The sequence below is a fragment of the Thermostichus sp. MS-CIW-34 genome (assembly GCF_054060435.1).
In genome coordinates this window covers 1-57,034 of the sequence record NZ_JBSSDE010000014.1, presented here as the reverse complement: position 1 = coordinate 57,034, position 57,034 = coordinate 1, and the positions used below count along the sequence as shown (strand labels likewise).

Here is a 57,034-nt window from a genome sequence, read left to right as displayed (position 1 = left end):
TCAGCCTCTTCGACCAGACCCGCGGCCTGTTGCATGGTTGGGGATCCCGGGAGCGGGCTCTCCTCTGGGCGGCGGCCATGCTGCACAACTGCGGCCACTTCATCAGCCATGCCGCCCACCACAAGCACTCCTACTACCTGATCCGCCATGGAGAACTCTTGGGCTTCAACGAAGAAGAGGTGGAGGTGATCGCCAACTTGGCCCGCTACCACCGCAAGTCGCCCCCCAAGAAGAAGCACGAGAACTTCCAGCGCCTCAGCGACGAGCGGGATCGCCAAGTGGTGCTGGAACTGAGCCCCCTGCTGCGCATAGCCTGTGCTTTGGATCGCCGCCGCCTGCAGGCCATTCAAGCCCTGCACTGCCGTTTTCAGCTCCTGGGAGAAGGCCCCCGCCGCATGGAGTTGATTTTGGATCCCAGGCATCCCAAGGACGACTGTGCCCTAGAGTTGTGGAGCTTAAACGAGAAGAAAAAAGTCTTCGAGCAACAGTTCAACCTGCAGGTAATCCCCAAGCTCTCTACCCAGATCCAGCGCAGCGCCGATCCCTTTGAGGCAGCAGTTTAGCCTTCTCGGGGATCCTAGCTAAGGGGCGATGGTAATGGGCGAGGGGCTGGTTTGGGTGGTCTTTTGGCCCCCTCTTTGCAAAATCACCTCGATGATGCCGTTGTTGACCGGCTGCATGTTGAAGGGCAACTGCTGCTGGGTTTCGTATAGGCCCGGCGCCACCTCCCGCATTTCGACTTCCGGCGTTACCCCAACAATCCGAAAAGCAGCCCGCCCCCCCGGATCCCCTCGCATGGTGACTTTGAGAATTTCTCCCATGCGCAGATTGGTGCTGTTGGTGGTGACACTGAAAATCTGGGGCAGTCCCGTGGCGACGGGTGCGGAAACCGGCTGAATGGTGGAGCGGGTTCCTCTGGAGCCATCGATGGAAAAAGGAAAAATCTCCCGATGTTCCTGGCTGAGGCCGTCCTTGGTGAGCACAATCCTCAAGGTGGGATTGTTGGCCTGGTGGGTGGGGGCTACCACGTAGGTGCCTTCGTAGTGGTTGGGTCGTACCTCCCGCATCGGCTGGTTCAGGGCCAGATTCCCCAGATCAAACTGGGCGATCCCTCCAGATTCCCCCCAAATGGCAATGGTGAGAATGTCCCCTTCCACCAAGTCGCGCTGGGGATCCAAGCGAATGGCCTCAATGCGCGGATAGCGATTGCTGGCTGCAGTCAGAGGGGCTGGCTGCGGCAGAGGAGCTGGGGGCGGAAATACTGATTCCACTGGCGGAGGAGCAACATTGCCCAAGGCCAGTTGAGGTAGCCGCCGTTGAACGCGGGTACTGACGCCATTGAGGGTCAACTGAATACTGATGTCGGGGCCAAAGACGGCATCCTGAGGACCAAGGCTATAAACTGCGCGGTAGTAGCCGGGCTGCACCTCCTGCATCGGCAGACCCTGAACCACGCCGCCGATATCAACCGTAGCCCTGCCGTTGGGAGTGGCCTGCGCTTCAATGGTCAAGGTTCCCCCTGCAGGAACACTTCCTCCCTCGGGAGTGATCCGCGTTTGGAAGATTTCGGGTTGGACAGTCTCGGCCACCCGGGCTGGGGAGGGACGCAACTGGGCCACAGGGGGTGGCAAGGGCGGAAGCTGACCGCGATACACCAGGGCCTGATGCAACAACACCGCCCCTTCTGCTCGCCTCAGCACGCGATTGGGCTGAAGACGAGCTGGATCCGGCACATTCACCAGCAGCCCCGCTTCGCCTGCCATGGCCACAAAAGCCCGCCCTACCTCCGGCACATCAGCCGCATCGGTGTACAGAGCCATCCAGCGCTCAATGTCGGCCTGGGTGGGAGCAGGCAATTGCAGAGCCCGCACCAAAATGGCCAGGGCTTCCAGGTGGGTGATATCCCCTTGCGGGCGAAACTCGTTGCCCTCGTATAGGCGCATGGCCCCCGCCTGCAGCACGGCTTGGGCAGTCCAATAGTCGGGGGTGTTGGGCTCCAGGTCGCGAATCTCCTGCACCTGGTTGGGATTGGGAATGTAGCCGAAAAACTCCGTCAGCCACTGGGCCAATTCCAGACGGGTCAGGGTGGCTGACAGGGGTTCTTGGGTGATCACCACATCCGTCTGACGTTCCAGAGCCGCCACGTAGGGGTCGGTCCAGGCCAGCGAGGCTTGCTGCTCCACCCCTTGGGACCAAGCCGGCAAGCTGACACCCGACCAGCCCAGCGTCCAACACAAGCTCAGAGCTAGGGGCCACGAGCACCGCATAGCTGTCACTCCTGTTCCAACAACATCCCCTCAGGGTCAGCTTATCTCAAACTTCCGCCCCATCCTCAAGCCCTCGATGCCCCTTGGGATTGCGCCCTTTGGCAGTGAGATTCTGAAAACTCGGCTAAGAAGGTTCGCCGCAGGGATCCCTTAGGAGATTTTACCTATGCAAGACGGGATCCGGCTTGACAGCAAAGGGCCTAAGCAAGGGTCTCGTAACTTGTAGTTGTGCATCCAAATCCTTATCATTGTGTTATAGACTCAGAAAGTTCAGAAAGCACTTTTGCCCCTACCCTAGGGAGGAGTTTCATGGCTGGCAGCACCGGAGAGCGACCTTTTGTCGATATCATTACCAGTGTCCGCTACTGGGTTATTCACGCCCTGACCATTCCCGCTTTGTTTTTGGCAGGCTGGCTTTTTGTGAGCACTGGCCTGGCCTATGATATTTTTGGCACCCCGCGCCCCAATGAGTATTTCACGGCAGAGCGCCAGGAGTTGCCGATCGTTAGCGATCGCTTCAATGCTCTGGAGGAGCTGGAGAGGCTGACTCGCTAGGAGTGCCCGTGGGTAAGTGGACTATTCGTTGTTGCAATTTGTAAGTTGATTGAGCTTTTTGCGTAGGGTGATATCTATGGCCACTAAATCTGATGAACCCGTTTTTTACCCTGTTTTTACCGTCCGTTGGCTGGCGGTACATACCTTGGCGATCCCAACTGTTTTCTTCTTGGGAGCTATTGCTGCAATGCAGTTTATTCAACGGTGAACCCAATGGCTGATCAACCCGAAAGGAATCCCAACTCCCAACCGGTGGAGCTAAACCGCACTTCCCTTTACCTGGGTTTGCTGCTGGTGTTTGTGGTTGGGCTGTTGTTCTCCAGCTACTTTCTCAACTGAGGCCAGGATCCCACTCTGCTCTTGGAGTTGGGAAAGAGCGCAGGGGACAATGCTGGCTTTTGGCTAGCCCTTGCTCCCCTTTGCTAAGTTTACTGAGAATGTAATTGCTGCTAGTTCTGTCTTTTTTGGAGACCAGTTGCTATGACCAGTCAAGCAAGGATCCCTTTGTGGATAGTGGCTGTGGTTGCCGGTTTGGGTGTGATCACGGTAGTTGGGCTCTTTTTCTATGGCTCCTATGTGGGCCTAGGCTCTAGTCTGTAGGTTTGAGGTTTTCGGTCTGGTAGTAGCCCCCAATAGGTAGGGGTAAAGGGTCCCATGGTTTTTACGACCTAGCCGAATTCAGTTAGGCTTTGTTGACCCATGGCCAGTGTATCTACCACTTTTTTCGGGGCTACCTACCACAGCGCAATATCGATCCCTTGCCCAGCAGGGATCCCACTTCATTGCAGACCTTAATACTCAACTTAATACTCAATACACATAATACTCAATACACAGTCCGAAAAAGCTGCCGCTATTCCTCACCACTGGTTACAACCAGGCGGTGAATCTGGACTTCTCTCTTCTCCCCCTGGAGAGGGTGAAGTTCGCGTTAGCAGGTCAGGGATCATGGGCAAGAGCGCGAATTGCTGAGGACAGGTTCTGCGAGGGAATGTCTCAAACTTATGTCTCAATTAGAAGAGCTATCTCTGTGTTAAGCGAGCATGAACTTTTTTAACGATCCGGGTGGTGGTTGCCGAGAGGGTAACTTAGGCCCCGTAGAATGAATCGCAAAATTCCAGGCAGGACATTCGGACATGGATTACATTCGCACCTTTAACGACGATCCCTGCGAGGGGCATCTTTCGACGCCCATCAGCGATTCTCCTGTCACCCGTCTGTTTATCAACAATCTCCCCATCAACCGTCCTGGCTTATCGCCGCTGTTGCGGGGGCTGGAAATTGGGCTGGCCCATGGCTATTTCTTGGTAGGGCCAGAAATTGTGCTGGGGCCGCTGCGGGATTACCCTGAGGCAGCTAACTTAGGCGGGCTGGTTACGGCGATGGCGATTGTGCTGCTGGGAACCGCCTGCATGTCGGCCTATGGCAGCGTTACCTTCGGAAACAAGCCGGAAACACCGGGGGCCGCTCCTCTGGCTACAGCTCGGGGTTGGGGGGATCTGACGGCAGGATTTTTCTTGGGAGGTATGGGTGGAGTGTTTGCTGCCTACTTCCTGCTGGAGAACTTTGCCGGGATCGACGCCATCTTTCGAGGGTTGGTGAATTAGTTGTCAAGTTTGTCACATCACTTGAGAGGAGCAAAATCATGACCGGTTCTTACGCTGCTGCTTATCTTCCTTGGATTTTTATCCCCATTGTTGGTTGGCTGCTTCCTGCGGTAGGCATGGCAGTGCTTTTTTTGTACATTGAGCGGGACTAGTCCCGGAGTGCTTTGATACTCACTAGTGCTGATTAATTTCAATTATTTCAGGCTAGAGATCAACCCCAGATATTGAGGCAGGGATCCCTTTTTTAGGGATCCCTCTCTTTTGGTCAGGATGATTTGCATCCGCGCTACCAGAGTCCCGAAAGGCGAAGGCTGTCCCCTCACCTCTTTTTTTTAGGAAGGGAGCATTTCCAAAGGACTTTAGATTGGAGCAGGATCCGGCGAGCTGATCCCAAGCCAACAAGGGGAAGGGCAGCTTCCGCAACACCCTTGCAACTTCAACGAGAAGGAGGAGTCGATGGCCAGCCTTAACTTTCCAACCCTGCGTATTGGGGATCCCATTCAAGAGGGCAGTTTCCAGGTTTTCCCTCTCTTTTCTCAGGGGGAGCAGGAAGTTGCCTATCGCCTTCCAGATCTGCAAACCCAGGAAGCAACCATCACCGAGGTGAGCGAGGCCGGAGCAGTACCTCACCTGGTTGTGGAAAACCACAGTGAGTTCCTATTGCTGCTGGGAGTACCGAGCAGAGTCCCAGCGGGGCGACCAAGGCTCAGCTCTGTTCTATGATGGGAAGGTGGTTTATCTTTCAGCAGTCTCTCGGCAGTAGTGCCAGGCTTCTCACCTAAGCTGGTTCCCCCTTTGGGGGATCCCTAGAAATTGGAAGAAAAAGAAAGAAATTGGAAAGAAAAAACATCCTGAGTTAGCTCGGTCACCGCCTGTTTGGCTTCCTGGCGGCCTCGGCAATACCGCTCTAACCGCTCGCTAACGGAGATGGGATCCCCGACGGTCACGTGAACCCCCCGCCAGCCTAGGCGAGGGCGGGCTGGGTAGGATTCCCCTCGAAGGCGGGCCAGCACATCAAATAGAATGAGGGCAGTTTCTGCCAGCCGCTCAAAAGAGGGTTTGCTCAGCAAATACTCTTCCTGGACGGCTACACAGCTTTCCACCAAGCGCATGTGCTGCAGGTAGAGCGTTGCCTGGTGGGCTTTCCAGTCGAGCAACCCCCGCTGCAGGGGAGACAGGGATCCAGGATGCCGCAATTCTTCTCGGTAAATCTGGATCCAGGCGACTTCTTCAATGCGGCGGCAGCGGCTGTTCCAATCCCCCTGGGGAGATAGGCCAAAGTAGGTCTCTGCGGTTTCCAGGGCTCTGTGGAGCAGCCGCTCCAGGCGAGCGTTAAAGTGGCCAGGGGCTAGCCTCTGCTCTATCCGTGGTTCTTCTTCATCTCTCCCAGAGATGAAGGGAGGTAGGTCGTAGAAAGCTTCCAGTTGTCCCAGGAGATGCTGGGCTAGGCGGCAGATCCGCTGGGTGTAGCGAAGGTTGGGGCTCCTGGAGGATCTTGGCTCTGGCTTCGGAGGCGTCAACCCACTCAGGTGCTCAAGGCGCGCCAGCAGGCGCTCTAGCTTCGTCCAGGAGGGATCCGTGTAGTAGTACCGAATGCCAATGGGCAGCAAAATGACGGTCTCTGAGCGACCAGCTTTGGCCAGGTCCTCGGCGCACCAAAAGCACAGCTGAGCCATTCCCGGTTCCAGGGGATTGATCCGTTCGCTGTGGCCGTTGGTGGCTCCTTCTGGGGCGATTGCAAAGGGAAATTGCCCATCCAGGAGCAGTTGCCGGGCCGCCTTTAGCGCCACCCGATCCACCCTCCGACCGCGGCGTATAGGGATCCCGCCCAGGCGAGACAACAGCCACCCCAGCCATTCCCCTCCCCAGAGGGGCATGCCCCGGTCGTAGAGAAAATGGGCGTGAAGGGGTTCTCGAAGGCGGATCCCTTGTCGACGGGCGGCTTCGGGCACCAGGCGAGATAGAACGTACAGGCCCACCAGCGGGTCATCCACCTCCACATGTCGGAAAGCCAGGACTAGGCGAATTTGACCCTCCTGGAACTGGTGGTAGAGCCGCGCCAAGATCTCCGCCCCTGTGGCCTCGATTTTGGCAATGCCGGAAGGAAGCCAGCGCCGCACCCTCACCCGCAAGAGCAGGGGCAGGATCCCGTGGACGAGCCGTAGCACCCAGGCGCTATAGGCGGGCGGAATAAAGTCGAGGGGAGGACGGGCAAAATGGGGCGGTGGTGACAAGAGCAAGATTTGTTCCCAAGGTAGCTCAAGAGAAGAAGTGTAGTTAAACGCAAATCAGATTCATATCCCATCGCTCAGATTATTCATCAAGTCGCTACAGAGATCACTGGATATGCAGCCATTCTCAATCAATAATCAATATCAACAATATCAATGATTGAGATCCTTCCCCTGAGACCCCACGCCGTCGGCGCAACCGCTCTCTACTCTCCTCAAGCCCCCGACCCCTCTCTCACAAGGGGAGATGAGAGTTGGGAATCGTGGCCATGTCGTGCCCTTTACATTGCTTTCTTTGTCTTCCGTTGCAGTGAAGACGCTCTCTTCTCTCTACTTTCGTCTCTTAACTCAAGGTGGCTACAGGCTGGGCCTCTGCCAAGAGCGCCTGAGTTTGCAGGTCGGTGATGGTGACCAACAAGCGCCGCGAGCTATCAATGGCAAATTCGACGCGAAGGCGATCCTCTCCCACGCGGCCAGGGGGCTGCAAACGGGCCAGACAAATTGGTGATGACTCCGTCGAAGTAGCGCGAACGGTTGGGGATCCGAGAGGGGCCAGGAACCGGAAATCGGTTTGCCGGGTGAGCTGCCGGCTGCTCATCCGCCCCAGCTCGTCGTAAACCACCTCCGATTGGGCCACCTGGGCCACTTCGCCCACCTCCAGGCGAATCTCCGTTTGTCCGTCGTTGGCCACTTGCAGGATCAAGGGCTCAGCCCGTCGGCAGGGATAGGGGCTGCCCTGTTCGAAGAGGGGGTAGTAGATGTAGCTCTTCTGCAAGGGATCCCAGAGGCGGAGGGCATAGCTGTGGTGCAGGCGATCCTCCAGCTTCACCTGGCGGCCCACCTGCAGGGCGCCCAGGGCCACAGCATCGAAGGGGCGTTCGCAGCGCACTTTCTTTTTGCCGAAGTAGGAGCGCAGCAGCTCTTGAACTGCTGGCAGTTGGGAGCTGCCTCCTACCAAGAGCACCTGCTCAATTTGGTTCTTGCCCAATCCCCTCGCCTGGGCGGTGAGGAGAACGTCGTCTAGGCACTGGCGGATTTGATCCAAAAGCTGACGAGCTTCCAGGATCTCTTCCAGCTCCTGCCGGCTTAACTTCAACTCATGGGCAGTGAGGGCTTCGTCGTCAAACCAACTGCCCACCGCTTCCATCTGAGTGGAAAGGGCGATCTTGAGCTGTTCTGCCTGCTCTAGGAGGTTGAGCCAGCCCAGAGCTCCAATTTGCTGTCGGCTTAGCCCCAGTTGCTGCAGTAGGTAGTCGGCAATCCAAATGTCGATGTCCACCCCGCCCACATAGGCATCGGCCTTGGCGATCACCTCCGCTTTGAGGACAGGGCTACCCGCTTGGGGAGCGAGGGTGCGCACCAAGCTGAGATCCAAGGTACCGCCGCCGAAATCCACCACCAGCACTAGGGATCCCGGCTGGCCAACCGCATAGCCTAGGGCTGCTGCCGTGGCTTCATCGACAATTTGAACGGGATCCCAGCCACAGGCACTGGCCACTCCCCGCAGCCAATTGAGGTAGCGCTCAAAAGAGCCGACAGGGGCGGTGAACACCAGCTGTTGCGGCTGCAGGTGTTCTTTCGGGACAGCTTCCATCACCGTCTGCAAAAAAGCTTGGGCCACCCTCTCGGCGTCGTAGCGCTCTCCATCTAGAACTCGCGGCGGAGGGACAAACTCCGCCACCAAGTCCCGCTTAAACCCCTGAAACAGCCGTTGCGGATCCACTGCCCCCCACCGACCGGCGCGCACGGTTTCCCCCACCAGGAGCTGGCCTTTTCCCTTCACGTAGACCAAGCTGGGAATAGCCGAGTGGTCTGGGCGAGAGAGGCCGGGAAGAGTGAGGAGACGGGGCACTGCTTGGGCGGGATCCCAAACTGCCACCACCGTGTTGCTGGTGCCAAAATCAATGGCTAGGGTCGCTTTGGGGGCAGGTGCCATCAGCTCAATCCTCCAGGCAGGGAACGGCTGACTTTGGCCGGGCAAAGGATGTGATCTCCCCGACGGTAGCCGACAAAGCGAATGTAAACGGGATCCCCCTTTTGAATATCCAGCTGATCCGGTTGATGCAGTTGCGGATCAAAGGGGACGGACTCCAGGGGGTTGCCGATGGGCTCATACCCCCAGCGCTGCAGCAGAGCGTCTAAGGAGCGAAACAGAGCTGTCACGTTTTGGGCCGGCCAATCGGGCTTGCGCTGGGCAATCTGGCGGACAGTGGGGTAGCTGGTCAGCAACGGCTGCAGCAGAGAGAAGAGGACTTCTGATGAATCGGTGGATTCCATTTTGTCATTCCCGTTGAGGCGCAGCAGGGATCCCAAATCCCACTGCAGAGCGGCAGCCAACTTTTGCAGTTGCTCCAGGCGCAGGGATCCCCACTTCCCTCGGCGCACCTGATCAAGGGCGCGGCGGCTGATCCCCGCTTGGGCCTGTAAAGCGCGCCAAGAAGACAGGCCAACAACCCGCATCCGCTCCAGCAGGCAATCATCCAGAGGTTTCTTCACCATCGTTTTTGCCAGGGATCCCTACGATCATGCCCCAACTTGGGTCTAGCTCAGGGATCGGCAAGGCGCAGGGAACGGGCTATAGCTTCCACATCTCGGTCATAGCGCTCGCGCCGGCTGGCCGGGTACACGAACTCAAAGCCAGCTTGCAGCGAAGGGCGGACAACTGTTTTGAGATAGAAAATCCGCTGGCCAAAGGGCTCCGCACCGCTGACACGAACGGGCTCGTAGCCGGAGACCACAAAGAAATCCCGGCCAACAGCTTGGTAAGTAACCTGGCGCTGGTTTTCCCGGCTGCGGCGAAGTTCTTCCTGCAGGGCGCTGGCGGGCGTTGCTTGAAAAATGTTGTACCCACCCCAAACGCGCAGCTCAGCCCCGTCTTGACCGAGAAACACTTGGCCATCGCCGTTGTCCGATTCCCCTTGCGGAATGAAGTCTGCCGGGTAGTCGATGCGGTAGCCAAAGCGGGCATTGAGATAGGGCCGGAAACCGGCTTGGGCAACGGGAAGGGCGGGGGCGGGAGCAATGACGGGGATCCCCGCTCCTAGGATCAGTCCGGCAAGCAGACAAGCTAGGCGAGCAGCAGACTTCATGGTTTTGATTGCTCTAATCTGTAGCTATCCTAAGCTCTCTCACCTCCAGCCCCTCTCCTAGGGGGACAGAATTTGGTTTGTCCAAGCTGATACATTCACGCTGAACTCTCCTGAACATGGTTCAGGAAAGAAGCGATCGCATCCTGCCTATCTCTGTTCGCGTCAGCGGGACGGAGTCCAAACAGGAAGGCGGTATCCCGCAAAGCCCTGAGGAATACCCCCCGAGCGCTTTCCCCCTTCACTTCCCGGCAACCGTTGCGGTGGACTCAAGGATCAGGGGGAAACTTGGTCTACTATATCCCTCTCAATGACTTTTGCCAAACCGCCTAAAGCTCAGTAAATTCAGCAAAGTTCAGGGTTTTGGGGGTTAGAGGCATGCTCTTTCCCAAAAGACAAAGGGAATAGGAATCCAAGTTTCACTGCCGTTGAGAATGGGTCGGTTGCGCCGCTTGTATCTGGGTGCCACTTGAAATAGTAGGTATAGCATCTTTTTCGAGAGTTTGAAATAAAATACCGATTTTTGGGCCACTATTTTGTTTTGTCGACCAAGTTTAAGTTTGCCGATCAACATCAGGGTTTTGGCCGGAGCGCAGCCGTTCGATTTCTTCTCTTGCCCGCTGGATAGCGCCGCAGTTGTCTACTGCTGCCCAGGTGGAGGCCAGAAACAGTCCGGGTAGGGAAACCTCTCCCTCGTCGTCGCTAAACAAGACGCCAAGGAAGAAACACCAGCCCAGAAAAACCATCAAAGCTTTCCACCGCCGCGTGTAGAGGTAGGCTCCGAAGGCAAGCAGAATAGACAGAAGGATCACCATCCCCTCGGACTTTTGAGAAAGGGCATAGGTGCGCCGCACCTCTTCATCTCTGCGCTTTTGATCTTCTTGCTGGAGCAACTCTTGCAGATGCTTGTCCATAAGGCCGCCTCAAAATCGGACGGCCTTATCTTAAAAATCCTGGGAAGACCCTTGTTCAAAACAACTTTTCGGGATCCCAAGGCAGAAGAAGAGAGGCGAGACTGGTCATCGCCCCTTCCTTCTGTAGAATGGGAAAGCCTCTCTCTAGTTGCAGGCTACAAGGCCCGGACGGACTCTGCCATGACCTCAGCTCCTCTTGCTTCTCCCCCTCGTGTTTTGGATCCTCTCGACCCTCAAGTGCGTCCGGATCCCCAGGGGCGGTTTGGGCCGTTTGGGGGTCGGTTTGTGCCGGAAACCCTGATGAGCGCCCTAACGGAGCTGGAGGAAGCCTTTGAGCATCACTGGCGGGATCCCGATTTTCGCGCCGAGTTTCACAGCCTGCTGCGGGATTTTGTTGGGCGGCCCAGCCCCCTCTACTTTGCCCAGCGGCTAACCGAATACTACGGCGGCCCGCAGATCTACCTCAAACGGGAAGATCTCAACCACACCGGCGCCCACAAGATCAACAACGCCCTTGGCCAAGTGCTGCTGGCGGTGCGCATGGGCAAGCGGCGGATCATTGCCGAGACTGGCGCCGGCCAACATGGGGTGGCCACGGCAACCGTGTGCGCCCGCTTTGGCCTAGAATGCGTCATCTACATGGGGGCGCTGGATATGGAGCGGCAGGCCCCCAATGTGCAGCGGATGCGCCTTTTGGGCGCTGAGGTGCGGGGAGTGGAATCGGGCACGCGCACCCTCAAAGACGCCCTCTCCGAGGCCATCCGCGACTGGGTAACCAACGTGGAGACCACCCACTACGTCATCGGCACGGTGGCGGGGCCCCACCCTTACCCGAAGCTGGTGCGGGCCTTTCACGATGTCATTGGCCAGGAGACGCGGCAGCAGTGCCAGGAAAAATGGGGAGGGCTGCCGGATGTGTTGCTGGCCTGTGTGGGGGGTGGATCCAACGCCCTGGGCCTGTTTAACGAGTTTGTCCGGGATCCCCAGGTGCGACTGATCGGCATCGAAGCCGCCGGAGAAGGGCTGCACACGCCCCGCCACGCTGCCACCCTCAACCGCGGTCGGATTGGAGTCCTGCATGGAGCCATGAGCTACCTACTGCAGGATGAAGAAGGGCAGGTGCAGGAGGCCCACTCCATCAGCGCCGGCTTGGATTACCCCGGTGTAGGGCCCGAGCACAGCTACCTAAAAGAAATCGGGCGGGCCGAGTACTACGCGGTTACTGACGACGAAGCGGTGGAAGCGCTGCTGCTGCTGTCGCGCCTGGAGGGGATCATCCCCGCCCTGGAGACAGCCCACGCTCTGGCCTATCTGAAAACCCTGGCCCCGCAGCAAGGACTCCGTCCCGCTAACGCGATCGGCCCTCAGCAGCGGGTGGTGGTCAACTGTTCTGGGCGCGGCGACAAGGATCTAAACACCGTTTTCAAGTATTTGCAGCAGCGGGGACGTAGCTTTTAGAGTACGGTTGTTGTGACCACCAACGGGATTCTCTTGGGTGTTCACCTGCCGAGTTCACTTCACGGTTCGATTGCTGGGTCTTCAAGGACTCCGTCCCGCTAACGCGATTGGACTCCGTCCCGCTAACGCGATTGGACTCCGTCCCGCTAACGCGATCGGCCTGCTCCTGGCTGCGGGGCTGGGCTTGTGGACGGGATCCCTGCCGCAGCCTTCTGAGACAACTGCCCCTGTTCCTCCGCCGGAGTCCATGGGTGCCTCGCACCGCTTACGGGATCGCACTGGCGGGACGGAGTCCGATTCAGAAGGGATCCCCTCTCCCAGCCGGCGACAACCTCTCCCTGACACCCTGCCGGCGCTGGCGCGTCAGGCCATTGCCTACTACTTCGCCACCGGCCAGGTGCTGCCACCTCCAGAGGAGATCCCGCCCCACTGGCGGCGCTCTGCGGGGGTTTTTGTAACGGTGAGTACAGAGGGTCGGCCCCGTGGCTGCTGGGGCAGCTTGGATCCCAGCGGCGAGGACCTGGTCAGGGCCACCATCCGGGCGGCGGTGGGGGCAGTCACCCGCGATTGGCGCTACGTACCTCTGCAACCCGGGGAGCTGGAGTCGGCCTCCATTCAGGTAGCCATTGTGCGGCGGGTGGTGCCCATTGCGTCGGCGGGACGGAGTCCTTTTGCCGCTGTGGAGCAGGTGGATCCCACCCGCATGGGCCTATTTGTCCGCTCTGGAACCCGGGGAGCGGTGTTGCTGCCGGGAGAGGCTTTGACGACAGAATGGCAGCTTGCTACCGCTAAGAGGTTGGCCGGGATCCCTGCCGACCAGCCGGTGGAGCTGTTTCGCGTGGAGGCAGAGCTGTTGCATGAGTTTTGAGGAGGGGGCAGATCTCAACGCTTCGCACTGTTGTCGTGAGTGGCTGGCAGCCGTGCTGGGCAACACTCACGTGCGCTGGGGTTGGTTTGTGGAGGAGACCCTGGTGAAGGTGGAGCGGTTTCCTGCTCACCAGCCCTTGTCCTGGCCGCAGCAGACAGAGCTGTGGCTGGCTCCTGTGGGCTCTGCCCCCCTGCCGCCAGCATCGCCCTGGGTGCATCAGTTGGAGCTGTCGCAGGTGCCGCTGCGGGATCCCTACCCAGGGCTGGGGCTGGATCGGGCCTTGGCCTTGTGGGCTGCCGGGATCCACTACGGCTGGCCTTGTTTGGTGATCGACGCGGGTACTGCCCTGACCCTCACAGGAGCTGACTCTGAAGGATCCCTGGTGGGAGGGGCCATCTTGCCCGGCCTGGGGTTGCAGGCGCAGGCGTTGGCTGATCACACAGCCCTGCTGCCCAAAGTGCAGTGGGATCCGCAGGATCCCTTGCCCCCTCGCTGGGCCAACGACACCGTGGCTGCCATCCGCAGCGGCATCCTCCACACCCTCTTGGCTGGCTTGCGCGAGTTCATTGCCGACTGGCGTCGCCGCTTTCCCCAAGGCCCCCTGCTGCTGACCGGCGGGGATGGGAAGTGGCTCCACCCTCACTTGGGCCCGCTTGACCCAGAGCTGCGCTGGGATCCCCACCTGGTGTTGCGGGGAATTGCCGGCTGCCGCCAGCTGCACCGCACTGCCCGCCACTCCCCTAGTGCAGAATAGAAAACAGTCTCTCCCAGCCGCCTGCGAGTAACGGCTTCTTGCTTGGGGATCCCATGGCCAACGGCAACTCCTTCGGTGTCCTGTTTTGCGTGACCACCTATGGCGAGTCCCACGGGGGGGCGGTGGGGGTGGTGGTGGATGGCTGCCCGCCGCGGCTGCCCTTGAGCGAGGCCGACATTCAGGCAGAGCTGGATCGGCGGCGTCCTGGCCAGAGCCCCATCACGACGCCCCGCCAGGAAGCGGATCGCTGCCAGATCCTCTCCGGGGTTTTTCAGGGCTTTACGCTGGGCACCCCCATCCACATCCTGGTGCGCAACCAGGATGCCCGCCCCCAGGACTACCAGGAGATGGCCACCACCTTCCGCCCTTCCCATGCCGATGCCACCTACCAGGCCAAGTACGGCATCCGCAACTGGCAGGGGGGCGGACGGGCCTCAGCGCGAGAAACCATTGGCCGGGTGGCTGCCGGGGCCATTGCCAAGAAGATCCTGCGCCTAGCGGCAGGGGTGGAGATCCTGGCCTACGTGCAGCGGGTAAAAGACGTGGAAGCCCAGGTGGATCCCAGCTCGGTAACTGCAGAGCAGGTGGAGGCCAACATCGTCCGCTGCCCCGATCCCCAAGCGGCGGCGGCCATGATCCAAAAAATTGAGGAGGCGGCGCGGGAAGGGGATTCGCTGGGGGGAGTGGTGGAGTGTGTAGCCCGCCGGGTGCCGCGCGGGCTGGGATCCCCGGTGTTTGACAAGCTGGAGGCCGACTTGGCCAAGGCGGTGATGTCCCTGCCAGCCAGCAAGGGGTTTGAGATTGGCTCGGGGTTTGCCGGCACCTACCTGACGGGCAAGCAGCACAACGACGAGTTTTACATGACCCCCGGCGGCTGGCGCACCCGCAGCAACCGCTCCGGCGGCATCCAGGGGGGCATCAGCAACGGCGAAGACATCGTCCTGCGGGTAGCCTTTAAGCCCACTGCCACCATTCGCCAGCCTCAAAACACCGTCACCCTCAATGGGCAAGAGACGGTTTTGGCGGCGCGGGGACGCCACGATCCCTGTGTCTTGCCGCGGGCAGTGCCGATGGTGGAGGCGATGGTGGCCCTGGTCCTCTGCGACCATCTGCTGCGCCACCACGCCCAGTGCGGATCCCTGGTCTTGCCGGAGGTGCCCCTCCCTGTCGCCGCTGCTCCCCAGGCCTAGGAGTCCCCGGCTATGGCCAAGGCCAAAACCGTCTGGGAGTGCAGCCAGTGCGGCGAGCGCTATGCCAAGTTTTTGGGCCGCTGCGACCATTGCGGCGCCTGGAACACCCTGACGGAAGTGGTCGTCGCCCCAGCGGCCAAGTCCCCACGGGCCCAAGCCCTCGCTCCTAGGTCCAACCGCGCCAATGGGATCCCCCGGTCGGCCCTCCCCCTCTCCCAGGTCTCCTCAGATCGCCACCCTCGCCTCTCCTCCGGCTATGGCGAGTTTGACCGGGTGTTGGGAGGTGGCATTGTGCCGGGATCCCTGGTGTTGATTGGCGGGGATCCGGGCATTGGCAAGAGCACCCTGCTGCTGCAGAGCGCTGCCCACCTGGCCAAGAGCGGGCCCATCTTATACGTGTCGGGGGAAGAATCAGCCCAGCAGATCAAGCTACGCGCCGAGCGGCTGGGGGTGGAAAGCGAGCAGCTCTACCTCTTGGCCGAGACCGACCTGGAGGCCATCGTGGCGGAGATCCAGGCTCTGCAACCGCAGGTGGCGGTGATCGACAGCATTCAAGCCATCTTCTGGGGGCAACTCACCTCGGCGCCGGGATCCGTTTCCCAGGTGCGGGAATGCACCGGCCTGTTAATGCGGCTGGCCAAAAAACTGGGGGTGGCTCTGCTGATTGTAGGCCATGTTACCAAAGACGGATCCCTGGCCGGGCCGAAGGTGCTGGAGCATTTGGTGGACACGGTCTTGTACTTTGAGGGGGATCGCTTCCAAAGCCACCGCCTATTGCGCGCCGTCAAAAACCGCTTTGGGGCAGCCCAGGAAATGGGTGTTTTTGAGATGACCGCCTCTGGCTTGGTGGAGGTGGAGAACCCCTCGCAGCTTTTTTTGAGTAGCCGGGATCAGGCCATGCCCGGAACAGCCACCATCGTTGCCTGCGAGGGCACCCGCCCCTTGGTGGTGGAAGTGCAGGCCCTAGTCAGCCCCACCAGCTACAGCTCCCCCCGCCGCACCTCCACCGGCATTGAAATCAACCGCTTTTTGCAGATCTTGGCCGTGCTGGAAAAACGGGTGGGGATCCCGCTTTCCAAATACGATGCTTACATCGCCTCTGCCGGCGGCATTCAGGTAGCCGAGCCAGCTGCCGACTTAGGGGTGGCAGTGGCTGTGGCCGCCAGCTTCCGGGATCGACAGGTGGATCCCTTGACGGTCTTGATCGGCGAAGTGGGGTTGGGAGGACAGGTGCGCCCGGTGGCCCAATTGGAGCAGCGCTTGAAAGAAGCCAGCAAACTGGGGTTTCGCCACGCCATCATTCCCAACAGTCCCGTTTTGTCAGATTATGGATTGCGCTTGAGCCGGGTGCAGCGGGTGCTGGAGGCTCTGCTCGTGGCTCTGCCCGGTTCCCAGAGCCCAGAATGAGGGCAGTTGCCCAAGAAAATCCCCTTGCACTTCATCCCGTCGCCGGGTTTTGCTGCGCCCTATCTCCAGAGGCTACGCCTGCTGCAGGAACATCGTCGGCTGCTCTGGTGGTGCCTTCATCACTTTCCCGAAGACTTTTGTTACTCTCAAAAAAGGTTACGCCTGCTGCGCGAACAGCTCAGTAGCATGAGTCAAACCCCAGCCCTCAGTTAGCAACACCAGCAACGGATCCCGGTGAGCATGGTTTCCGCACCCTCCAGCCCAGTCCAGCCCTCGATGCCGGAGGCGGCATTTCCTCTGCCAGAGCCACCGGATATTAGTGACCTGGTCATCGAGGATGATGAGCCCGCGGACAGCATTCTCTCCAAAAAGCTGCAGCGCCTGCTCACCAGCGCTCTCTACGCCTCCTTCCAGCCCAAGGCCGAAGACACGGGGGAGCTGATCCCCTTTTTGGCCACAGCCAATATTGGCCTGTTCTCTGCCCTCAAACTGCCTCCCCTGATGCCCGATGTGACGCTCAGCCTGGAGGTGGCTCCCCCCGCCAGCTTTGAGCGCAAGGAAGATCGCACCTACCTGGTCTGGGAGATGGGTAAGCCGCCGGATGTGGTCATTGAGATTGTCTCCAAGCGCAAAGGGGAAGAGCATGACTCTAGTCAATAATAAGCTCAACTATACTGAAAATAATGTATAATATGTTCAGTACGGATTACTACCAGTTGATCTTTCTGTTTACTTTCGAGTCTGCCAACATGGTAGCCAAAGCAAAGCAGAAAATTGGTAGTAAGACGACACGGAAACTGCGCTTTGGGTATTCTACTCAAAGCTTTGCGGGATACCGCCATTCTGGTTGGAAACAAACAGAATGCTATCGCTGCATAGTTGAACAGTGATGTTCAGCAGTGTTCAGCGTAAATGTATCAGCTGGGCCGCAAACGCAAAGACTATGCCCGCGCCGGCGTCAGCTACTACGCGGTCTACGATCGCACAGCGGGCGTAGCCTCTCCCTTGCGGCAACTAAGGGAACTGCAGGGATCCCCTCTGGCCCTTTTTCAGCGGCGGGGAGGTGAGTTTGTCCCCTTCGCGTCCACATGGCTGGAGGACAAAGGACTCCGTCCCGCTAACGCGAAAGGACTCCGTCCCGCTAACGCGATCGGGCTGGGCTTAACCCTCTGGCAGCGATCCTTTGAGGTCGTGAATACCGAATGGCTACGCTGGTGTGATCGGGAGGGGCAGGTTTTGCCCACCGGCGAAGAAAAGGCTGCTCTGGAACAACAGCGCGCTGAGGCAGAACGCCAACGGGCCGAAGCCCTTTTGGAGCTGCTGCGTTCCCACGGCAAAGGACTCCGTCCCGCTAACGCGATCGCACCGCCGGCAGCCTGAAAAATCCCGTCCCTAACGGGGCTTCCATTGTCCATTGCCTATCCACCGCCATGTCCACTCTCCCCAGCAGCAGCGAAGCCGCCCAACGGGCCGCCCGCCTGGAAAAAGCCCAACACCTGCGGGAACAAGGGATCCCGCCCTATGCCTATTCTTTTCCTGTTACCCATCTGGCTGCCGAGCTGCAGGAGCAATTTGCCGACCTAGAGCCCGGCGGCGAGCGGGAGGATGTGCAGGTGGCGGTGGCCGGGCGGATCCGGGCGCGGCGGGTCATGGGCAAGCTGGCTTTCTTTACCCTTCAGGATCGCTCCGGCACCATCCAGCTTTACCTGGAGAAGCAACGGCTGACGAAGCAGATGGGGGAGTTGGCCTTCAAGAACTTGGACAAGCTCCTCGACGTGGGCGATTGGCTGGGGGCCAAGGGCTGCCTGAAGCGCACCGAAAAAGGGGAATTGTCGGTGCGGGTGGACGAGTACCAGGTGCTAACCAAGGCGCTGTTGCCGCTGCCGGACAAGTGGCACGGCCTGCGGGATGTGGAGAAACGCTACCGCCAGCGCTACGTCGATCTCATCGTCAACCCTGAGGTCAAGCAGACCTTGCTCGACCGCGCCCAGATCATCCGCTCCCTGCGGCAGACTCTGGAAGAGCGAGGTTTTGTGGAAATTGAGACGCCAGTGTTGCAGGTGATCCCCGGCGGGGCGGAGGCGCGGCCTTTTGTTACCCACCACAACGCCCTGGATCTGGATCTCTACTTGCGCATTGCCACCGAGCTGCACCTGAAGCGGCTGGTGGTGGGCGGGATCGAGCGGGTCTATGAAATTGGGCGGGTCTTTCGCAACGAAGGCATTTCCACCCGCCACAACCCGGAGTTCACCTCTCTAGAGGCCTATCAAGCCTTCGCCGACTACCACACCATGATGGAGCTGACGGAAACCCTGGTCTGCAACGCCGCCCTGGCGGTGCGGGGATCCCTGCAGCTCACCTACCAAGGGGAAGCCATCGACCTCACCCCTCCCTGGCGACGGGTGACGATGCAGGAGCTGGTGGAGGAGGCCACTGGCATTTTCATCGATGTGGAAAAGGGATGCCCTGAAGAGCTCTTGCCGGCCTTGGCCGCCCAAGGGATCCCCGATCTCTCACCCCAGGACTCCCCTGGCAAGTTGCTGGTCAAAGCCTTTGAGCACTGCTGTGAGAGCCACCTGCGCCAGCCCACCTTTGTTCTGGACTATCCCCTGGAGGTGTGTCCCCTCACCAAGCCTCACCGCAGCAAACCGGGGTTGGCAGAGCGCTTTGAGCTGTTCATCGTGGGGCGGGAGACGGCCAACGCCTACTCAGAGCTCACCGATCCGGTGGATCAGCGGCAGCGGCTGGAGGCCCAGGCAGCCCTGAAGGCAGCCGGCGATGAAGAGGCCCATTTTCTGGATGAAGACTTTCTCACCGCCTTGGAATACGGCCTGCCCCCCACAGGTGGCCTGGGCGTGGGGATCGACCGCTTGACAATGCTGCTGTGCGATGCCCCCAGCATTCGCGATGTCATTGCCTTTCCGCTGCTGCGGCCCGAGACGGGAGAAGTGGCGGAGGGGGCTTGAGCCGATCCCTCTAACTGTCCATTCAAATCCCATCGATTTCTAAGAGAGGTTGGAGGTGGCCGCGGCGACGGCGCGGAGCCTTTGGGAAGTGTCTCAACCTATTTTGAAATAACTAGCGATAACGTCTTCCAAAAGCCGACCTTCGTACCCTTGCATCTGGAGGGCAGCCTGGAAATCCTGGCAGGCTCTCTGCCAATCCCCAAGGGCAGTCCGGGCCAGGGCGCGGTTGAGGTGGGCCTTGAGGTGGCAGGGATCCCTATCGCTCGCGTCAGCAGTGCAGAGTGTTATGGCTTGGTCGTAGTCGCGGATGGCCGCCGAAAAATCCCCCTGTTGGGCGTAGGCCCAGCCGCGGTTGTTCAAAACCCAGACCCGCTCCTGGGGATCCAGCTCCAGTTGCAGCAGTCGGGTGTAGTCTTCTATCGCTTTGTCCGTCTGTCCCTCGCCATCCCACAGGAGAGCTCGGTGGAGCAAAGCAGAGTGCTCCTGGGGGTTCAAGGCCAGGGCCTGCGTGTAGTCGGCAATGGCCAGCTCAGGGCAATTGGCCTGCCGGTGTAGATCCCCCCGTTGACGGTAGGCCAGGGCAGCATCGGCCACCCCCCAGTTCTGGTCGAGGCTCAGAGCTTGGTTGAGATCCGCCAATGCCGCCTCTTGATCCCCCAAAGCCAGATGCACCCTTGCCCGCAAAGCAAAAGCCTGAGAAGCCTGCGGTTGCTGCTGGATCAGCGCCGTGAAATCGGCCAACGCCCCAGCCAGATCCCCCCTCTCTTGGCGACACAAGCCCCGATACAACAGGGCTTCGGTGACCAGCACTTCTGGATCCCCTGGGCTGGCCAGCTCCAAGACCCGATCCCAATCGGCTATTGCCCCCTCCAGGTTGTGGCGCAGGCGGCGGACTTGGGCCCGCTTCAGGTGGGCCTCCAGATAGAGCTGCCGGGACTGTTCCCCGTCTTGGGCCTCTTCCTGGATGACTTGGTCGAAGTCGGATTCAGCCTGCGCGTAGTACCCCAGCTCCAAGGACTCCGTCCCGCTGACGCGATCCTGCTCCGCACGGTTGGTAGGGCCATCGGTGCCGCGCACCGCCAACGTCAACAACAGAGAGCCGCGGGCCAAGCGGGCCATCCTGTGTTGGGGATCCCGCTGCAGCAGACGGTTTAGATCTTGCAAGGCCGCTTCGGTCTGACCCAACTGCTGCAGAGCTTGTCCTCGGTGCCACAGCGCTTCCCTGTGGTCAGGATCCTGCTGCAAAACCCGGCTGAGATCCTGAATGGCGGAATCCCAGTTGCCCACCTGTCCATGGGCCATGCCCCGTCCCAGCCAAGCCGTCCAGTCCTGAGGATCCTGCCGCAACACCTCGTCGTAGTCGGCAATGGCCTCTGGCCACCGGCCCAGCTGTCGGCACAACTCAGCTCGCTCTTGGCGCAGATCCCGCCGTTCCGGCTGCAAGCGCACCGCCTCGTTCAACTGCTCCAAGGCCGCCTGCAGATCTCCCGTCTGGATTTGGGCCCGCGCCAGATCTCGGCGGATATCCGCCTCGGCCACTGCCACCCCCAGCGCCAAAGCCTGGTGGTAATCCTGGATGGCCCCCAGCCCATCTCCCAGAGCAGCCCGCACTTGGCCGCGATGGAAATAAGCCAAGCCCGACTGAGGATCCCCTTGCAGAGCTTGGTCGAAATCGGCCAGCGCTCCCTGCCAATCCCCCAAGCGTTGCCGTGCCATACCGCGGCGCAGATGGGCATTAACCAGCAGCTCCGGCCCGCGTGGGATCCCAGGCCTCGCCGCCCACTGCAACACCTGCGAGAAGTCCTCACAGGCTGCCGGCCAATCTTCCCGCTCAACATGGAGTTGGCCGCGGTTGAGGTAGAGCTGAGGGTTCTGCGGATCCCGCTCCAGGGCAGCTGTATAATCCCGCAGAGCCGCTAGGGGATCCCCCAACAGCCAATGGATTCGCCCGCGGCTGCTGTAGGCACTGGCATCTTGGGGATCCAAAGCAATGGCCTGGTTCAAGTCGGACAAAGCCGCTTCAATGTTGCCCAAGTCCAGGTGGGCAATGCCCCGGTTGAGGTAGGCTTTGGCCATTTGGGGATCCAGCTCCAGGGCGCGGTTGAAGTCTGCCAGAGCGCCGCCGGGATCCCCCAGCCCCTGACGGGCCAAGCCCCGGCAGAGATAGGCCCGCGACAGCTTAGGATCCAGGCGGAGAGCCTGTTCACAATCGGCCAGCGCCGACTCCAGGGCGTTGCTGCTCAGGTAGGCCATCGCCCGCTGCAAGTAGAGATCCGCCTGGGCTGCCGCCTCTGCCTCAGGTAGCTCAGTGGCCTCAGCAGACCGTAGGGATAGGGCCTGAGAAAAATCTTCAACGGCCCCTTGGGGATCCCCCAACGCTTGTCGGGCCAGGCCCCGGTGGTAATAGGCTTTGCCGTGGCGAGGATCCAACTGCAGCGCTTGGGTGTAGTCCTCGACGGCCCCTTGCAAATCTGACAACTGGACCCGCGCCACTCCCCGGTTGAAGTAGGCTTCCCCGTCCTGAGGGTCCCGCTTGATCACCTCGGAAAAATCGGCTGCTGCCCCCTGCGCATCTCCCAGATGGCCGCGCACCACGCCGCGGTTGAAATAGGCCCGCACATCTTCCGGGTTGAGCTCAATGGCCCGCGAATAGTCTTCGATGGCCTGCTGCTGCTGATTGAGTTGCCGGTAAGCATTGCCACGGTTGTAGTAGGCCACCGCCCATTGTGGGTTGAGGCCGAGAGCCTGGGTGTAGTCGGCAACAGCTCCCTCGTAGTCCTCCAGCCGGTAGCGGGCAATGCCGCGGTTGAAATAGGCGCGGGCGTCCCCTGCCAGTTGAATGACTTGGGTGTAATCTGCGATGGCCCCTGCCAAGTCCCCACTTTTGTAGCGGGCGCTGCCCCGCTGGCTGTAGGCGCGGCTATTTTGGGGATCCAATTGAATGGCCAACGTACAGTCGGCAATCGCCCCCTGGAAATCCCCTTGGCGGGCTTTCTCCTGTGCGCGGGCCAACAGGCGCGTCACCAAAACCTGATCCACCGAAACATCGCCGAGCGTCGCCTCTTGGGGAAAAGGCAACAGGGGCCGCAGCGCCTCCAACACTTCAGCAGCGGACTGGAAGCGCTCTTGCCAGTGGGGGCAGATCAGGCGATCCAAAATCTCGGCCAGCTCCTCGCTGACCTGAACCAAATCCCGCCAGAGCAGTTGGCCGGTGCGGGGATCATCCCGGATCTTATGGGGAGGACGACCGGTGAGGGCTTGGATGGCCAGCACCCCTACGGAGTACAGGTCGCTGCAGGGCTGGGGCTTGCCGTTGAGCTGTTCGGGCGCCATGTAGCCAACCGAGCCAATCACCGTCGCCAACTGAGTTTGGCCGGGGGCATGGCTGACCAACCGCCCCACTTCCTTGACTGCCCCAAAGTCGATCAACACCAACTTGCCATCGGCATCGCGGCGCATCAGGTTGGCCGGCTTGATATCCCGATGGACGATCTGGTGGGCGTGTACATGGCGCAGGATCTCCAAAATATCCCACAACAGTTTCAAAACCTCGGCCTCGCTCAGCGGCTTGCCCGGGATCAGCTCCTGGCTGAGATCATGCCCGGCAACAAACTCTTGCACCAAGTAAAAATCCTGATCCTGCTCGAAGTGGGCCAAAAGGCGGGGCACCTGGTCGAAGTGGTTGAGCCGGTTGAGAACCTTGGCTTCCCGTTCAAAGAGCTTGCGAGCCGTGGCCAACGTATAGGGATCCGTGGAGAGGGGGCGAAGGCGCTTGACGACGCAAGGGCTATCGAAGGTGTCTTGATCCACCGCCTTGTAGGTTACGCCAAACCCTCCTTCCCCGAGGGGATGGAGAATGCGATAGCGTCCCCTGAGCACACTTCCCGCTCTGATCTTGTCTTCCATAGCCAAGCCAGTCGCCTGAGCGGCGCAGCCTTTTGCCACTACGAGCTGGCTCGATTCTGCCACAGGCCGACGCCCTTGGGCGGAGCAACCCACAGCTCCTATCCAGGGTCTTTTTCAGCTTTTTCTTTTCGCGATCTTCAATGTCTGTAACAATTCAGTCAGAGAGAAACCGCGATCTGACCTCGCCGCTCTTCAAAATCGCTGATCAGCAGTCTCACCTCGATCTGCCATTCCCCCGCCAGGGCTAGGGGCACATTTTCCACCACAAATTGGCCAGGCCCATCCGGCGCTACAGTGCGGCGTAGAGGGGGGATCCCCTGTTCTGGCAGGGAAAACCCAAGGGTCAATTCCTGGGCCGGGACTCCCTTCACCTCAGCCCGAATTTGATTTTCCCCAGGACGACAGGGCAGAATCCTCAGGTGCAGGCTGCCTTCCGGCCAGTTCAAGCTCTCTTCACAACTGGTCTGCCAACCTGATTCCAGGGGGGATCCCATGCCGTGCCTTCCATGACTGGGAGGAGCCTGGGCCACCAGGAAGCTGGTCAAGGCCAGCACCAGCATCAGCCCCACCAACTCCAGGCGGACGATCCGGCGCAGCGACCGGCCCGCGGCCTGTCCACCTTGCTGTAATCCCGGCACCAGCCGAAACTTGTTGTGGGCGCCCAGCCCCACCATCATCAGCACCAGCAGCAGCTTGGCCCAGAGATACTGGCCGTAGGGATGATCCCAGTGCCAGCCGCGGTGGATCCCACCCATCCCCACCCCCGCCAGGATAAGCCCCGGTACCGCCCAGGTGGCCACGTCAGAAAACCGTTGGATGATGCCTACAGATGGGTAGGGAGCAGATTCCTTGCCCAGCAGGCGCTCCAGCCCCCACAACCCTCCCAACCAGAAAGCTGAACCGGCCAGATGCAGCCCCAGCAGCGCCATTGTCCCCATCGGATGCTCACTGGTGAGAGCATGGCCAATGGGCAAAAAGGAGCCGAGCACCAACACCGACCCCATACCGCTGGCCCAGACGGCACCTCCCTCACAGGCCCAGATCAGGATCCCTAGCCCCACCAGCCGCAGTCCTGTACCCCAACCGTAGGGAGAAAGCATCACACGCAGCAGCTCTCGCCCATTAAAGTAAGGGTAGAGCTGGGCCAAATGCAGACTGAAGGCCACCACGGTCAAGCTGAGGGTGATCCAAGCTGTCGCAAAAGCCCAAGATAAGGGCTCCGCCCCGCTGACGCGATCGGAATCGGCGAAACTGCTCCGCTGCCCCCGCAACAGTCGCCACCAGCCCAGCACCCCCACCACAAAGAGGCTGCCCAAGTAGATCCCCCAGCGTACCCCCACCAGCGGCCAGTACAAGGGATCCCTTCCTTGAAGCTGGGTCGCCCTCACCGTCTGAACTCGCTCCGGATCCGCTCCCACCAGGAAAACAAACGAACCGCTTACCGGATGAGAATCGGCAGAAATGGCCCGCCAGCTGACAATGTAAACCCCCTCTGGGATCTCCTGGGGCAGATCCCCCTGCGGCGCGTTGCCGGTGCTCACCACGTTTTCCAAAGCTAGCGCCCGTCCGCTGCTACCCAAAACCTGGAGTTGCGTGATCCGCACCGGCTCATTGAAAACAAGCCGCACCTGTGTCGGCGCTTCCTGCAGCACCGCCCCATCCTCCGGGAAGGTGGAGAGCAAGCTGGCATGGGCAAAAGCGGGCGGGATCCCGGCCACCCACAGCAAGGCGCAGAGGATCCCAGACCAAATCCAAGCAAAACCCCTTTTGGGATGAAACATGCTCCTAAGCAGACCGCTTAGCGGGTACCGTGACCATGCCCATGTCCATGCCCGTGGCCGTGCCCATGTCCACTGTCTCCACCCGTCAGCTTCAGCAGCGGAGCCGGCTCCGGCAAACTGTTGGGATCCTCGCCAGGCTGAGCCACCTGAATCCAGCGGTACATGCCCTGCTCGCACTCCTGAATCACTGGGATGGGGATGACCTCACCGGGGCGATTCGGCAGCTTGAGGCTGATGCTGAACTCATCCATGAACTCATCGGGCAGCGAGCCGCCGCTCCAGATCACCTCGGCAACCGTTTCGGTAATCATCTTCCCATGCGACTCATAGGGGGTCTCCAGCGGCTTTTTGACCGTCTCGATTTTCCACAGGGGATGCACCATCGGCTTCACAGAGACGAATCCCTCCGGGATCTGCACCCGCAGGCGCACGGTCGGGGATCCATCGCAGCCATGGGGCACCCGAAAGGTGAGCTTGGCATAGCTGCCCGCCGTGGCCTCTTTGGGATGGACGGTGACATGGGCCCAGGCAGAAGAAAGGGGCAAACAACTCATTCCCAGGGCCAGCAGAGATTTCTTGGCCAGGGTCAAGTAACTTTGCAGACTGAACATTCGCAGATGCTCCTTACAAACCTGTAGAGAAAGAGAAAAATGCAGTGTTTGTTGGTCAAAACCTAGGGATGGTGATGGGATCCGTGGGATTCCGTTATGCTCATGCTGTGCTGTCCCCAACTGGAGAGGCCCATCGACACCAGGCCGGCACTGGCCAAGCCCATCGACACCAGCCCGAAGGAGAGCGCTCCCATAGCCACCAGGCCGACAGAGAGGATGCCGTGGGTCACCACGCCGATGGCCACCACCCCATGGGCGGAAATGCCCACCGCCACCAAGCCATGGGCTCCCACGCCAACCGACAAGATTTTGCGGCGGGATCCCTGTCCTTCACATCCCTGCTCGTGAGGCAGCCGCTCCACTGGTCTCCCCTGGAGCAGGGCTGGATCTTGAGTCCTCTCTTTGGACACTAGCCTCTACTCCAGTTGTGCTCAGCGCGATCCAAAACGTAGGCCGCCACCGCCTCGATCTCCTCCGGCTTGAGAATCTTGGCAAAAGCCGGCATGGCCCCTTTGCCGTTTCTCACTTGGGCCTGGATCAGCTCAGGGGTGTCTACGTGGTACTCATGAAGAGCCGCCAGAGAAAGGTTTTTCGCTGCCACCAAAGTGTTGCGCCCGTTCAAGTGACAACCCACACATTTGGCCTGAAAGACCTTGGCTCCCAAGGCCAAATCAGGCTCAGCAGAAGCCATTTGCGGGCCTAAAAAGAGGGCAAATACTGCCACCAAAAGCCCGATAAAAAGGTTGATCATTCGCATTTTCATCTCAGGGACTGACCGAAAACTAGCCTTTAAGGCCCGCCCATTATCCCAAGCCCGTTGGGCCAGGTCAAAAGACAGCCTGTCGAGTTTCCCCCGGCTACTATAAGGTCAGGATCCCCCGAAGCCATGAGCGGTCTGCCCCCCGATTTCATTCAGTTGGTGCGCCAAAAGGCCGACCTCGTGGAAGTGGTGGCCGAAAAAGTGGTGCTGCGCAAGCAGGGAAAGAACTTCGTTGGGCTTTGCCCTTTCCACAACGACCACAAACCCAGTTTTCAGGTCAGCCCCAGCAAGCAGATCTACAAGTGCTTCTCCTGCGGGGCAGGGGGAGATGTGCTGCGCTTTGTCATGCAGACCGAGCATCTCTCCTTTGCTGAGGCCGTGCGCCACTTGGCGCGGCGATACCACATACCTCTGCCCACCCGCAATCCCGAGGCGCAGCCCTTGGGATCCCTTGATGAGCGGGAGCTCTCCCACCGGGAAAAGCTGCTGGAGATTTTGGCCATGGCTGCCGATTTTTATCGGCATGCCCTCCGCTCCCAGCTAGGATCCGCCGCCCGCCAGTACCTGCACAGCCGCCACCTGAGCGAAGAAACTTTGCAAAAATTTCAAATCGGCTTTGCTCCCCCCGGCTGGCAATCTCTCTACGAATACTTGGTCAACCACAAGCGCCAACCGGTCAAACTTTTAGAAGAGGCTGGATTGCTGGTTCCCCGCCAGCAGGGATCCGGCCACTACGACCGCTTTCGCAACCGGATCATGCTGCCCATTTTCGATGTGCAGGGGCGGGTGATCGGGTTTGCCGGCAGAGCCTTGGGGGAGTCAGGACAGCCCAAGTACCTCAACTCTCCAGAAACAGAGCTTTTCAACAAAAGCCAGGTGGTCTATGGTCTCAACTTTGCCCGCGATGCCATTGCCAAAGCCGATCAAGTCTTGGTGGTGGAAGGCTATTTCGATGTCATCGCCCTGCATCAGGCGGGGGTTGCCTATGCCGTAGCCGCTATGGGCACCGCTTTGACGCCCCACCAGGTGAAGATCCTGCTGCGCTACACCCAATCGAAGCGACTGATTCTCAATTTTGATGCGGATCGGGCCGGTTTGAACGCCGCCAGCCGGGCCATTGAAGCCATTGAAGAACAAGCGCGGCGCGGAGAAATTGAGCTGCGCATTCTCACCCTTCCTGAGGGCAAAGATGCCGACGAATTTTTGCGGGAGTACAAGAGCTCGGCCCCGCCGACGCGAGCGGTTTCTGAACTGCAAACCCTGATCGAGCAAGCTCCCCTGTGGCTGGATTGGCGAATTGAACAGGTGTTGGCCGGTCGGGATCTGAGCCGAGCCACCGATTTTCAGCAGGCCCGTCAAGCCCTTGTGCAACTGCTGGCCGGTTTGGGTGGACAATGGCGCTCTTTGTATTTGCACAAAGTGGCAGAATTGCTCAGCCGCGGCAACGGTCGCCTCAGTCGAGATTTGGAAGAAGACCTGCGCCGAGCCGTGCGGCAGTACCGCTGGGCCAAACCCCAGCAACCTTCCCTCAATAAGGGATCCAAACTCTTGCAGTCGGAGTCCCATCTTTTGCAGATTTTTCTGCATTTTGGCGAGTATCGCCGCGAAATTCGCCAAACTTTGCTGGAGCGAGAGCTGCAATTTAGCTTTCGCCCCCACCGGGAGCTGTGGCAGCGGATCTTGGAGCTGATCTCGGCTCAGCCGGAGCTGGAAGAGCAAGAAGAGACGTTGCTGACGGCTTTGCGCACCCTCTGTGCCCAAGATGAGCAGCTCAACGAGCGCCTCAGCCATCTGCTTTGGCTGGACGAAAACACCCGCGTAGCCCTGATGCGTCCACGGATGGTGGTGCGGGCCGCCATTGCCAACATGGAGCTGGAAATTCGCCAGAAGCGCTACCGCTACTGGACCCAACTGTGGGATCAAGCCTTTTCCGAAGGCAACACCGCCCTGGCTGCCCAGTACCAGGCCAGCATCCAGCAGGAATACCAGGCGATTCAGGCGCTGCAGCGGCAGGTGCAACTGAGCCTGGAAAACATGTCGGAAACCCCACTGGCCGAAGATTTATAGTCATTTCGATTCAAACTAGGACACTAAACCCATAACCCCATACGCGGCCAGAAGGCTTCTCTCTATAGCCCGAGTGTCTCACCCTAAACTGAACAGACTGTAGTGGCTGATGGACGGCCTGTTGCTGCTCAAAGGGGCTTCGCTCCCCTAGCGCGAGATCAGCTCCGCTTGCAACCGCTCCCGGGCCACCTGCAAAGCCTCTGCCAATTTCTCCGGCTGTTTGCCCCCAGCTTGGGCCAAGTTGGGCCGTCCGCCACCACCGCCCCCAGTCAGTTTGGCAATCTCGCCGATGAAGGATCCCGCCTTCAGGCCAAGTTGCTGCACCGCAGGGCTAAAGGCAGCCACCAGGCTGACCTTACCGGCTTCCGGCACCGATCCCAGCACCACTGCCCCTTCCCCCAGCTTGTGGAGCAGATGCTCGGCAGCGGTTTTGAGGGCCTCAGGGGTGGTGGATCCCAGCTCGGCCACCAGCACCTTGAGATCTCCGACGGCAACCGCCTGGGCCAGCAGACCTTCGGCCTGTAGCAAGGCCAACTGGCTGCGCACCTCTTCCAGTTCCTTCTGGGCAGCTTTCAGCTCCGCCTGCAGGGCGGCAACCCGCTCCGGCAGTTCCTGGGGCTTGGCTTTGAATTGGGCGCTCAGCTCCCGCACCACCCTGTCCCGCTCGTTCAGGTATTCCAGTACAGCCGGCCCGGCCACGGCCTCGATGCGACGGATCCCGGCAGCCACCCCGGTCTCGGCGATGATCTTGAACAGGCCGATCTCGGCGGTGTTGTTGACGTGGGTGCCGCCACACAGCTCCATCGACACCCCCGGAAAGTCGATTACCCGCACCTCGGCGCCGTATTTTTCCCCGAACATGGCCACGGCACCTCTGGCTTTGGCTTCGGCCAGGGGCATGATCGCCACTTGAGCAGCATGAGCCTCGGCAATCCAGGTGTTCACCAAGTTCTCGATCTGTTCCAGCTCCTCAGGGGTGACTGGCCGGGATAGGGTGAAATCAAAGCGCAGCCGGTCAAAGGCCACCAGGGATCCCGCCTGACCAATCGAGGGATCGACAATTCTTTTCAGGGCCGCCTGCAGCAGGTGGGTGGCGGTGTGGTGGGCTTGGGCGCGCCGCCGACAGGCCAGGTCAATCTGGGCTTGGACGGGATCCCCCACCCGCAGGATCCCGCGTTCCACATGGCCAAAGTGAACGAACAGATCCCCTTGCTTTTGCACATCTTCAATCCGCACCAGCAGGCCGTCCCCGGAGAGGTAGCCCCGGTCACCAATTTGCCCGCCGGACTCGGCGTAGAAGGGCGTGCGATCCAAAACGACCTGCACCGCTTGCCCTGCCTCCACTTGGGGCACCGATTTCCCCTCGACCAACAGGGCCTCGACCACGCCGCGGGCGGAAGATTGGCTGTATCCCAAAAACTCCGTTTGGCTGAGGAAATCCGCCAACTCGTCCAGGGATCCCTGGGCTGTGAGGTCGATGGTTTGGTGGGCGGCGCGGGCCCGCTGCCGCTGTTTCTCCATTTCTTGTTCAAAGCCCTCCAGATCCACGCTGAAGCCGTGTTCCTGGGCAATTTCTTGGGTTAGCTCCAGCGGAAAACCGTAGGTATCGAAGAGCTTGAAGGCGTCGGCGCCGGAGATCTGCTTTGGCGAGCTGCTGTCACGGCGGGAAGATTCGACAGCAGTAAACAAATCCAGCAGTAGCCGTTCCCCCCGCTCCAGGGTTTTGAGAAACTGCTCTTCCTCCCGTTGCAGCTCGGTCTTGATCAGGGTTTCTCGCTCCCGCACCTGAGGATAGGCAGCCTCGGCCAACTGAATCGCGGTCTCGATCACCGGGATGGTGAAAGGCTCGCCGATCCCCAGCAACCGACCGTGGCGCACCATCCGCCGGATCAGCCGCCGCAGCACATAGCCCCGATCCACATTGGAAGGAAGCACCCCATCGGCAATCAAGTGCATCACTGCCCGCGCGTGATCCCCGATCACCTTCAGAGAGATCTGCTGCTCCGGGTTGGCCTTGGAGTAGTTCAGCCCGGCGATCCCAGCCGCCGTTTGAATGATGGGAAAGATCAAGTCCGTCTCGTAGTTGTTGGGCACCCCCTGCAACACTTGGGCCAACCGCTCCAACCCCAGGCCGGTGTCGATGTTTTGCTTGGCCAGCGGCATCAGGTGACCTTCGCTATCCCGGTTCAGCTCCATGAACACCAGGTTGTAGATCTCCAGAAAGCGGGAGTCATCCTCCAAATCGATCCGCTCATCCCCCAGCTCCGGCTTGAAGTCGTAGTAAATCTCAGAACAAGGGCCACAGGGGCCGGTGGGGCCGGCAGCCCAGAAATTATCCGCCTCTCCCATGCGCTGGATGCGGTGGGCCGGGATCCCTATCTCATCTCGCCAGAGGGCAAAAGCCTCCTCATCTTCGCGAAAGACGCTCACCACCAGCCGTTCCGGGGGCAGGCCGAACACCTCCGTCACCAGCTCCCAGGCCCAGGCGATGGCCTCCTTTTTGAAGTAGTCGCCAAAGCTGAAGTTGCCCAGCATCTCGAAGAAGGTGTGGTGGCGCGCCGTTCGGCCCACATTCTCGATGTCGTTGGTGCGCACACATTTCTGGGCCGTTGTAACCCGTGGGTACTCCGGATCCCGTTGCCCCAGGAAAATGGGCTTAAAGGGCAACATGCCAGCAATGGTCAGCAGCACCGTTGGATCTTCTGGCACCAAGGAGGCGCTGGGCAACACCTGGTGGCCCCGCTGAGCGTAGAAGTCCAGAAAAGTTTGCCGAATGGCGGCACCGGAAAGAGCTGGAAACATGACAGGCGAAGATGGCTGTATTCATCAATTCTAAGTTTTCCCTCTGCAGGGCAGTCCAGCCCTTGTTGTTCTCCTCTGTTCCACCAAACCCCATCCGCCGAAAACCTAAGCGATTTGTCCGATTAACCTCAGGGCGGGCAGACGCTAAGATCAGCCTATCTGAGGCAGTTGTGCAAGATTTGTTTCTTCTTGGTCTAACCTGTATGTATCTCTCACAACTTGCCTGCCGACTTCTTGGCTCCGTCTCGGTTGTCCGGATCGCCAGCCGGTAACCCCAAACTGGTATGCCCACTTGCTACTGCCTTAACCCTGCCTGTTTGCACCCGGAAAACCCGGCGGATGCCTCTACCTGTGCCTCTTGTGGCCATCCCCTCCTGCTGCGCAATCGCTACCGGGCCTTCAAGCGCATCGGCCAGGGGGGATTTGGCTCTACCTTTTTGGCGCGGGATGAGGACATGCCCTCCAAACCTTGGCGGGTGATCAAGCAGTTGCGCCCGGTCGAGGGATCCCCGCAACTGGCCAAGCTGGCGGAGGAGCTCTTCAATCGCGAGGCCCAAGTGTTGGAGCGCCTGGGCGAACATTCGCAGATCCCCAAGCTCTACGCCCACTTTCAGGAAGGCGACAAGTTCTACTTGGTGCAGGAATTTATCCAGGGCACCACCCTCTCCCAAGAAATGCGTCGCAATGGGCCCTTCTCCGAAAAACAAACCCGGCAGGTGATGCAGGAGGTGCTGCTGATCCTCAGCTATGTCCACAGCCAAAACACGGTTCACCGAGACATTAAACCCGCCAACCTGATTCGTCGCAAAGAAGATGGTCGATTGGTGCTGATCGACTTTGGGGCCGTCAAGCAGCTCGGCCCGGGCCAGGATTCGGCAGAAGAGGCGACGGCCATTCGCTCCCTTGGCTTTTCTCCCCCGGAGCAAGTAGCCGGCCAGGCGGTCGGTCCCTCTAGCGATCTCTATGCCTTGGCTGCCACCTGCATCAACTTGATGACGTTGGAATCTCCGGCCAAGTTTTATAACCATGAAACGGGACAGTGGGATTGGTCGGATTGCCTGCAGCTCAGCCCGGAATTCGACGCCATTCTGCACCGCATGTTGCAGCCGGCCATCAATCAGCGCTTTGCCACCGCCACCGAGGTCTTGCGGGCGCTGCAAGGGATCCCGGTGGAAGAAGCACCGATTGTGTTGCCCAACTCCCCCCTGTCTGCCAATCCCAGCACATCGGTGATCTCCGGCTACTGGGCCAAGCGCCGCTCAGGCGGTTTCTCGCCCACACCCCTACCTCAGTTCACTGCAGGGGGAATGACAGCCAGCAGCCCGCTATCCATCCCCTCTGAGTGGGGGAGCACCACCGGTTTTACCCAACTGGGCCGAGCCAGCAGCATCACAGGCAGCGGACGGATCAAGCCGGCTACCCCACCGCGGATCCCTTCCATGGCGGGGGCCGATCTACGGGGAAAGTCCTTTGCCAACCAAAACCTAGCCGGCTATGATTTGCGCCAGGCCGATCTGCGGGGGGCCGATTTCTCAGGGGCCAACTTGCAGGGGGCGGATCTGCGCGGCATCCTCTTCAACACCCCTCAACCCTACTGGCTGAGGGTTTTGATCCAACTGTCTGGATCGGCCAAAACATTGGGAGGGATCCTGACAGGCTTGGGGGGGCTGCTGGGCTCAGGGATCCTGGCCTTTTTGCTTGTCCGCCTGACCACGGGCAATTTGGTTTATGCGTTAGGAGCGGCTGGGATCGCCTTGGTGGTGGCCAGCTCGGTGATCTGGTCGATGGGCGGTGGGGTTCGTTTGGCTCGATACCCAGAAGAAAAGAGCAAGCGCTTCACCAACTTTTGCAAAGCAGATCTGCGAGGGGCACAGATGGACGAGAAGCTGCGGAAGTTTGCCCGCCGACAGGGGGCCATCTTGAGTTGACGCAGGGCGGATTGCGGATCTGGCGGATCTGGAATTTTGCGTTGCGATCTTTAAACTTTATAGATCTTTAACTTTAATAGTTTTATAGTTGTTTCAGGTTAGGATGAGACGTCCGGGCTACTGCTCGCGCCAGCGGGACGGAGTCCTATCGCGCCGGCGGGACGGAGTCCTTAGAAAAGCCTTCTGGCCCTCCGCATTCAACGCTTTGTCCTAGTTTGAATCGAAATGACCACAAAACCATACAAAGAGAAAAGTTCAAGAGCTCAAGCCATTGAAGGGGGTGGAGAGGCCCATCTGCGAAGCGATTGATTGACCTGTTCCATCAAAGCTCGGCAGGCCACGGTCTTGCCCTGTTGCCGATCCCCAGCTTGGTCGTAAAAGACAATACCATCGGCCCGAGAAAGGCCCAACGCCAAGAACAACAGCTCCAAGACCCCAAAAGAAGCGGTCTCCAGCTCCGGCGCTCGATCCTTAAGCTCTGCCAGCGTGGTGTGGGCATCTTCCAGGTGGCCGAAGGCCGGGATCCACAGATGGGTCGTCGGCTGGGATCCCTCTGAGGATGAGTCGCCAGCAGCAGGATCCTCGACCACCCGCACCGTCAGCCAGCCGCCATCGGGGTAGCGCAAGGTGGTGTATTGCAGGTGATCCAGGTGTTGGGCCACCTGAGTGAGCACATCCGCCACCTGTTGCATCGCCGCCGTCGGGATCCCGTTTTGGGGAGCAGTATCCACAAGGGTTGCGGCCTGTGCTGCCAAACTAACCACCATGATTGACAACAATCCTCATTCACATCCAGAATAGATATTCGCAGCGATTGGGGCTGTAGTTCAATTGGTTAGAGCACCGCCCTGTCACGGCGGAAGTTGCGGGTTCGAGCCCCGTCAGCCCCGTACTCTTGAGAACACTCTAGCTTAGTCGCTCCCCTGCAGCCTCATATCTCCAGACTGATCTGATTTCTGATGGAGACTGCTGCGCAACGCGGTCGGCCTGGGGTTTAAGCTTCGGCGGTGGGGCCACTCTAAAATGGGGCTTAGTCCAGGGGAAAAACCATGCAGTATCGCAGATTTGGGCGTACCGAGCTGTCTATGCCCGTGCTGAGCTGTGGTGGCATGCGCTATCAACACAGCTGGCAAGATACTCCTTGGTCAGGGATCCCAGCGGCAAGCCAGCAGAACCTGGAGGCGACGATTCGCCGGGCCTTGGAGGTGGGCATCAACCACATCGAAACTGCCCGCGGCTATGGCACTTCTGAAATGCAGTTGGGCCGCATTTTGCCGCTCTTTCCCCGGCAAGATCTGATTGTGCAGACGAAAATTGGCCCCAGCGCCGACCCGCAGCAGTTCCTGGCCAAGTTCGAGCAATCGATGAGCTACTTGAACCTCGATTATGTGGATCTGCTGGCCATCCACGGGTTGAACACCTGGGAAGACTTGGAACACAGCCTGCGTCCAGGGGGGTGCCTGGAGGTGTGTCAGCGCCTAGTACGGCAGGGACGGGTGCGTTTTGTCGGCTTCTCCACCCATGGGCCAACGGAGTTGATTGTGGAAGCCATACAGTCAGGGGGCTTTGATTACGTCAACCTACACTGGTACTTTGTCAACCAAACCAACTGGCCCGCCATTGAGGCTGCCGCCCAGCAGGATATGGGGGTATTCATCATCAGTCCCTCGGATAAGGGGGGCAAGCTTTACGATCCGCCCGCCAAGCTGGTGCAGCTGTGCCAACCTCTCAGCCCAATGGTCTTCAACGACCTGTTCTGTCTGTCCCATTCCCAGGTTCACACCCTCAGCATTGGGGCAGCTCGACCCAGCGATTTTGATGAGCACCTGCGGGCGGTGGAGCTGTTGGATCGGGCTGATGAGCTGTTGCCGCCGATCCTGGCCCGCCTAGAGCAAGCTTTGATCGAGAAGGTGGGAGAGCACTACGCCAAAACTTGGCACCAGGGCCTGCCTCGCTACGACCAAACCCCCGGACAAGTGAATATCCCGTTCATTCTGCTGCTGCGCAATTTGGTCTTGGCCTATGACTTGGTGGACTATGCCAAGAGCCGTTACAACCTGTTGGGCAATGCCGGCAGTTGGCTCCCCGGCCAGCGGGCAGACAAAGTGGATGCCGAAGCCCTGCGACCCTATCTCATCCACAGCCCCCACCGCGACCGGATCCCGGCCTTGTTGCATGAAGCCCATCGCCTGCTCTCTGGAGCTGAGGTGAAGCGCCTATCTCAGAGCTAGCTTGCTCAGGGATCCCCCCGTTTGACGGTATTAAAATGCTTCCGCAAGAGATTCAAGACTACATCGTTTTATTGAGAAACTCCGTGTTGCAAGAACAGTTACTGAGTTAGATGAGAGTCTGGCAACACTAGCCCCACCGCATCTGTAGACGCAAGAGGAGTACCATTGCGATGGCCAGCCTTTTACTGTGGCCTGTTTGGCATGGTTGTAGGTGATTGAGATAACAGTCGCCGACCTTTCGGATTGCCAACGGATGTGCCGTCACTTTTATCGGATAGGCCGCACTCTCTTGGATCTGGACGCTGCCAAAACCGTTCGGGATCAACCCACCTGGTTTGAGGCTCCATCTTAAGGTCAGGGGCAGGAACCTGTTTGCCAGCAGCCTCAATCCCCTTGGACAGAGTGCTCTCAGCCACCCAACCCCATCGCTTCAATTTGATGAATGTAGTCGGGGGGAAGCCCATGCTCTCGTGCCCCCTTCAAGATTCCTTGAAGATATCCCTCGCTTGGGATCAATGAATCATCAATGAATGAATCTCCCGCCACGTAAGTCATTGCTTCGATCACTTCACCCTCATCGCTTCGAACCTGAACCTGCTGGCGACGGTAATGACCTCCCGGAATTCCTTCATACCGATCCATCCTCTCCAGCCTGTCCGAGCTGCACAGATAGGCAACTCCCCACACAACCCCAGAGGGATCCCGGACAATGTTGGCCTTGCCGGTTCCATCGTTGCCGCGCTTGTTGAACGTCAGGCGGTATCCCTGCAAACGAGCACGCCTAGCTTCCTTGAAATCAACAGCACGGTGTCCCATCTGCTGGGCATCTAGGTTACTTCCGTATGCAAAATACCACTGCTCACTCATCTCTAGTTCCCTTGGTGTCGGGTGAACCCGCCTACCCAGAGTTACACTAAGATATTGAGCACATTAGCATCACGGGATCCCGCCCCTCCATGAGCTACTTGGTTATCGACACCGAGGGCAACCCCAACCTCAAAGAAATCGCCCTTATCGACAGCAGCGGCAAGCTTATTTACCATGCCTACACCCAAGAATACTCGCCCCACCACCCCCAGCCCAAACCTTTGGCCCAAATCGTTGCTGACCTGCGGCGCTTGGCACAAGGCAAGACTCTTGTTTTCCACCACGCAGAGCAAGACCTAAAAATCCTTAAACAAGCCTTTGAGCAAGCTAACCAAGAGTGGCTTTCTAACCCCGTTTTTTGCACTTGGCTAGCTGCCAAGGAATGTTTCCCCAACCTCCCCAGCTACAGTCTAGAGTATCTTAGCAAACATCTTAGTATCCAACTGGAGAGCGGCTATTTCAACTCCAAACTGGCCCACGACGCCAGCTACGATGCCCTCTTTACCTACCACCTCTATCGCCACCTCACCCACGCTCAGCTCAAAGCCCAGAATGTTCCCAATCCTTTCGCCAACAGCAGAGTTGACAATCCCTTTCAGCATTATCCCGACGAGACCACCATCTATCAGCCTCAGTACCAGCAGCTCACTGCCACCCTACAGGACATCCAACGGGATCCCAACCACCAGAGCCGAGGGGTTGTCTTACTGGGAGAACCTGGATCCGGCAAGACCCACCTGATCATGCGGGTGGCCCAAAACCTCCTGCGCCACAACCGTCTCCTGTTTATCCCTCAGCCCACCCATCCCGACAACATCTACCACCACATCTACAGCCACACCCTGGAATCCCTGCGCGAACGGGTAGATGCCCATCACCACACCCAGCTCGACTACTTGATTGCCAAGAGCTTTGTGGAAATCTTGAAAACCTTCCCCCAAACCTCAAAAACTGAAGAGTTTCTCTCCCTTCTCACGGCGGATCCCCTCAACCTCTTTCATTGCCTGGGAGCAGAAGGCACCGAGCGTCGTCGTCAACAATGGCAAGCCATTGAAAAACGGGTTCTGCGCTGGTGGGCAGAGCAAAACTTTCTCACCGGTTCCACCGAAAACATTCTCAAGGGCATCATCAAATACTGCAGCTACAGGGATCCCAACCGCCGTCAACAGATCATCCGCTGGCTCAGCGGTACCGACCTGGATCCCGAGGATACCGGCTTGATTGGGTTGCCCCCCTGGAGTGCAGATCTGGATCGCAACACCTTTGCCCTAGAAGGGATGAAAGTCATCGGCAGGCTTTCGCTGCTCGACCAGCCCCTGATCATTGTCTTCGACCAATTGGAGGCTCTGGGCCGAGAGGAAAATCGAGATATCCTTCTCAACTTTGGCGATGCTCTAAAAGAGCTTTTTACCCGTATCCCCAACAGTCTGTTTATCCTCAATCTGTTCCCCGACCGTTGGCAACATTTCCAAACCCAATTTGACCGGGCTATCGTCGATCGCCTCTCCCAAACCGTCCTCTCTCTGGATCCCCCACCTGCTCCCCAGCTTCAAACCCTTCTGCAAACCCGTCTGCCCTCAGGGATCCACCTCCAAGCTCTCTTCACCGCCGATGACCTCAGCGATATTCTTGGTCAACCCTCCATCCGGGCCATTCTCAACCGGGCCTCAGCCTACTATCGCCACTACATCAACGGGATCCCTCTCCCTCCCCAGGTGCAAGTTGTACCCACTGCCAGCAATCTAGCCGCCCGTGTCCAGCGGCTCGAAACTGAGCTGCAAACCCTCAAACAACTGCTCATCCCCCTTCTTCCTGCCCAGAGTCTTGTTGCTGTAGCTCCGCCTCCCCAGCCACCCGGCCTCTCTGAGGATCTTGCCGAAGTCTTGGAACCCTACCTCCGTGATACCGAGGCCCAGCTTCGTGACAGCTATCCCCAAGAGGCGATTATGGACAGCACAGCTGATATCGGCAAATTGCGCACCATCGTCAATGCCCTGCAAGGGATCCATCCCCTCCCCATGAGCACCCTGAGACTGGGCAAACGCAAGCTTCCAGATCACCTCTATTTCCCCAGCCAAAAGCGGGTGATTGCCTTTATCCAAGTGGCTGCTGGCAGCATGTATTGGCAGGTCAATAACTTCAACCAATTGGTGATTGCTCACCCTGGGCTTCAGTTTCTCTTGCTGCGGGACGCCCGCCTCAAGCCTCCTTCTCCAACAGCTACTGCCACCCAAGCGGCCTTGGCTGCCCTCAACAACAGCCCTAATGGCAAGTATGAGCTGCTCACCAAAGAGGATCGCATTCACCTGGAGCTGATGTACAGAATGATCACCGACATCCAAAACCGCGACCTGGAAATCGACCTGACCCAAGCCGTTCGGTATTATCTTGACCACAGGGCTCCCCCCCTTATTGCCTGGATCCTGGACCGTGATTAAGCGCTCCAGATCCGTCGAAACCCCATGTTGTTCAAGGTCGGCTCCGCATCGGGATCCAGCACCGTAAAACCGGGATCCCATATTGTCCGGCCAAGCTTGTGACCTGATTCTTAAGGCTGCCGATCAACGGAGCCAATGGCAAGGGATTGACAGCGGAGCCAAAGTACCTCAAAGTTTCCGGCATAGTGGGCTTTGTCCGGCCCAAGCCCTCCCCTGATTACTCAGTATCGGAGCGGCGGGATTTGAACCCACGACCCCCACTACCCCAAAGTGGTGCGCTACCAAGCTGCGCTACGCCCCGACGCACTTACGGGTAGAAGCCCATGAAGTGCCTAGCTAGTCTAGCATCGGATCGCGGCCAGAGTTAACCCCAAGCTGCGGGATCCCGTGGAAAACATGCTAGCTTAGTTAAGCCGTTAAGAAATCGCACGCCTGAACCACCGGGTGTCCTTACAGCCCTTTCGCGGTTTGCTGCAACAGCTCCTGAGTTCCTTGCCAATGGGGGTAGAGCGCTCTGTGCAGGTAACCGGCGGGAAGGCCGTAACTGGGATCCGTTCGGGCGTAGGCTAACCCGTAGGAGAGGAAAAACTCATGAGCGTAGTCAGTTTGCCTCAACTGTTGGAGGCAGGGGTTCACTTCGGCCACAAGGCCAGCCGCTGGAACCCGAAAATGCGGCCCTACATCTTTACCGAGCGGAACGGCATCCACATTATCGATTTGGTGCAGACGGCCCGCTATCTGAACGAAGCCTACGAGTATGTGCGGGATGCTGCTGACAGGGGTTGGCGCTTCCTGTTTGTGGGCACCAAACGGCAAGCTGCCGGGATCATCGCTCAAGAGGCTCGTCGCTGTCGCAGCTACTATGTCAACCAGCGCTGGTTGGGGGGTATGCTCACCAACTGGGCCACCATCAAAACCCGCATCGACCGCCTCAAAGAAATTGAGGAGATGGAGAGCAGCGGTCTTCTGGATCGCCTGCCCAAACAAGAGGCCAGCCGTCTGCGGCGAGAGTTGGCCAGGCTGGAAAAGTACTTGGGCGGCATTAAAACGATGCGCAAGCTCCCCGATGCGGTGATCATCGTCGATCAGCGGCGGGAGGCCAACGCCGTTCAGGAATGTATCAAGCTGAACATCCCGATCATCTCACTGCTGGACACCAACTGCGACCCCGATCTCAGCGATATCTTCATTCCCTCTAACGACGATGCCATTCGAGCGATTAAGCTGATTGTAGGCAAGCTGGCGGATGCCATCTACGAAGGGCGGCATGGGCAGCTCGACACCGTTGAAGAGGATGAGTACGACTACGAAGGGGCCATGGATCTGGACGACGACATGCTGGAGGATATGGAGGACGAAGAAGAAGGAGAAGCCGAGGAAGGCTAGACCGAGGGCAGGGATCCCGTGCAATCCGGGCACTTCCCTGCCTGTTCCCTATCCAGAGGCGTGTATTCTTGAAATCTAGGTTTACAATTCTACCGAAGCCCGCTCATTCTCACTCATATCCCGCCACATTCTTCCCGTTCTTTCATTCGAGGAGCCCTCATGAGCATTGATGCCAAACTGGTCAAAGAGCTGCGCGAAAAGACGGGCGCAGGCATGATGGACTGCAAAAAAGCCCTGGAAGATTCCGGTGGCGATATGGAGAAAGCCATCACCTGGCTGCGACAGAAAGGGTTGGCAGGGGCAGCCAAAAAGGCCAGTCGCGTCGCGGCAGAGGGGGCGGTTGACAGCTACATCCACTTCGGCAATCGAATTGGGGTGTTGGTAGAGGTGAACTGCGAGACGGACTTCGTGGCCCGCAGCGAAGATTTTAAGAAACTGGTGCAAGACATCGCCAAGCAGATTGCCGCCTGCCAAAACGTAGAATACGTCAGCGTTGACCAGATCCCTGCTGAAGTGGTGGAGCGGGAAAAAGCCATTGAAATGGGCAAAGAAGATCTGGCCAATAAGCCGGAGAACATACGCGAGAAGATCGTGCAAGGTCGCATCGAAAAGCGCCTGAAAGAGTTATCCCTGTTGGATCAACCCTTTATTAAAGATTCCTCGATCACGGTGGAGGAATTGGTCAAGCAGCACATTGCCAAACTGGGGGAAAACATTCGGGTGCGGCGGTTTGTGCGCTTTGTCCTGGGAGAGGGGATCGAGAAAGAAGAAGTGGATTTTGCTGCTGAGGTTGCCGCTCAAGCCGGTCTCAAGCCGGCAGAGGCCCCCAAAGTGGAAGAGACTCCACCCGCTCCTCCTGAAGAACCTGCCCCAGAACCGGCCCCTGCTGCCGAGAGCAAGCCGGCCAAAAAAGGCTCCGCCAAGAAAAAGAAATAGCCGGTCAAGGCTGAGCTGTAGGGCCATGTCGGCGGTGCAGAGGCGTTGAAACTGGGTTATGGAGAGTGTGGGCACCTCTATGTCGGCAGTTCTATAACCACTACGCTTGGGTATCCCTTGGGGGAAAGGCTAGGTTATGCATGCAAATGTTCTGATCCTCCCGCCTTGGCAGGGTTAACTCCAGCACGCTAAGGTAGCAGACGGCCTTTTTGGATCCCGGGCATGAGTTTTATCTTGCGCAATGCGTTAATTCCCACCGCCACCGGCTACGAAACCGCAGATGTGCGAATCGAGGGGGAACGGATTGCTGCCATAGGCAGAGGATTACCCGCAACGGGCGCAGACAGCCTGGAACTGGATGCCAGTAACCAACTCTTGCTGCCGGGCTTTGTCAATGCCCACACCCATTCTTCCGAAATGTGGCAGCGAGGGATCATACCGCCCTATCCGCTGGAGCTGTGGCTGGCACAACTGCACGAGTATGCGCCGCCGGATCCGGAAAAAATCTATCTCAGCGCGCTGGGGACGGCGGTGGAAACCCTGCTGACGGGGGGCACCTCGGTGGTGGATCATCTGGTGTTGATCCCAGGCCAAGAGTTGGCCACCATTGAGGCGGCGGTACGGGCCTACCGAGAAGTCGGGATCCGCGCCTTCGTGGGCCCCTTGATCCAGGATCAGGCTCTCTCTCGGGGGTTGCCCAGCAGCTCCTCTTGGGATCGGGAGCCGGAAACCTATCCCCTCTCCACAGCAGAGGTGCTGGCCATTGTGGAAGAGGCGGTGCAGCGCTTTCACCGGCCAGAAGAGGGCATTACCCTCATGGTGGCTCCCACAGGGATCCAACTGTGCTCAGACGAGCTGTTCAAGGGCTGTGCGGAGTTAAGCCAGAAGTATGACCTACCCCGCCACGCCCACCTGTTGGAAACCCGCGCCCAGCAGATGTTGGCCCAGGAAAAGTACGGCTGTAGTGCTGTGGAGCATCTGGAGCGCTTGGGCTACCTAGACCGGAAAACTTCCTTGGCCCACTGCGTCTGGCTCAGCGATGCCGATATCGAGATCTTGGCCCGCACCGGCTCTACCGTTGTTCACAACCCCCTGAGCAACCTGCGCCTGGGCAGCGGCATTGCCCCCATTTTGAACTATCGCCGGGCAGGGGTGAACGTGGCCTTTGGCTGCGATGGATCCGCCAGCAACGATTCCCAGGATCTCCTGGAGGCCATCAAAATCGGCACCATCCTGCACAACATCACCGATCCCGACTACCGCCACTGGATCTCGCCCCGCGAGAGTGTGGAGATGGCCTCCCGCGGTGGGGCCATTGGCCTGGGGCTAGGGGAGGAGCTGGGATCCCTGGAAGTGGGCAAGCAAGCGGATCTGGTGCTGTACGATCTCACCCAACTGTCGCTGTTGCCCCGTACCGATCCCATTGGGCTGCTGGTGTTGGGTCGGCCCACCCAGGCAGTGCATAGCGTTTGGGTGCGAGGAAAACAGGTGGTGTCCAGCGGAGCCGTGACGACGGTGGATGTGGCCAAGCTGCGGCAGGATCTGTTTGCCCACAGCACCTGGGATCCCTCCCGCCGCTCCCAGCAGGTGGCACAGCTGGAGGCCCGCTACCGCCGCGTGATGGGTTTGCCGGCATAGCCATGGCAGGGATCCCTGCGGGTTCAGAGGTCGACTGGTCCAGAGCCACTGCGCAGGTGAAACGACAGGCCCTGGCCCTGGGTTTTGACAAAGTCGGCATTGCCAGCATAGAGGATCCCCCCGACTTGCGGGGTCTGCAAGCTTGGCTGGCTGCGGGCATGGCCGCCGACATGGCCTGGATGGCCGATCCCCGGCGAATGGATCCAAAGCAGGTGCTGCCGGGGGTGCAGTCGTTGGTCTGTGTGGCTTTGAATTACTACACCCCCATCCGCCACAGCCAGGATCCCGGCAAGGGCAAGATCTCCCGCTACGCTTGGGGTCGAGATTATCACCGCGTGTTGGGACGGCGGCTCAAACAACTCCACCTCTGGATGCAAGCCCAGTTCCCAAATCATACGGGTCGATTCTACGTGGATACCGGCCCGGTGGCGGAAAAGCCCTGGGCCATGCAGGCGGGCTTGGGTTGGATCGGCAAAAACAGCCTGTTGCTCACCCGCGAGTACGGCTCCTGGGTGTTTCTGGGAGTGATCCTGACCACCCTGCCGTTGCTCCCTGACCAGCCCCACACCGCTCACTGCGGCACCTGTACCCGCTGCCTAGAGGCTTGCCCCACGCAGGCCATCGTCAGCCCAGGGGTGGTGGATTCCCGCCGCTGCGTTGCCTACCACACTCTAGAAAGCCACGCTGAGCGGATCCCTGCCAAGATTGCCCAGAACCTGCACAACTGGGTGGCCGGCTGTGACATCTGCCAGGAGGTCTGCCCTTGGAACCAACGCTTTGCCCAACCCAGTGGGATCCCGGATTTTCAGCCTTACCCTTGGAACGTTGCCCCCGATCTCCAGGAGCTGGCCCGGATCGATGATCGGGAATTCGACCACAAGTTTCCGGCCTCTGCCCTGCGCCGGCTCAAGGCCCACCGCCTGCGCCGCAACGCCCAAGCAGCCCTGGAAGGCAATTCCAGCTCTGCAGCTGGCAGCAACGATTTGGAAGCCCCCTCTACTTAACTTGGATACGCTTTCCTAGCAGGATCTTGCGGCCTCGAGGCCGGCGCCAGAAAATGGTGGGGCTATTGTCTCTGGGCCAGGGACGCAAGCTAACATACATGCCCTACCCTCTTTCTGAGGCCACAGTGCTGGGCCGCCATGGTCTTGCTCTCGTGGGAGCGGTTTTGCGCAAAGGACGTGTGGACTTGGTGCAGGAGTTTACCCACCGCTTTGTTTGAGCTGGATCGACTCAAACACAGTAGCCCCACCTAAAACACGGTCATTTCAAGCTAGATTAGGACACTGATACATTCACGCTGAACTCTCCTGAACATGGTTCAGGAAAGAAGCGATCGCATCCTGCCTATCTCTGTTCGCGTCAGCGGGACGGAGTCCAAACAGGAAGGCGGTATCCCGCAAAGCCCTGAGGAATACCCCCCGAGCGCTTTCCCCCTTCACTTCCCGGCAACCGTTGCGGTGGACTCAAGGATCAGGGGGAAACTTGGTCTACTATATCCCTCTCAATGACTTTTGCCAAACCGCCTAAAGCTCAGTAAATTCAGCAAAGTTCAGGGTTTTGGGGGTTAGAGGCATGCTCCCTGAACGCTCGGCGCCGCTTCCGCGACCATCCCTGGCTCCTTTCCCTCTGGGAGAGGGGGCAATGCAAACAACTGTAGATTTGTACTGAGATGACCTTGAGAGTTTTGGACTAGAGCTGGGTGGAGCTCTCCTAAGACTAGGTAGCCCGTAGCTGCACCGGCATAACCAAATAACAGAGCCGCATTGCCCCAAGGGGCTTCCAGATGGCCGGCTGCGTGGCGCCGTTTAGCTCCAGGCTCACCTGCTGCGTATGAAACACCCTGAGGGCATCCAGCAGGTAACGCACATTGAAGGCCAGCTCCAGGTCAGGACCAGACATCTGCACTGGCAACGATTCCTCGCCACTGCCCACATCGGGCGCCTCGGTGCTGATGCGCAGGGTTTGGGTTGCGGCAGAAAGATTGAACTTGACGATGTCGTTTCTTTGGGCAGCAAGTACTCCCACCCGTTCCAGCGACTCAATCAAAGGCCGACGCTCCAGGGTTATCTGCCGCTCAAATTGCCTGGGAATCAGGCGGTTGTAGTCGGGATATTGGCCCTCCAAAAGGCGGCTGGTGATCCGCTGTTGGCACTGCGTTTTGCTGGCGCGAGGAGGCAGCACAAACTGCACCTGGGATCGGTCAAACCTCAGCTCCACCGTAGAGGCGACGGTCTGGGTGCCGAGGATGCGCTCCACCTCTCGCAAAGTGCGAGCGGGAATGGTGAAATCCAACCCTATTTCCCCATGGGCCGAAGCAACCGGGATCCCTTCGGCCTCCACCTGCACCATCGCCAGACGGTGCCCATCGGTGGCTGCAAACTCCAGGCAAGGGGGATCCCCCGCCAAGAGCTTGACATGCACCCCTGTGAGCACCTGCTTGGTCTCATCTCCAGAGGCCGCAAAAAGGGTTTGGCCGATCCCTTGCAACAGGCTCTCGATGGGCAGCTCCAGGGCCTGAGCTGTTGGGCTTTCCTCCCCCACAAAATCGCCATCTGCGTCGGCGGTGCGGAGCAGTATTTCCGGTAGGGTGGGGTACTCTTCAGCCGACATGCTGCGCACTTGGTACTGGCCGGCTGCCGACATGAGAATCACAGGGGCACTCTCCTTGGCTTGGCTGCTCGCGTCAAGAGTCACTGGGCCGCTGGGCAGACGGCTGACGATGTCGCTGAGCAGCTTGGCCGGCAGGGTGGTGCGACCGGATCCCCTGACCTGAGCCTCGAACTCGCTGCGAATGCACAAGTTCAAGTCAAAGGCAGTGAGGGCAACCCGTTGAGTTTCCGCATCGACCTCTACCAACACGTTGGCCAAAACGGGCAGGGCGGGGCGGCTGGCCACAGCCCGTCCAACGGAAGTGAGGTGGTGGCTGAGATCGGCTTGCTCGCAGGTGAAGCTGAAACCCTCCGGAGACGAGTCCACGGCCCCGTCAAGGTATCCCTCCCCACGCTGAGGAGCTGCAGTCTTGCTGCTGCGCAACACTGCCGCAAATGACTCGGCCTCGAGTTCTCGATCCACAGGACGTTGAGCTTGCACCATGGGGGGCACTTGAGGGCTGCACACGCAGATCCTACACCGACTGCCCCGGTTGGATCCCTTCCCTTGCGGTCGAGTTTTGGAAAATTTGCCTCGCGCGTAGGACAGATCTGAAATTTCGATCCCTGCCTAATTTAATTTTTTGATCTAGTAGTAGTAGGGGCTGTGGAAACTGTGGAAAGTGATCGTCAACACCTTGCGCCATGAGCTTTTGAGCTTATTCCCCACCTGTGGAAAAACTGTGGATAACTTGGCCACTTTTCCACAGAGTATTTATACCTGTTAATAACTTGGGGGGTTTTTCCACAGGTTTTCCACAAATTTTTCAGGTTTTTCCACAGGTTTTCCACAGGCTAATGTTGTGATTTCCTGACAAATTCATAAAAATTAACACACAGTCAGTGTAGGATCCCGTAATGTAGTGAGTCCTCCCCCTAGATATGGCCAGGAACTCCATCGGAGCTTGGGCGGGCTTCGCTGGATTTCCCCAGGTTTTCCACAGGCTATCGAAGGAAGCCTGGGACGTCGCTCTAGGCTGGTTGGTCTTGTCTGGTCGCCTGTGAGCCAACACGGGATCCTTAGCAAGACACAAGAAGGGCAGAAAAGCGCTCTGCGCTGCTGGAGGCGGCAAAGAAGGTCAGGATGGGGCAGCGCCTGACCTAAAGCGGACCCGCAAGCGACTGTAAAGCTGTCGCAGAAGCAGGTCGCGAAGGAAGGGCATCAAAATCCGTACCTACGAGGGGCCGGCTGTGGGTCGACGGGATCCGTTTTGGTGATGGCGGGAGCGCAGCACGATCACGTCAGAAAGCTGGCGCAGTTGACTTTGAACCTGGGTGAGCTGTTTCTTATCACGTACATCGATACAGAGATCGATCAGGGCGGTGCGGTTGGCAAAAGTTTGTACCTTAGCATTGCGAACATTAATGCCTTGATCCGATAGGCGGGAAAGGATGTCCCGCAGCACCCCGACGCGGTCGATAACCTCCAGATGCAGTTCTACCGGGTAGATCTGGGTGCTCTGCCGCAGTTGCTCTTCGTTCCAGCGTACTGGCACCAGGCGTTCCCCCGAAACCTGAGCCACCCGTGGACAGTCCTGATGGTGGATACTAATACCCTTAAAGCGGGTGACCACGCCCAAGATCGGATCCCCCGGCAGCGGATTACAACACTTGGCCAACTGGTGTTTCAGACCCTCCACCCCCAGAATGGGAGATTGGGATTTGATAGAACTGGGAGCCGCAGAAGCCCGTGGCAACAACAGCTTGGATCCCTCAAGCGATTCCTCCTCTGTGGGAGCAGATACTGCCGGCCTGCTGACCTCCTGCAGCCGATGGATCACCAGCGTGGGGGTTGTCTCACCATAACCCAGAGCGGCTAACAAATCCTCTACGCTGGCGTAGTTGAGCTTTTCGGCCACCTTCTGCATCCGCTCTGATTTGAGCAGGGCATCAAAGCCCGTTTTGCCCAGCTCCCGCTCCAGCAAATGCCGGCCCCGCGCGATGTTTTGCTCGCGATTGGAGCGCTTAAACCATTGGCGAATGCGATTGCGGGCAGAGCTGGTGGCAACGAAATTGATCCAGTCCAGGCTGGGATGGGCATTTTTGTGCGTGATGATCTGCACAATGTCGCCGTTGCGCAGGCGGGTATCCAGGGGCACGATCTTGTTGTTTACCCGCGCTCCTGCACAGTGATCCCCAATTTCGGAGTGGATGCGATAGGCGAAGTCCACCGGACAGGATCCCTGGGGCAGGGCCAGCAAGTCCCCCTTGGGCGTGAAAACGTAAACCTCGCTCTCAAACAGATTCTCGCGAAGGGTGTCCAGATACTCTTTGTCGTCTTTGAGGTCGTTTTGCCACTCCAAGAGCTGCCGCAGCCAGGTGAAGCGCTCCTCGTCCGCCTTGACGGTGGTGCTGCCGGCCTCCTTGTACTTCCAGTGGGCGGCGATCCCGTACTCAGCCACGCGGTGCATCTCTTCGGTGCGGATCTGCACCTCCACCGGTCTTCCCTGCGGGCCAATCACCGCCGTATGCAAAGATTGGTAACGATTGGCCTTGGGCAGACCAATGTAGTCTTTGAAACGCCCAGGGATGGGGCGAAAGCAGTTGTGAACGACTGCCAGCACCCGATAGCACTCGCTGTTGGTATGTACGATTACCCGAACTGCTGAGAGATCGTAAATCTCGTGAAATTCTTTGCGCTGCTGCTGCATCTTGCGATAGATGCTGTACAAATGTTTGGGCCGCCCGCTGATCTCGAAATGTTCCAGCCCCGCTTGAAGAAGGTTCTGCCGCAGCTCTTCGATAAAAGCTTGGATCTCGGCCTCTCGCTCGGCGCGCTTGGCGTTGACCAATTCCTGAATCTTCCGGTAAGCCTCGTAGTCCAGATACTTAAAAGCCAAGTCTTCCAGTTCCCATTTGAAGTGCCAGATCCCCAGCCGGTTGGCCAAAGGGGCGAAAATTTCCATTGTTTCGGCTGCAATCTGCCGTTGCTTGCTGGGGGAGAGATACTGCAGGGTGCGCATGTTGTGCAAGCGATCCGCCAGCTTGACCACGATGACTCGAATGTCTTTGGCCATGGCCACAAACATGCGGCGGAAATTTTCCGCTTGCTGCTCGGTTTTGCTGGAGAAATTGAACTTAGAGAGTTTGGTAACTCCTTCTACCAGTAGGCGAACTTCAGAGCCGAATTCAGCTTCCAGGGCTTCTGGGGTAACTTCTGTATCCTCAATAACATCGTGCAAAAGGCCGGCTGCCACTGTCACCGCATCTCCCCCCAGCTCCCGCAGGAGAGTGGCCACGGCTACCGGATGGGCAATGTAGGGATCCCCTGATTTGCGTTTTTGGCCCTGATGCAAACAGTAAGAAAACTCAAAGGCACGGCGCAGCAGATTGGCTTCTTCAGCCGTGTAAGGCCGCAGCCCATCGCCGGGATCCTCGGCACCGGAAAGCAGAGCACGCAGCCACCCTGGCACCTCAAAACCGAGGCTATTCAGGTCGAGACCTCCATCTGAGGTGGCAATGACAGCCGTCTGACCCATGCGAACCCGGCGAAAAGGGATGTTTGATTACTGACTATAGTTCATCCAGCTTAACCGCCGACAGATCAAGAGGGAAAAAACGGGTGGAATAGAAAGAAGCATTGGCTGTCTGCCAACGTCGACCGCTTGCCATCCTCGGCAGATCGAGGCTTAGTCTTCGCCCCACTCCTCGCAGTCGCCGATTAAATCGCAGAGGGGATCCGAGGGGCAGTAGTCTTGCAGCTCCAGCTCTTGGGCAATCGCCTGCCACTCCCGCTGCGGGAAAAAGGGTTGCAGGTGGGCAATGGCTGCAGAGCGGCGTAAGACCCCCTGCTGAATGAGGCGACGAGCTTCCTCCTGGATGGCCTCAACCGCATAGTGGGTGGCTTGTAAAGTGGGCATAGCTTAACCTACACGTGGAATGGATGGGACGCACCGAAGGGTCAGGGAAAATCTTGCCTCGCTACCCCCATCATAGAACTGGGTCTCGTTTCGTAGCAAGAGATACAAGTTTGTATTGCAGGCAACCTTAAGGCCCGCTTAAAAGCCCAAGCCATCGGCTCCTGCGGTCACTATGCCTTTTTCTGGGTTCAGAGTGACGATAGATCCATCCCGGATTAAGCGGGTAGCATCCTTGACCCCCACCAGCACCGGCACCCCCAGCCGCAGGCCAATGACTGCTGCATGAGAGGAGGCTCCCTCTTCTTCGGTAATCACGCCGGCTGCCTGTTTGATCGCCTCCACATAGTTGGCGTCGGTGGATTGGGCAACCAAAATGTCCCCGGCGGTGATTTTGCTGGCATCGAGGCTGGATCTCAAGATGCGGGCCGGGCCGCTGACAATGCCCTTGCCAAACCCTTTGCCTTGAGCCACCACCGCTTTCACCACATCCACCTTGATCAGATCGGTGGATCCCGCAACGCCTGGCAGGGTTCCTGCACTGAGCACCACCAAGTCGCCATCCTTGAGCAAGCCATCTTCCTGAGCCAAGCTGATGGCCGCTTGAAAGGTCTGGCGGGTGGTGGCCAAATCCATAACCAACAGCGGATGTACCCCCCAAACCAACTGCAGCCGCCGTGCCACCTCCACATGGGGGGTTACGGCCAGGATGGGAGTGCGGGGACGAAACTTGGAGACATTGCGAGCGGTAGCCCCCGTTTTGGTCAGGGTCATCACGGCTACGGCATCCAACTCCTGGGCGATCTCCCCCACGGCGCGGCTAATCGAGTCGGTGATCAGGGTTTTGGGCCGCATCCCGGCAGGACTGTTGCCGTTGTTTTGGCTCAGCTCCTGCATGGCAAGGGTGCGAAGGCGTTGTCGTCGGTCGGCGGAGGTCAGGTCAAAGTAATCGCGCTCGGTGCGCACGGCAATGCGGGCCATGGTGGCAACGGCCTCGACAGGGTATTTGCCCACAGCCGTCTCGTTGGAGAGCATAACGGCATCGGTGCCATCCAAAATGGCGTTGGCCACATCGGAGATCTCGGCACGGGTGGGTCGGGGGCTGTGCACCATGCTGTCCAGCATTTGGGTGGCCGTAATCACCGGGATCCCCAGGGAGTTGGCCAGGGCGATCACCCGCTTCTGCAGGATCGGCACCTCTTCCGCAGGCAGCTCTACCCCCAGATCTCCCCGCGCCACCATCACACCGTCGCTGAGGGCCAAAATCTGGGGCAGCTGTTCAATGGCCTCGTGTTTCTCGATCTTGACGATGATGGGTACCCGCTTGTCGGCTGAGCCGGAAGAAGGCCGTTTGGCTGAGGCAATGAGCTCCCGCAGCTCCAGCACATCAGAGGGATCCCGCACAAAGCTGAGGGCCACCCAATCCACCCCTTGGTTGAGGCCGAAGTAGAGATCTTCTTTGTCTTTTGGAGTCACGGCGCGGATGCTCAGGCGCACACCGGGGAAATTGACCCCTTTGTTGTTGGAGAGGGTACCCCCGACAATGGTGCGGCAGAAGAGTTCGCCCGCTTCCGGATCCACGGCTTCCACCCGCATCTCCACTCGACCGTCGTCGATGAGGATCGTCGCTCCTTCGGGCACTTCTTGGGCCAGCTTGTCGTAGGTGACCCAGCTGCGCTCTTGGGATCCCAAGACAGGTTTGCTGGTCAACACAAAGGGATCCCCTGCCTTGAGGGTGATCGAGCCTTCGGCGAACTTGCCCAGGCGGATTTTGGGCCCCTGCAGGTCTTGCAAAATGGCGACCTGGATGCCCAGATCCATCGAAGTTTGGCGGATCAGGCGAATGCTGCGGCGGTGTAGCTCGTGATCCCCATGGGAAAAGTTCAGGCGAAGGGTGGTTGCCCCTTGCAGGATCATCTCCCTGAGAATGGCTGGATTTGAGCTGGCAGGGCCGATGGTGGCAACAATTTTGGTGCGTCGAAAAGAATCCCTCAAATGCATGTCCACTGTTCCCAAGGGAGAGCAGCCCAGATCCTTCCCCCACATAGGGATCTCTCTGATTACGATAACCCGTTATGTCTTTTTTGAGGCACCGCTTTTTTAAAATCCCCAGCGAGAGAGGATGGGAAAATAGGCAAAGCAGAGTGTAGAGATCCATCTGGAGTCGAGCGATGCCGGTTGCCCCCGAATACGCCTTCCCCTTCGAGCACCATCAGAAGTTCTCTCTGGATAACCCCACCATCTCCAGCCCAGGGGTTTCCAAGCGGGAATACATAGCCAGCAGAGTACTGCAGGGTATCGTGAGCAATCCCCAGACTCCCGTCGGCGATTTGTCTCCTGAGCAACGACAGGCTTTGGTCTATACGGCGGTGTTGTTGGCAGATGATTTGTTGGCGGCCCTCGGCGCTCAGTAGAGAGCATGCCTCTAACCCCCAAAACCCTGAACTTTGCTGAATTTACTGAGCTTTAGGCGGTTTGGCAAAAGTCATTGAGAGGGATATAGTAAACCAAGTTTCCCCCTGATCCTTGAGTCCACCGCAACGGTTGCCGGGAAGTGAAGGGGGAAAGCGCTCGGGGGGTATTCCTCAGGGCTTTGCGGGATACCGCCTTCCTGCTCAGAGATAGGCAGGATGCGATCGCTTCTTTCCTGAACCATGTTCAGGAGAGTTCAGCGTGAATGTATCAGGTTCTTGAGATTGCAGCGCACCCTCTTGGGGTGAGGTTTAGGCTGAGGTTAGCTGCTTGCGGCAGCGGGCCGTAGGCTCTGCTGCTACCTACGCCGCAGCCGTTGAGTCAACTCTTCCCCCAAGCGCATCCATTTTGCTATCTCTTCGGGACTCACCTGTCGGTCATTCTGCCAGAGAATGAGGTGGGCGCCGGCCCCTTCGGCACAATAGTTGGGATATTGCTCCAAAAAACTGAGGACGCCGGGATGAAAACGTAGCCGAACTTGAGCTTCATCCTGTCCTCGCAAGAGATAGCTCCGAGAAAACTTAGGGTGGCTCTCGAAGTTGATATCTTGCATGCCAAAAGCTTTGGCGATGCCATGGAAAAAGGCATTTTCGGGGTGCAGCCGAAAACGGGGCAGATGAAGATCCTCGTGATAGGCGTAGAAGACGGACTGGCGATAAGTGCTGGAACTCTTGCCCCTGCCGCGGGTGTATTGGTAATCAAAAACGGTAATCTCAGTGCCATCGATCAGCCGCTTGGACATCGAATTATAGAAACGTCGCCCATGGCCTTGCTCAAACAGCCCAAAGCCGGCTTGAACCAGGCGGGATCGGATCTCTTCCGGCAATTGGGCAGAAAAGCGCATTCCTAGCTGTGCAGCTACCCGCTCCAGAGCTTCTCGACGTTTCTTTTCGTGGTAAAGGGCTAGAGCCAAGATCCCGGCAGCCAGAGCTAAAAACAAGATAAAAATAAGCAACCCCATACCGTCTCCCTCGGCTTACAGACTGCAGTGCCTATCCCCACAATACCTGAGCAGATTTCCAAAAGGATCCCTGCCTTCGACCATTCAGCCGAGCGGTCTCCTCTTGTCTTTTGTAGAGAAGTGACCCAATACAGCTGAGTGTGTCAAAGTTTGACGAAATTGTAGGGAGCGGTGAAGTTGTTGTAGCGAATGCGCAGCCGCCCCTGGAAGGTCTGGTCTAGCTCCTCTACTTTTTGGGCAAAAACCGGCTCATCTTCCCAATTGATCAAAAACGAGCCGTTGTAGGCCATGTTTTCGGTGAGCAGATCTCCTTCTACGCGGTCGCTGGCCAAGGGGCTGAGGGCTGCTGTAAAGGTCTGGGCAATGCGCTGACGCCGCTGCTCCAAGAGTTGCTCTAGAGCCCGTCCGATCTCAACTACCGCGTCCAATCCCAAAGGAGCGCCGGCCATTTCGTCCCGCCGAGCTTTGAGGGCAGGGTTTTCCTCTAGCCCCAGCTTGAGCTCCTGCTCGGGATCCCAGAAGACTTTGACTCCCACCTCCCGCTTGCCCTCCAGGCGCTCCAGCAGAGCCAGCAGATCCGCCAAGCGGGGCTGCACCAAGTCCCGTTCCACCTGCTCCCAGCCGCTCACCACCAGGCCAAATTGCAGAGGCAGCAGAGCCCGGTGTCCCTCGTTCATCACTTTTTCCAGCACGGCCTCATGGGCGAGCAAGTTGGCCCGGCTGGCCAGGTAGCGCTCCTGTCGAGCCTGGGAGTACAAGAAGGCCAGGGATCCCAGCCCATGAACCTGCACCGGCTGCTTGTCCAGCCCCACCACACTCAGATGACGCGGGCCAGGGGCAGCGACGATCCCGTAGAGGTAGAGGGCGCTATGGGGATTTGCCGTTGGCATTGCTGCGGGCATCTCCGATCAGCCACGTGAGGTTGGACTCTTCGGTGTCGATGGCATTGCCATCCGAGGAAATGCAGTAGCGACCCATCACCATCTGGTGGCGTAGGGTCACGCCTGCCGCAATCTGGGTGTAGTTAAAAATCAAGCTGCCATCCAGCGTACACCCTTCATTCAACACACATCCGTAGCCAATTGCCGTGGGGCCGATGAGTTTGACCCCGTCCGCCAAATAGCTGCTGGCCCCGATGTAGACCGGTGGCTCGATGTGGATGCGATCCCAGTTGGCGCGGATGTTGATCCCCGTCCATACGCCGGGTTGAATCTGGATCCCAGGCACCTTGACTCCCTTGATCTCGCCGCGCAGCACTTTTTGCACCGCCAGCCAGTAGTCGTGGGTGCGGCCAATGTCCACCCACTGAAAGTCAGCCGTGATCCCATAAAAGGGGGCACCCGCTTTCACCAAGGCCGGGAAGAGATCGCTGCCGATGTCGTAGGGGCAGCCAGGGGGAATGTAGTCGAACACTTCCGGCTCGAAAACGTAGATGCCGGTGTTGATGGTGTGGCCGAGGGCCTCTTCCCGCCTGGGCTTTTCTTGGAAGGCAGTGATGCGACCCGTCTCATCGGTTACCACCACTCCGTAGCTGGAGACCTGGCTGGGATCCACCTCCCGCAACACCACGGTGGCCAGCGCCCCCTTGGCTTTGTGGAAGTTGACGATCTGCGTGAGGTTCAGGTCGATCAGGGCATCCCCACAGAGCACCACAAAGGTACTGTCGAAAAATCCGGAGAAATCCTGGATCTTGCGCATACCGCCAGCGGAGCCCAGAGGTTCGGCCACCGGCTGGCCGTTCTCAAAATGGCCTTCGAAGGAAAAGCCGATGTGAACCCCCCATTGCTGCCCATCTCGAAAGTAGTCTTCGATTTGGTGGGCCAAGTGGCTGGTGTTGACCATGATCTGGTCGAAGCCGTGTTCCCGCAGCAGCTCCACCAAAAATTCCATGACAGGCTTGTGCAAAATGGGGATCATCGGCTTCGGCATCATGTAGGTGATGGGCCGTACCCGCGTGCCTTTGCCTGCTGCCAGGATCATGGCTTTCATGCCGTCGTCACTCCTCCGGGCTAACCGTGCTCTGACTTTATCATCCCAGGATCGGCATTCCAGAGAACCGGCGGGGCTTTCAAGAGGCTGGGGAATCGCTGCTGGGATTCCGATCCCCTACAATCGAGGGGGTCTGCTCTTCTGGGAGAACCCGCCCGCCTCTGGGCATTTCGCCAAGGGTTTCCCCTGAGCCCCTCGTTTTGCCCCGTCTCTCCTGAGAGTTCCACCCGGCAGACGGGGATCCCAGCATTCTTACATTGATTGCTCCTGGCCCAAGATTCAGACGGATGTATCAGACAAATGTAGTAGATCCTGAAAAAGATGCTGGATGGCCGTCCCGACAGCCCACCCATCACGATTGCCCTGGCCAAGGGGGCCTTGCTGCCTGAGGCCATTCAATGCCTGCAGCAGGTGGGGATCGATTTCAGCCGTTTTTTGGATCCCGGCAATCGCCTGCTGCGGATTGAATCCCCCACCCGGCTGAACGGACAACGCTACGAAGCGCTGCTGGTGCGCACTCACGATGTGCCGGTGTACGTGGAGTACGGGCAGGCGCAGTTGGGCATTGTCGGCTACGACGTCTTGCGGGAGCGCTATGCCGGCACCGCAGCGCGGGTGGCCCACCTGTTGGATCTCCAATTTGGCCACTGTCGCATGTCGGTGGCCCTTCCCCAAGATAGCCCCTACCACTCGGCAGCTCAGTTGCCTGCTCATGCCCGCGTGGCTTCTAAGTTTGTCGGCTGCGCCCGGGAGTATTTTGACCGCCTGGATTTGCCGGTGGAGCTTATCTCTCTCTATGGTTCGGTGGAGTTGGCCCCCCTCACCGGCATGGCCGATGCCATCGTCGACTTGGTAGCCACAGGGCGCACCCTGAGGGAAAACGGCCTGATTGAGCGAGACTGCCTATTCGAGAGTACAGCTCGCCTGATTGCCCATCCCATCAGCTACCGTGTCAACCAACAGCCTATCCGCGAGTTGATCACCCAGATTCGGGAACGCTGGCTGGGATCCCTGTTGGTGGGTGGCTAATTTTGAGGCACTTCCTCTGAGGGGGATCACGATTGCGTACAATGGGGGCATTCGGGCTTATTTCCCCCAGCAGCGTTCAGATTCAAAAAAGGTTTTTCGAGGTTGATTATGCGGTACCGTCCACTGCTCGCCATCCTGTTGGCGCTTTGTTTGAGCGTCTTTGCTGTTCCGGCTAAGGCTGCCAAGGCGCCGCTGACCTATGACCAGATCCGCAACACCGGCAAGGCCGCCATTTGCCCTTCGGTCTCGGACAACGCCCGGGGCCGTATCGAAGTGCCTAGGGGGGGATCCCTGAAGCTGACGGATGTCTGCTTCCAGCCGGTGCAAATTGAGGTGGAAGAAGAAAAGCGGAACGGCGAGAAAGAGTTCATCAAGGCCAAAAACATCATGATCTCAGCGGCCACTCTGGGGCCGATTAAAGCTGAGGTGACTCCCAAAGACGGTGCGCTGGAGCTCAAAGTGGTGGATGGGATCACCTCTCAGCCGACCACCGGCCAAATGCCCCGCCGCGAGCTGGTGCCGTTTCTGTTTAGCGTGAAAGACTTGGTCGCCACTGCCCAGGGCTCGGCCATTGACCCTTCGACCGATTTTGAAGGGGAGTTCTTGGTGCCCGGCTATCACAGCAGCACCTTCCTCGACCCGCGCGGGCGGGGATCCAACACCGGCTACGACACTGCGGTAGGTCTACAGGCTGCCAAAGATGATTTTGCCACCAACCGCAAGGTGGACGAGGTTTCCCAGGGGAAAATGTCGCTGCGGATCGCTCGCGTGGATGCCAGCACTGGCGAAATGGCGGGATCCTTTGTTAGCATTCAGCCTTCCAGCACCGAGCAAGGGGCGATGGAACCCCACACTGTTCGCGTTCAAGGCTTGTTTTACGCTCGCCTGGCGCAGGAGTCTTGAAGAGGCTTGAGGAAAGCCGAGAAGAGATCCAATTTCGGGGTTGAGATGGGCAGAGATCCCGGCGATCCCTGCCTATTTCTGTTGATACTATGTCTGTCTGGGTTTGCCCGTTGGGGAAGTGTGCAGCGATAAAGTCTGGGCCAGATGCCGCCACAGGTTCATTTGCAGATGGCCGCTGCCACTAACCTGCCTTTTATGTTGACTCTGGACCCAAGGGGACTCTCAATCTGGACTCAAGGAAGCCCTTTGTGAGTTCCGCTTCAGCCAGTACCGCCACCAGTGCGGATCCGAGTTCTGCTGCGCTCGCTACCCCAAAGTAAACTACCCGGCCCTGACTGCTTCGCAGTACAGGGCGGGTTTCGGTAGCCCTGCAGTTGGCAAGCCAACCACGGGCCTCTAGGCTGGTTTACGGCAGCCCCAAGTTTGGCAATCATGTTGGCCCCATTCCAGTCCGCATCCCCTTCCCATCCACAGTGCCCACACTTGAACTGCTTCCCACTGCGATAGGATTGCGTAGG

48 protein-coding genes, 2 tRNA genes and 2 pseudogenes (1 of these 52 cut by a window edge) are annotated in these 57,034 nt (G+C 58.8%); 29 read left to right on the top strand and 23 right to left on the bottom strand.

Going from position 1 to position 57,034, the window contains the following annotated elements:
- A protein-coding gene (locus ACVWYY_RS06885; RefSeq protein ID WP_457403473.1) for a Ppx/GppA phosphatase family protein crosses the window boundary here: on the top strand, positions 1 to 563 show its 3' portion. 1,165 nt of this gene lie to the left of the window's left edge; the window shows 563 of its 1,728 coding nt (coding positions 1,166-1,728); its start codon lies off the left edge, out of view; the stop codon is at positions 561 to 563.
- 18 nt (positions 564 to 581) lie between these two features.
- On the opposite strand, the gene ACVWYY_RS06880 is transcribed toward ACVWYY_RS06885, so the two are convergent.
- Positions 582 to 2,267: an S-layer homology domain-containing protein gene (locus tag ACVWYY_RS06880; RefSeq protein WP_414408682.1), complete on the bottom strand. Its 1,686-nt coding sequence runs from the start codon at positions 2,265 to 2,267 to the stop codon at positions 582 to 584.
- 309 nt (positions 2,268 to 2,576) lie between these two features.
- On the opposite strand from ACVWYY_RS06880, the gene psbE reads away from it, so the two are divergent.
- The 7 genes from psbE (at position 2,577) to ACVWYY_RS06845 (ending at position 5,152) form a co-directional block, all read left to right on the top strand.
- Positions 2,577 to 2,822, top strand: coding sequence for a cytochrome b559 subunit alpha (gene psbE / locus ACVWYY_RS06875; RefSeq protein WP_011433109.1), 246 nt, complete (start codon positions 2,577 to 2,579; stop codon positions 2,820 to 2,822).
- A 76-nt stretch (positions 2,823 to 2,898) separates the two neighbouring features.
- Positions 2,899 to 3,030 carry a cytochrome b559 subunit beta gene (gene psbF, locus ACVWYY_RS06870; protein ID WP_011433110.1) on the top strand — a complete coding sequence of 44 codons (132 nt, stop codon included), beginning with the start codon at positions 2,899 to 2,901 and terminating at the stop codon, positions 3,028 to 3,030.
- 5 nt (positions 3,031 to 3,035) lie between these two features.
- A complete protein-coding gene (locus ACVWYY_RS06865; RefSeq protein WP_011433111.1) occupies positions 3,036 to 3,161 on the top strand; it encodes a photosystem II reaction center protein L in 126 nt (41 codons plus the stop codon).
- 141 nt (positions 3,162 to 3,302) lie between these two features.
- Complete coding sequence (locus tag ACVWYY_RS06860; protein WP_011433112.1) at positions 3,303 to 3,422, top strand: photosystem II reaction center protein J; 120 nt, start codon at positions 3,303 to 3,305, stop codon at positions 3,420 to 3,422.
- 536 nt (positions 3,423 to 3,958) lie between these two features.
- Entirely contained in the window at positions 3,959 to 4,429 is a 471-nt protein-coding gene (locus ACVWYY_RS06855) for a photosystem I reaction center protein subunit XI (RefSeq protein ID WP_011433113.1), read from the top strand.
- Positions 4,430 to 4,467: 38 nt separating this feature from the next.
- Positions 4,468 to 4,581, top strand: a complete 114-nt coding sequence (locus ACVWYY_RS06850) for a photosystem I reaction center subunit VIII (RefSeq protein ID WP_011433114.1) — start codon at positions 4,468 to 4,470, stop codon at positions 4,579 to 4,581.
- Positions 4,582 to 4,885: 304 nt separating this feature from the next.
- On the top strand, positions 4,886 to 5,152 hold the full coding sequence (locus tag ACVWYY_RS06845; RefSeq protein WP_011433115.1) for an ARPP-1 family domain-containing protein: 267 nt from the start codon (positions 4,886 to 4,888) through the stop codon (positions 5,150 to 5,152).
- 83 nt (positions 5,153 to 5,235) lie between these two features.
- Here ACVWYY_RS06845 and ACVWYY_RS06840 read toward each other — a convergent pair whose 3' ends face one another.
- The 5 genes from ACVWYY_RS06840 to ACVWYY_RS06820 all read right to left on the bottom strand — a co-directional run bounded on the left by ACVWYY_RS06840 (position 5,236) and on the right by ACVWYY_RS06820 (position 10,660).
- Positions 5,236 to 6,669 (bottom strand): 1-acyl-sn-glycerol-3-phosphate acyltransferase, encoded by a 1,434-nt coding sequence (locus ACVWYY_RS06840; RefSeq protein ID WP_414381867.1) that lies wholly within the window; start codon positions 6,667 to 6,669, stop codon positions 5,236 to 5,238.
- Positions 6,670 to 7,003: 334 nt separating this feature from the next.
- Positions 7,004 to 8,596: an Hsp70 family protein gene (locus ACVWYY_RS06835; RefSeq protein WP_414416189.1), complete on the bottom strand. Its 1,593-nt coding sequence runs from the start codon at positions 8,594 to 8,596 to the stop codon at positions 7,004 to 7,006.
- On the bottom strand, positions 8,596 to 9,159 hold the full coding sequence (locus tag ACVWYY_RS06830; protein WP_457394672.1) for a helix-turn-helix domain-containing protein: 564 nt from the start codon (positions 9,157 to 9,159) through the stop codon (positions 8,596 to 8,598). The genes ACVWYY_RS06835 and ACVWYY_RS06830 overlap by 1 nt, the downstream gene beginning before the upstream one ends.
- Positions 9,160 to 9,206: 47 nt before the next feature.
- Positions 9,207 to 9,749: a hypothetical protein gene (locus tag ACVWYY_RS06825; protein ID WP_414351906.1), complete on the bottom strand. Its 543-nt coding sequence runs from the start codon at positions 9,747 to 9,749 to the stop codon at positions 9,207 to 9,209.
- 551 nt (positions 9,750 to 10,300) lie between these two features.
- Positions 10,301 to 10,660: a hypothetical protein gene (locus ACVWYY_RS06820; protein WP_414375464.1), complete on the bottom strand. Its 360-nt coding sequence runs from the start codon at positions 10,658 to 10,660 to the stop codon at positions 10,301 to 10,303.
- Between the two features lie 180 nt (positions 10,661 to 10,840).
- On the opposite strand from ACVWYY_RS06820, the gene trpB reads away from it, so the two are divergent.
- The 9 genes and pseudogenes from trpB (at position 10,841) to lysS (ending at position 19,303) form a co-directional block, all read left to right on the top strand.
- Positions 10,841 to 12,118 (top strand): tryptophan synthase subunit beta, encoded by a 1,278-nt coding sequence (gene trpB / locus ACVWYY_RS06815; protein WP_457403475.1) that lies wholly within the window; start codon positions 10,841 to 10,843, stop codon positions 12,116 to 12,118.
- Between the two features lie 37 nt (positions 12,119 to 12,155).
- Positions 12,156 to 12,986, top strand: a complete 831-nt coding sequence (locus ACVWYY_RS06810; protein WP_457439985.1) for an AMMECR1 domain-containing protein — start codon at positions 12,156 to 12,158, stop codon at positions 12,984 to 12,986.
- A complete protein-coding gene (locus tag ACVWYY_RS06805; RefSeq protein WP_011433124.1) occupies positions 12,976 to 13,740 on the top strand; it encodes a pantothenate kinase in 765 nt (254 codons plus the stop codon). The genes ACVWYY_RS06810 and ACVWYY_RS06805 overlap by 11 nt, the downstream gene beginning before the upstream one ends.
- A 53-nt stretch (positions 13,741 to 13,793) precedes the next feature.
- Positions 13,794 to 14,930, top strand: coding sequence for a chorismate synthase (gene aroC, locus ACVWYY_RS06800; protein WP_414351901.1), 1,137 nt, complete (start codon positions 13,794 to 13,796; stop codon positions 14,928 to 14,930).
- A 12-nt stretch (positions 14,931 to 14,942) separates the two neighbouring features.
- Positions 14,943 to 16,337, top strand: coding sequence for a DNA repair protein RadA (gene radA, locus ACVWYY_RS06795; RefSeq protein WP_457403476.1), 1,395 nt, complete (start codon positions 14,943 to 14,945; stop codon positions 16,335 to 16,337).
- Between the two features lie 240 nt (positions 16,338 to 16,577).
- Positions 16,578 to 16,997, top strand: a complete 420-nt coding sequence (locus ACVWYY_RS06790; protein ID WP_457403477.1) for a hypothetical protein — start codon at positions 16,578 to 16,580, stop codon at positions 16,995 to 16,997.
- Between the two features lie 35 nt (positions 16,998 to 17,032).
- Positions 17,033 to 17,216: pseudogene (locus tag ACVWYY_RS06785) on the top strand (hypothetical protein); the annotation flags it as partial.
- Between the two features lie 33 nt (positions 17,217 to 17,249).
- On the top strand, positions 17,250 to 17,717 hold the full coding sequence (locus ACVWYY_RS06780) for a hypothetical protein (protein WP_457403479.1): 468 nt from the start codon (positions 17,250 to 17,252) through the stop codon (positions 17,715 to 17,717).
- A gap of 50 nt (positions 17,718 to 17,767) precedes the next feature.
- Positions 17,768 to 19,303, top strand: a complete 1,536-nt coding sequence (gene lysS, locus ACVWYY_RS06775; protein WP_457403481.1) for a lysine--tRNA ligase — start codon at positions 17,768 to 17,770, stop codon at positions 19,301 to 19,303.
- Positions 19,304 to 19,396: 93 nt separating this feature from the next.
- Here the strand turns inward: lysS and ACVWYY_RS06770 are convergent, their stop codons facing one another.
- The 5 genes from ACVWYY_RS06770 to ACVWYY_RS06750 form a co-directional block, all read right to left on the bottom strand.
- Complete coding sequence (locus ACVWYY_RS06770; protein WP_457403482.1) at positions 19,397 to 23,272, bottom strand: tetratricopeptide repeat protein; 3,876 nt, start codon at positions 23,270 to 23,272, stop codon at positions 19,397 to 19,399.
- 95 nt (positions 23,273 to 23,367) lie between these two features.
- Positions 23,368 to 24,990, bottom strand: a complete 1,623-nt coding sequence (locus ACVWYY_RS06765) for a copper resistance CopC/CopD family protein (RefSeq protein ID WP_457439983.1) — start codon at positions 24,988 to 24,990, stop codon at positions 23,368 to 23,370.
- A gap of 17 nt (positions 24,991 to 25,007) precedes the next feature.
- Complete coding sequence (locus ACVWYY_RS06760) at positions 25,008 to 25,601, bottom strand: YcnI family protein (RefSeq protein WP_457403485.1); 594 nt, start codon at positions 25,599 to 25,601, stop codon at positions 25,008 to 25,010.
- Positions 25,602 to 25,663: 62 nt separating this feature from the next.
- Positions 25,664 to 25,963 (bottom strand): hypothetical protein, encoded by a 300-nt coding sequence (locus ACVWYY_RS06755; protein WP_457439981.1) that lies wholly within the window; start codon positions 25,961 to 25,963, stop codon positions 25,664 to 25,666.
- 47 nt (positions 25,964 to 26,010) lie between these two features.
- The gene (locus tag ACVWYY_RS06750) at positions 26,011 to 26,352 is read right to left on the bottom strand and encodes a c-type cytochrome (RefSeq protein WP_011433133.1); all 342 of its coding nucleotides are present in this window, start codon (positions 26,350 to 26,352) and stop codon (positions 26,011 to 26,013) included.
- Positions 26,353 to 26,487: 135 nt separating this feature from the next.
- On the opposite strand from ACVWYY_RS06750, the gene dnaG reads away from it, so the two are divergent.
- Positions 26,488 to 28,428: a DNA primase gene (gene dnaG, locus ACVWYY_RS06745; RefSeq protein WP_457439979.1), complete on the top strand. Its 1,941-nt coding sequence runs from the start codon at positions 26,488 to 26,490 to the stop codon at positions 28,426 to 28,428.
- 147 nt (positions 28,429 to 28,575) lie between these two features.
- Here dnaG and alaS read toward each other — a convergent pair whose 3' ends face one another.
- Positions 28,576 to 31,230 carry an alanine--tRNA ligase gene (gene alaS, locus ACVWYY_RS06740; RefSeq protein WP_414406507.1) on the bottom strand — a complete coding sequence of 885 codons (2,655 nt, stop codon included), beginning with the start codon at positions 31,228 to 31,230 and terminating at the stop codon, positions 28,576 to 28,578.
- Between the two features lie 284 nt (positions 31,231 to 31,514).
- On the opposite strand from alaS, the gene ACVWYY_RS06735 reads away from it, so the two are divergent.
- Positions 31,515 to 33,158 (top strand): protein kinase domain-containing protein, encoded by a 1,644-nt coding sequence (locus tag ACVWYY_RS06735; RefSeq protein WP_457439976.1) that lies wholly within the window; start codon positions 31,515 to 31,517, stop codon positions 33,156 to 33,158.
- A gap of 263 nt (positions 33,159 to 33,421) precedes the next feature.
- Here the strand turns inward: ACVWYY_RS06735 and ACVWYY_RS06730 are convergent, their stop codons facing one another.
- Positions 33,422 to 33,925, bottom strand: a complete 504-nt coding sequence (locus ACVWYY_RS06730; RefSeq protein WP_414342275.1) for a hypothetical protein — start codon at positions 33,923 to 33,925, stop codon at positions 33,422 to 33,424.
- A gap of 49 nt (positions 33,926 to 33,974) precedes the next feature.
- On the opposite strand from ACVWYY_RS06730, the gene ACVWYY_RS06725 reads away from it, so the two are divergent.
- Positions 33,975 to 34,048 (top strand) — tRNA-Asp (locus ACVWYY_RS06725).
- Between the two features lie 159 nt (positions 34,049 to 34,207).
- Entirely contained in the window at positions 34,208 to 35,389 is a 1,182-nt protein-coding gene (locus ACVWYY_RS06720) for an aldo/keto reductase (protein ID WP_457439974.1), read from the top strand.
- 408 nt (positions 35,390 to 35,797) lie between these two features.
- Here the strand turns inward: ACVWYY_RS06720 and ACVWYY_RS06715 are convergent, their stop codons facing one another.
- Complete coding sequence (locus tag ACVWYY_RS06715) at positions 35,798 to 36,256, bottom strand: gamma-glutamylcyclotransferase family protein (protein ID WP_414342279.1); 459 nt, start codon at positions 36,254 to 36,256, stop codon at positions 35,798 to 35,800.
- An 89-nt stretch (positions 36,257 to 36,345) separates the two neighbouring features.
- On the opposite strand from ACVWYY_RS06715, the gene ACVWYY_RS06710 reads away from it, so the two are divergent.
- Positions 36,346 to 38,694 (top strand): AAA family ATPase, encoded by a 2,349-nt coding sequence (locus ACVWYY_RS06710; RefSeq protein ID WP_457439972.1) that lies wholly within the window; start codon positions 36,346 to 36,348, stop codon positions 38,692 to 38,694.
- Positions 38,695 to 38,921: 227 nt separating this feature from the next.
- On the opposite strand, the gene ACVWYY_RS06705 is transcribed toward ACVWYY_RS06710, so the two are convergent.
- Positions 38,922 to 38,995: transfer RNA gene (locus tag ACVWYY_RS06705), tRNA-Pro, on the bottom strand.
- Positions 38,996 to 39,285: 290 nt separating this feature from the next.
- On the opposite strand from ACVWYY_RS06705, the gene rpsB reads away from it, so the two are divergent.
- The 4 genes from rpsB (at position 39,286) to queG (ending at position 43,658) form a co-directional block, all read left to right on the top strand.
- Complete coding sequence (rpsB, locus tag ACVWYY_RS06700) at positions 39,286 to 40,080, top strand: 30S ribosomal protein S2 (protein WP_457439970.1); 795 nt, start codon at positions 39,286 to 39,288, stop codon at positions 40,078 to 40,080.
- Between the two features lie 144 nt (positions 40,081 to 40,224).
- Entirely contained in the window at positions 40,225 to 41,016 is a 792-nt protein-coding gene (gene tsf, locus ACVWYY_RS06695) for a translation elongation factor Ts (RefSeq protein ID WP_457384367.1), read from the top strand.
- 222 nt (positions 41,017 to 41,238) lie between these two features.
- Entirely contained in the window at positions 41,239 to 42,654 is a 1,416-nt protein-coding gene (locus ACVWYY_RS06690) for an amidohydrolase (RefSeq protein WP_457439967.1), read from the top strand.
- Positions 42,655 to 42,656: 2 nt separating this feature from the next.
- Positions 42,657 to 43,658: a tRNA epoxyqueuosine(34) reductase QueG gene (gene queG, locus ACVWYY_RS06685; RefSeq protein ID WP_457403497.1), complete on the top strand. Its 1,002-nt coding sequence runs from the start codon at positions 42,657 to 42,659 to the stop codon at positions 43,656 to 43,658.
- Positions 43,659 to 44,373: 715 nt separating this feature from the next.
- Here the strand turns inward: queG and dnaN are convergent.
- From dnaN to pyk, 4 genes are all read right to left on the bottom strand, one after another.
- Positions 44,374 to 45,750, bottom strand: a complete 1,377-nt coding sequence (gene dnaN / locus ACVWYY_RS06680) for a DNA polymerase III subunit beta (protein ID WP_457403500.1) — start codon at positions 45,748 to 45,750, stop codon at positions 44,374 to 44,376.
- Positions 45,751 to 46,480: 730 nt separating this feature from the next.
- Positions 46,481 to 48,784, bottom strand: a complete 2,304-nt coding sequence (locus ACVWYY_RS06675; RefSeq protein WP_457403502.1) for a RelA/SpoT family protein — start codon at positions 48,782 to 48,784, stop codon at positions 46,481 to 46,483.
- Positions 48,785 to 48,934: 150 nt separating this feature from the next.
- Positions 48,935 to 49,165 (bottom strand): DUF4327 family protein, encoded by a 231-nt coding sequence (locus tag ACVWYY_RS06670; protein WP_011433156.1) that lies wholly within the window; start codon positions 49,163 to 49,165, stop codon positions 48,935 to 48,937.
- A gap of 138 nt (positions 49,166 to 49,303) precedes the next feature.
- Entirely contained in the window at positions 49,304 to 51,163 is a 1,860-nt protein-coding gene (gene pyk, locus ACVWYY_RS06665) for a pyruvate kinase (protein ID WP_457403504.1), read from the bottom strand.
- A gap of 170 nt (positions 51,164 to 51,333) precedes the next feature.
- Here pyk and ACVWYY_RS06660 point away from each other — a divergent pair, with 170 nt between their 5' ends.
- Positions 51,334 to 51,576 carry a hypothetical protein gene (locus ACVWYY_RS06660; RefSeq protein WP_414351871.1) on the top strand — a complete coding sequence of 81 codons (243 nt, stop codon included), beginning with the start codon at positions 51,334 to 51,336 and terminating at the stop codon, positions 51,574 to 51,576.
- 356 nt (positions 51,577 to 51,932) lie between these two features.
- Here ACVWYY_RS06660 and ACVWYY_RS06655 read toward each other — a convergent pair whose 3' ends face one another.
- The 3 genes from ACVWYY_RS06655 to ACVWYY_RS06645 all read right to left on the bottom strand — a co-directional run bounded on the left by ACVWYY_RS06655 (position 51,933) and on the right by ACVWYY_RS06645 (position 54,584).
- On the bottom strand, positions 51,933 to 52,595 hold the full coding sequence (locus tag ACVWYY_RS06655; protein WP_457403505.1) for a hypothetical protein: 663 nt from the start codon (positions 52,593 to 52,595) through the stop codon (positions 51,933 to 51,935).
- 143 nt (positions 52,596 to 52,738) lie between these two features.
- A complete protein-coding gene (locus tag ACVWYY_RS06650; protein WP_011433160.1) occupies positions 52,739 to 53,485 on the bottom strand; it encodes a GvpL/GvpF family gas vesicle protein in 747 nt (248 codons plus the stop codon).
- Entirely contained in the window at positions 53,463 to 54,584 is a 1,122-nt protein-coding gene (locus ACVWYY_RS06645; RefSeq protein ID WP_457403506.1) for a sugar phosphate nucleotidyltransferase, read from the bottom strand. Before ACVWYY_RS06645 ends, ACVWYY_RS06650 begins: the two co-directional genes overlap by 23 nt.
- Before the next feature lie 321 nt (positions 54,585 to 54,905).
- Between ACVWYY_RS06645 and hisG the strand changes: the two genes are divergently transcribed.
- Both hisG and ACVWYY_RS06635 read left to right on the top strand, forming a co-directional pair.
- Complete coding sequence (gene hisG, locus ACVWYY_RS06640; RefSeq protein ID WP_414416279.1) at positions 54,906 to 55,613, top strand: ATP phosphoribosyltransferase; 708 nt, start codon at positions 54,906 to 54,908, stop codon at positions 55,611 to 55,613.
- A gap of 108 nt (positions 55,614 to 55,721) precedes the next feature.
- Positions 55,722 to 56,516: a photosystem II manganese-stabilizing polypeptide gene (locus ACVWYY_RS06635; protein ID WP_457403507.1), complete on the top strand. Its 795-nt coding sequence runs from the start codon at positions 55,722 to 55,724 to the stop codon at positions 56,514 to 56,516.
- Between the two features lie 260 nt (positions 56,517 to 56,776).
- Here ACVWYY_RS06635 and ACVWYY_RS06630 read toward each other — a convergent pair.
- Positions 56,777 to 57,034, bottom strand: a pseudogene (locus ACVWYY_RS06630) (hypothetical protein); the annotation flags it as partial.

Bases quoted from the DNA above. Each gene is read 5' to 3' on its own strand.
- ACVWYY_RS06880 (WP_414408682.1), bottom strand. From the start codon at position 2,267: ATGCGGTGCTCGTGGCCCCTAGCTCTGAGCTTGTGTTGGACGCTGGGC.
- psbE (WP_011433109.1), top strand. From the start codon at position 2,577: ATGGCTGGCAGCACCGGAGAGCGACCTTTTGTCGATATCATTACCAGT.
- psbF (WP_011433110.1), top strand. From the start codon at position 2,899: ATGGCCACTAAATCTGATGAACCCGTTTTTTACCCTGTTTTTACCGTC.
- ACVWYY_RS06865 (WP_011433111.1), top strand. From the start codon at position 3,036: ATGGCTGATCAACCCGAAAGGAATCCCAACTCCCAACCGGTGGAGCTA.
- ACVWYY_RS06860 (WP_011433112.1), top strand. From the start codon at position 3,303: ATGACCAGTCAAGCAAGGATCCCTTTGTGGATAGTGGCTGTGGTTGCC.
- ACVWYY_RS06855 (WP_011433113.1), top strand. From the start codon at position 3,959: ATGGATTACATTCGCACCTTTAACGACGATCCCTGCGAGGGGCATCTT.
- ACVWYY_RS06850 (WP_011433114.1), top strand. From the start codon at position 4,468: ATGACCGGTTCTTACGCTGCTGCTTATCTTCCTTGGATTTTTATCCCC.
- ACVWYY_RS06845 (WP_011433115.1), top strand. From the start codon at position 4,886: ATGGCCAGCCTTAACTTTCCAACCCTGCGTATTGGGGATCCCATTCAA.
- ACVWYY_RS06835 (WP_414416189.1), bottom strand. From the start codon at position 8,596: ATGGCACCTGCCCCCAAAGCGACCCTAGCCATTGATTTTGGCACCAGC.
- ACVWYY_RS06830 (WP_457394672.1), bottom strand. From the start codon at position 9,159: ATGGTGAAGAAACCTCTGGATGATTGCCTGCTGGAGCGGATGCGGGTT.
- ACVWYY_RS06825 (WP_414351906.1), bottom strand. From the start codon at position 9,749: ATGAAGTCTGCTGCTCGCCTAGCTTGTCTGCTTGCCGGACTGATCCTA.
- ACVWYY_RS06820 (WP_414375464.1), bottom strand. From the start codon at position 10,660: ATGGACAAGCATCTGCAAGAGTTGCTCCAGCAAGAAGATCAAAAGCGC.
- trpB (WP_457403475.1), top strand. From the start codon at position 10,841: ATGACCTCAGCTCCTCTTGCTTCTCCCCCTCGTGTTTTGGATCCTCTC.
- ACVWYY_RS06805 (WP_011433124.1), top strand. From the start codon at position 12,976: ATGAGTTTTGAGGAGGGGGCAGATCTCAACGCTTCGCACTGTTGTCGT.
- aroC (WP_414351901.1), top strand. From the start codon at position 13,794: ATGGCCAACGGCAACTCCTTCGGTGTCCTGTTTTGCGTGACCACCTAT.
- radA (WP_457403476.1), top strand. From the start codon at position 14,943: ATGGCCAAGGCCAAAACCGTCTGGGAGTGCAGCCAGTGCGGCGAGCGC.
- ACVWYY_RS06790 (WP_457403477.1), top strand. From the start codon at position 16,578: ATGGTTTCCGCACCCTCCAGCCCAGTCCAGCCCTCGATGCCGGAGGCG.
- ACVWYY_RS06780 (WP_457403479.1), top strand. From the start codon at position 17,250: ATGTATCAGCTGGGCCGCAAACGCAAAGACTATGCCCGCGCCGGCGTC.
- lysS (WP_457403481.1), top strand. From the start codon at position 17,768: ATGTCCACTCTCCCCAGCAGCAGCGAAGCCGCCCAACGGGCCGCCCGC.
- ACVWYY_RS06765 (WP_457439983.1), bottom strand. From the start codon at position 24,990: ATGTTTCATCCCAAAAGGGGTTTTGCTTGGATTTGGTCTGGGATCCTC.
- ACVWYY_RS06760 (WP_457403485.1), bottom strand. From the start codon at position 25,601: ATGTTCAGTCTGCAAAGTTACTTGACCCTGGCCAAGAAATCTCTGCTG.
- ACVWYY_RS06750 (WP_011433133.1), bottom strand. From the start codon at position 26,352: ATGATCAACCTTTTTATCGGGCTTTTGGTGGCAGTATTTGCCCTCTTT.
- dnaG (WP_457439979.1), top strand. From the start codon at position 26,488: ATGAGCGGTCTGCCCCCCGATTTCATTCAGTTGGTGCGCCAAAAGGCC.
- alaS (WP_414406507.1), bottom strand. From the start codon at position 31,230: ATGTTTCCAGCTCTTTCCGGTGCCGCCATTCGGCAAACTTTTCTGGAC.
- ACVWYY_RS06735 (WP_457439976.1), top strand. From the start codon at position 31,515: ATGCCCACTTGCTACTGCCTTAACCCTGCCTGTTTGCACCCGGAAAAC.
- ACVWYY_RS06730 (WP_414342275.1), bottom strand. From the start codon at position 33,925: ATGGTGGTTAGTTTGGCAGCACAGGCCGCAACCCTTGTGGATACTGCT.
- ACVWYY_RS06720 (WP_457439974.1), top strand. From the start codon at position 34,208: ATGCAGTATCGCAGATTTGGGCGTACCGAGCTGTCTATGCCCGTGCTG.
- ACVWYY_RS06715 (WP_414342279.1), bottom strand. From the start codon at position 36,256: ATGAGTGAGCAGTGGTATTTTGCATACGGAAGTAACCTAGATGCCCAG.
- ACVWYY_RS06710 (WP_457439972.1), top strand. From the start codon at position 36,346: ATGAGCTACTTGGTTATCGACACCGAGGGCAACCCCAACCTCAAAGAA.
- rpsB (WP_457439970.1), top strand. From the start codon at position 39,286: ATGAGCGTAGTCAGTTTGCCTCAACTGTTGGAGGCAGGGGTTCACTTC.
- ACVWYY_RS06690 (WP_457439967.1), top strand. From the start codon at position 41,239: ATGAGTTTTATCTTGCGCAATGCGTTAATTCCCACCGCCACCGGCTAC.
- queG (WP_457403497.1), top strand. From the start codon at position 42,657: ATGGCAGGGATCCCTGCGGGTTCAGAGGTCGACTGGTCCAGAGCCACT.
- dnaN (WP_457403500.1), bottom strand. From the start codon at position 45,750: ATGGTGCAAGCTCAACGTCCTGTGGATCGAGAACTCGAGGCCGAGTCA.
- ACVWYY_RS06675 (WP_457403502.1), bottom strand. From the start codon at position 48,784: ATGGGTCAGACGGCTGTCATTGCCACCTCAGATGGAGGTCTCGACCTG.
- ACVWYY_RS06670 (WP_011433156.1), bottom strand. From the start codon at position 49,165: ATGCCCACTTTACAAGCCACCCACTATGCGGTTGAGGCCATCCAGGAG.
- pyk (WP_457403504.1), bottom strand. From the start codon at position 51,163: ATGCATTTGAGGGATTCTTTTCGACGCACCAAAATTGTTGCCACCATC.
- ACVWYY_RS06660 (WP_414351871.1), top strand. From the start codon at position 51,334: ATGCCGGTTGCCCCCGAATACGCCTTCCCCTTCGAGCACCATCAGAAG.
- ACVWYY_RS06655 (WP_457403505.1), bottom strand. From the start codon at position 52,595: ATGGGGTTGCTTATTTTTATCTTGTTTTTAGCTCTGGCTGCCGGGATC.
- ACVWYY_RS06650 (WP_011433160.1), bottom strand. From the start codon at position 53,485: ATGCCAACGGCAAATCCCCATAGCGCCCTCTACCTCTACGGGATCGTC.
- ACVWYY_RS06645 (WP_457403506.1), bottom strand. From the start codon at position 54,584: ATGAAAGCCATGATCCTGGCAGCAGGCAAAGGCACGCGGGTACGGCCC.
- hisG (WP_414416279.1), top strand. From the start codon at position 54,906: ATGCTGGATGGCCGTCCCGACAGCCCACCCATCACGATTGCCCTGGCC.
- ACVWYY_RS06635 (WP_457403507.1), top strand. From the start codon at position 55,722: ATGCGGTACCGTCCACTGCTCGCCATCCTGTTGGCGCTTTGTTTGAGC.